General features: G+C 70.2%; 50 protein-coding genes (2 of these 50 cut by a window edge). 13 read left to right on the top strand and 37 right to left on the bottom strand.

The window, feature by feature from the left end; all coding sequences use genetic code 11:
- The 4 genes from ACIA1L_RS25020 to ACIA1L_RS25035 form a co-directional block, all read right to left on the bottom strand.
- Window positions 1-3,834: the 5' portion of a polymorphic toxin-type HINT domain-containing protein gene (locus tag ACIA1L_RS25020; protein WP_396075329.1), read on the bottom strand. It extends 231 nt beyond the left edge of the window; only the first 3,834 of its 4,065 coding nucleotides appear in the window; the start codon lies at window positions 3,832-3,834; its stop codon lies off the left edge, out of view.
- Window positions 3,835-4,204: 370 nt separating this feature from the next.
- Window positions 4,205-4,711, bottom strand: coding sequence for a hypothetical protein (locus ACIA1L_RS25025; protein ID WP_396075330.1), 507 nt, complete (start codon window positions 4,709-4,711; stop codon window positions 4,205-4,207).
- A gap of 211 nt (window positions 4,712-4,922) precedes the next feature.
- Window positions 4,923-6,524, bottom strand: coding sequence for a trypsin-like serine protease (locus ACIA1L_RS25030; RefSeq protein WP_396075331.1), 1,602 nt, complete (start codon window positions 6,522-6,524; stop codon window positions 4,923-4,925).
- A gap of 1,135 nt (window positions 6,525-7,659) precedes the next feature.
- Complete coding sequence (locus tag ACIA1L_RS25035) at window positions 7,660-9,489, bottom strand: BTAD domain-containing putative transcriptional regulator (RefSeq protein ID WP_396075332.1); 1,830 nt, start codon at window positions 9,487-9,489, stop codon at window positions 7,660-7,662.
- Window positions 9,490-10,123: 634 nt separating this feature from the next.
- Between ACIA1L_RS25035 and ACIA1L_RS25040 the strand changes: the two genes are divergently transcribed.
- From ACIA1L_RS25040 to ACIA1L_RS25065, 6 genes are all read left to right on the top strand, one after another.
- A complete protein-coding gene (locus ACIA1L_RS25040) occupies window positions 10,124-10,303 on the top strand; it encodes a hypothetical protein (RefSeq protein ID WP_396075333.1) in 180 nt (59 codons plus the stop codon).
- 186 nt (window positions 10,304-10,489) lie between these two features.
- A complete protein-coding gene (locus ACIA1L_RS25045) occupies window positions 10,490-10,807 on the top strand; it encodes a DUF6059 family protein (RefSeq protein WP_396075334.1) in 318 nt (105 codons plus the stop codon).
- Between the two features lie 115 nt (window positions 10,808-10,922).
- Window positions 10,923-11,621 carry an N-acyl homoserine lactonase family protein gene (locus tag ACIA1L_RS25050; RefSeq protein WP_396075335.1) on the top strand — a complete coding sequence of 233 codons (699 nt, stop codon included), beginning with the start codon at window positions 10,923-10,925 and terminating at the stop codon, window positions 11,619-11,621.
- A gap of 110 nt (window positions 11,622-11,731) precedes the next feature.
- On the top strand, window positions 11,732-12,913 hold the full coding sequence (locus ACIA1L_RS25055; RefSeq protein WP_396075336.1) for a sensor histidine kinase: 1,182 nt from the start codon (window positions 11,732-11,734) through the stop codon (window positions 12,911-12,913).
- The gene (locus ACIA1L_RS25060; RefSeq protein ID WP_396075337.1) at window positions 12,910-13,575 is read left to right on the top strand and encodes a response regulator; all 666 of its coding nucleotides are present in this window, start codon (window positions 12,910-12,912) and stop codon (window positions 13,573-13,575) included. Before ACIA1L_RS25055 ends, ACIA1L_RS25060 begins: the two co-directional genes overlap by 4 nt.
- Before the next feature lie 73 nt (window positions 13,576-13,648).
- Entirely contained in the window at window positions 13,649-14,416 is a 768-nt protein-coding gene (locus tag ACIA1L_RS25065; RefSeq protein WP_396075338.1) for a hypothetical protein, read from the top strand.
- A 57-nt stretch (window positions 14,417-14,473) separates the two neighbouring features.
- On the opposite strand, the gene ACIA1L_RS25070 is transcribed toward ACIA1L_RS25065, so the two are convergent.
- From ACIA1L_RS25070 to ACIA1L_RS25100, 7 genes are all read right to left on the bottom strand, one after another.
- On the bottom strand, window positions 14,474-15,670 hold the full coding sequence (locus tag ACIA1L_RS25070; protein WP_396075339.1) for a M24 family metallopeptidase: 1,197 nt from the start codon (window positions 15,668-15,670) through the stop codon (window positions 14,474-14,476).
- A 63-nt stretch (window positions 15,671-15,733) separates the two neighbouring features.
- Entirely contained in the window at window positions 15,734-16,783 is a 1,050-nt protein-coding gene (locus tag ACIA1L_RS25075; RefSeq protein ID WP_396075340.1) for a PLP-dependent cysteine synthase family protein, read from the bottom strand.
- A gap of 13 nt (window positions 16,784-16,796) precedes the next feature.
- Window positions 16,797-18,632 (bottom strand): asparagine synthase (glutamine-hydrolyzing), encoded by a 1,836-nt coding sequence (gene asnB / locus ACIA1L_RS25080; RefSeq protein WP_396075341.1) that lies wholly within the window; start codon window positions 18,630-18,632, stop codon window positions 16,797-16,799.
- An 88-nt stretch (window positions 18,633-18,720) separates the two neighbouring features.
- On the bottom strand, window positions 18,721-19,101 hold the full coding sequence (locus tag ACIA1L_RS25085; RefSeq protein ID WP_396075342.1) for a SchA/CurD-like domain-containing protein: 381 nt from the start codon (window positions 19,099-19,101) through the stop codon (window positions 18,721-18,723).
- Window positions 19,102-19,126: 25 nt separating this feature from the next.
- On the bottom strand, window positions 19,127-20,965 hold the full coding sequence (asnB, locus tag ACIA1L_RS25090) for an asparagine synthase (glutamine-hydrolyzing) (RefSeq protein ID WP_396075343.1): 1,839 nt from the start codon (window positions 20,963-20,965) through the stop codon (window positions 19,127-19,129).
- Window positions 20,965-21,870, bottom strand: a complete 906-nt coding sequence (locus ACIA1L_RS25095; protein WP_396075344.1) for an NAD(P)-dependent oxidoreductase — start codon at window positions 21,868-21,870, stop codon at window positions 20,965-20,967. Before ACIA1L_RS25095 ends, asnB (ACIA1L_RS25090) begins: the two co-directional genes overlap by 1 nt.
- A gap of 44 nt (window positions 21,871-21,914) precedes the next feature.
- Window positions 21,915-23,408 (bottom strand): peptide MFS transporter, encoded by a 1,494-nt coding sequence (locus ACIA1L_RS25100; RefSeq protein WP_396075345.1) that lies wholly within the window; start codon window positions 23,406-23,408, stop codon window positions 21,915-21,917.
- 142 nt (window positions 23,409-23,550) lie between these two features.
- Between ACIA1L_RS25100 and ACIA1L_RS25105 the strand changes: the two genes are divergently transcribed.
- The gene (locus tag ACIA1L_RS25105; RefSeq protein WP_396075346.1) at window positions 23,551-25,098 is read left to right on the top strand and encodes an FAD-dependent oxidoreductase; all 1,548 of its coding nucleotides are present in this window, start codon (window positions 23,551-23,553) and stop codon (window positions 25,096-25,098) included.
- 60 nt (window positions 25,099-25,158) lie between these two features.
- On the opposite strand, the gene accC is transcribed toward ACIA1L_RS25105, so the two are convergent.
- The 14 genes from accC to ACIA1L_RS25175 form a co-directional block, all read right to left on the bottom strand.
- The gene (gene accC / locus ACIA1L_RS25110) at window positions 25,159-26,511 is read right to left on the bottom strand and encodes an acetyl-CoA carboxylase biotin carboxylase subunit (RefSeq protein ID WP_396075402.1); all 1,353 of its coding nucleotides are present in this window, start codon (window positions 26,509-26,511) and stop codon (window positions 25,159-25,161) included.
- A 5-nt stretch (window positions 26,512-26,516) separates the two neighbouring features.
- Window positions 26,517-27,014, bottom strand: coding sequence for an acetyl-CoA carboxylase biotin carboxyl carrier protein (locus ACIA1L_RS25115; protein ID WP_396075347.1), 498 nt, complete (start codon window positions 27,012-27,014; stop codon window positions 26,517-26,519).
- Window positions 27,011-28,732 carry an acetyl-CoA carboxylase, carboxyltransferase subunit beta gene (gene accD, locus ACIA1L_RS25120; RefSeq protein WP_396075348.1) on the bottom strand — a complete coding sequence of 574 codons (1,722 nt, stop codon included), beginning with the start codon at window positions 28,730-28,732 and terminating at the stop codon, window positions 27,011-27,013. Before accD ends, ACIA1L_RS25115 begins: the two co-directional genes overlap by 4 nt.
- Before the next feature lie 82 nt (window positions 28,733-28,814).
- Complete coding sequence (locus ACIA1L_RS25125) at window positions 28,815-29,708, bottom strand: methyltransferase domain-containing protein (RefSeq protein WP_396075349.1); 894 nt, start codon at window positions 29,706-29,708, stop codon at window positions 28,815-28,817.
- 17 nt (window positions 29,709-29,725) lie between these two features.
- Window positions 29,726-30,304, bottom strand: a complete 579-nt coding sequence (locus ACIA1L_RS25130) for an NADPH-dependent FMN reductase (RefSeq protein WP_396075350.1) — start codon at window positions 30,302-30,304, stop codon at window positions 29,726-29,728.
- Between the two features lie 5 nt (window positions 30,305-30,309).
- On the bottom strand, window positions 30,310-32,049 hold the full coding sequence (locus ACIA1L_RS25135) for an AMP-binding protein (protein WP_396075351.1): 1,740 nt from the start codon (window positions 32,047-32,049) through the stop codon (window positions 30,310-30,312).
- Window positions 32,050-32,067: 18 nt separating this feature from the next.
- Window positions 32,068-33,546, bottom strand: a complete 1,479-nt coding sequence (locus ACIA1L_RS25140) for an aminotransferase class III-fold pyridoxal phosphate-dependent enzyme (protein WP_396075352.1) — start codon at window positions 33,544-33,546, stop codon at window positions 32,068-32,070.
- 12 nt (window positions 33,547-33,558) lie between these two features.
- On the bottom strand, window positions 33,559-35,019 hold the full coding sequence (locus ACIA1L_RS25145) for an aminotransferase class III-fold pyridoxal phosphate-dependent enzyme (protein WP_396075353.1): 1,461 nt from the start codon (window positions 35,017-35,019) through the stop codon (window positions 33,559-33,561).
- Between the two features lie 37 nt (window positions 35,020-35,056).
- Window positions 35,057-36,133 (bottom strand): type III polyketide synthase, encoded by a 1,077-nt coding sequence (locus ACIA1L_RS25150; protein ID WP_396075354.1) that lies wholly within the window; start codon window positions 36,131-36,133, stop codon window positions 35,057-35,059.
- Entirely contained in the window at window positions 36,130-36,606 is a 477-nt protein-coding gene (locus tag ACIA1L_RS25155; RefSeq protein ID WP_396075355.1) for a hypothetical protein, read from the bottom strand. The genes ACIA1L_RS25150 and ACIA1L_RS25155 overlap by 4 nt, the downstream gene beginning before the upstream one ends.
- A 4-nt stretch (window positions 36,607-36,610) precedes the next feature.
- Window positions 36,611-37,375, bottom strand: coding sequence for a bifunctional 2-polyprenyl-6-hydroxyphenol methylase/3-demethylubiquinol 3-O-methyltransferase UbiG (ubiG, locus tag ACIA1L_RS25160; protein WP_396075356.1), 765 nt, complete (start codon window positions 37,373-37,375; stop codon window positions 36,611-36,613).
- Window positions 37,375-37,794, bottom strand: a complete 420-nt coding sequence (locus tag ACIA1L_RS25165) for a hypothetical protein (RefSeq protein WP_396075357.1) — start codon at window positions 37,792-37,794, stop codon at window positions 37,375-37,377. Before ACIA1L_RS25165 ends, ubiG begins: the two co-directional genes overlap by 1 nt.
- 5 nt (window positions 37,795-37,799) lie before the next feature.
- Entirely contained in the window at window positions 37,800-38,972 is a 1,173-nt protein-coding gene (locus ACIA1L_RS25170) for an acyl-CoA dehydrogenase family protein (protein WP_396075358.1), read from the bottom strand.
- Window positions 38,969-39,226, bottom strand: a complete 258-nt coding sequence (locus tag ACIA1L_RS25175; protein ID WP_396075359.1) for an acyl carrier protein — start codon at window positions 39,224-39,226, stop codon at window positions 38,969-38,971. The genes ACIA1L_RS25170 and ACIA1L_RS25175 overlap by 4 nt, the downstream gene beginning before the upstream one ends.
- 238 nt (window positions 39,227-39,464) lie before the next feature.
- Here ACIA1L_RS25175 and ACIA1L_RS25180 point away from each other — a divergent pair, with 238 nt between their 5' ends.
- Entirely contained in the window at window positions 39,465-41,621 is a 2,157-nt protein-coding gene (locus ACIA1L_RS25180) for an MMPL family transporter (protein WP_396075360.1), read from the top strand.
- Between the two features lie 116 nt (window positions 41,622-41,737).
- Window positions 41,738-42,010 (top strand): hypothetical protein, encoded by a 273-nt coding sequence (locus ACIA1L_RS25185; protein ID WP_396075361.1) that lies wholly within the window; start codon window positions 41,738-41,740, stop codon window positions 42,008-42,010.
- Between the two features lie 91 nt (window positions 42,011-42,101).
- On the opposite strand, the gene ACIA1L_RS25190 is transcribed toward ACIA1L_RS25185, so the two are convergent.
- From ACIA1L_RS25190 to ACIA1L_RS25245, 12 genes are all read right to left on the bottom strand, one after another.
- Window positions 42,102-42,422 (bottom strand): antibiotic biosynthesis monooxygenase family protein, encoded by a 321-nt coding sequence (locus tag ACIA1L_RS25190; RefSeq protein WP_396075362.1) that lies wholly within the window; start codon window positions 42,420-42,422, stop codon window positions 42,102-42,104.
- Entirely contained in the window at window positions 42,404-42,757 is a 354-nt protein-coding gene (locus tag ACIA1L_RS25195; protein WP_396075363.1) for an antibiotic biosynthesis monooxygenase family protein, read from the bottom strand. Before ACIA1L_RS25195 ends, ACIA1L_RS25190 begins: the two co-directional genes overlap by 19 nt.
- Window positions 42,754-43,506: an SDR family NAD(P)-dependent oxidoreductase gene (locus ACIA1L_RS25200; RefSeq protein ID WP_396075364.1), complete on the bottom strand. Its 753-nt coding sequence runs from the start codon at window positions 43,504-43,506 to the stop codon at window positions 42,754-42,756. Before ACIA1L_RS25200 ends, ACIA1L_RS25195 begins: the two co-directional genes overlap by 4 nt.
- Before the next feature lie 59 nt (window positions 43,507-43,565).
- Window positions 43,566-44,036 carry an anthrone oxygenase family protein gene (locus tag ACIA1L_RS25205; protein ID WP_396075365.1) on the bottom strand — a complete coding sequence of 157 codons (471 nt, stop codon included), beginning with the start codon at window positions 44,034-44,036 and terminating at the stop codon, window positions 43,566-43,568.
- Between the two features lie 5 nt (window positions 44,037-44,041).
- Window positions 44,042-44,500: an SRPBCC family protein gene (locus ACIA1L_RS25210; protein WP_396075366.1), complete on the bottom strand. Its 459-nt coding sequence runs from the start codon at window positions 44,498-44,500 to the stop codon at window positions 44,042-44,044.
- A gap of 1 nt (window position 44,501) precedes the next feature.
- Complete coding sequence (locus ACIA1L_RS25215) at window positions 44,502-44,765, bottom strand: acyl carrier protein (protein ID WP_396075367.1); 264 nt, start codon at window positions 44,763-44,765, stop codon at window positions 44,502-44,504.
- Between the two features lie 27 nt (window positions 44,766-44,792).
- Window positions 44,793-46,031: a ketosynthase chain-length factor gene (locus ACIA1L_RS25220; protein WP_396075368.1), complete on the bottom strand. Its 1,239-nt coding sequence runs from the start codon at window positions 46,029-46,031 to the stop codon at window positions 44,793-44,795.
- A gap of 56 nt (window positions 46,032-46,087) precedes the next feature.
- Window positions 46,088-47,341, bottom strand: a complete 1,254-nt coding sequence (locus ACIA1L_RS25225) for a beta-ketoacyl-[acyl-carrier-protein] synthase family protein (RefSeq protein ID WP_396075369.1) — start codon at window positions 47,339-47,341, stop codon at window positions 46,088-46,090.
- Window positions 47,338-47,766, bottom strand: coding sequence for a cupin domain-containing protein (locus ACIA1L_RS25230; protein ID WP_396075370.1), 429 nt, complete (start codon window positions 47,764-47,766; stop codon window positions 47,338-47,340). The genes ACIA1L_RS25225 and ACIA1L_RS25230 overlap by 4 nt, the downstream gene beginning before the upstream one ends.
- The gene (locus ACIA1L_RS25235) at window positions 47,763-48,098 is read right to left on the bottom strand and encodes a TcmI family type II polyketide cyclase (protein WP_396075371.1); all 336 of its coding nucleotides are present in this window, start codon (window positions 48,096-48,098) and stop codon (window positions 47,763-47,765) included. The genes ACIA1L_RS25230 and ACIA1L_RS25235 overlap by 4 nt, the downstream gene beginning before the upstream one ends.
- A 33-nt stretch (window positions 48,099-48,131) precedes the next feature.
- Entirely contained in the window at window positions 48,132-48,869 is a 738-nt protein-coding gene (locus tag ACIA1L_RS25240) for an SDR family NAD(P)-dependent oxidoreductase (RefSeq protein WP_396075372.1), read from the bottom strand.
- Window positions 48,870-49,059: 190 nt separating this feature from the next.
- The gene (locus tag ACIA1L_RS25245) at window positions 49,060-50,907 is read right to left on the bottom strand and encodes a BTAD domain-containing putative transcriptional regulator (protein ID WP_396075373.1); all 1,848 of its coding nucleotides are present in this window, start codon (window positions 50,905-50,907) and stop codon (window positions 49,060-49,062) included.
- A gap of 831 nt (window positions 50,908-51,738) precedes the next feature.
- Here ACIA1L_RS25245 and asnB (ACIA1L_RS25250) point away from each other — a divergent pair.
- From asnB (ACIA1L_RS25250) to ACIA1L_RS25265, 4 genes are all read left to right on the top strand, one after another.
- Entirely contained in the window at window positions 51,739-53,607 is a 1,869-nt protein-coding gene (gene asnB / locus ACIA1L_RS25250) for an asparagine synthase (glutamine-hydrolyzing) (protein ID WP_396075374.1), read from the top strand.
- Between the two features lie 76 nt (window positions 53,608-53,683).
- The gene (locus tag ACIA1L_RS25255) at window positions 53,684-55,744 is read left to right on the top strand and encodes a multicopper oxidase family protein (protein WP_396075375.1); all 2,061 of its coding nucleotides are present in this window, start codon (window positions 53,684-53,686) and stop codon (window positions 55,742-55,744) included.
- A 4-nt stretch (window positions 55,745-55,748) separates the two neighbouring features.
- The gene (locus ACIA1L_RS25260; protein WP_396075376.1) at window positions 55,749-57,245 is read left to right on the top strand and encodes an MFS transporter; all 1,497 of its coding nucleotides are present in this window, start codon (window positions 55,749-55,751) and stop codon (window positions 57,243-57,245) included.
- Window positions 57,246-57,274: 29 nt separating this feature from the next.
- Window positions 57,275-57,671: the start of a multicopper oxidase family protein gene (locus tag ACIA1L_RS25265; RefSeq protein WP_396075377.1), read on the top strand. It continues 1,196 nt past the right edge of the window; 397 of the gene's 1,593 nt are visible here — the first part of the coding sequence; the start codon lies at window positions 57,275-57,277; its stop codon lies beyond the right edge, outside the window.

Here is a 57,671-nt window from a genome sequence, read left to right on the forward strand (position 1 = left end):
CGTTGCGCACTCTTTGCAGTTGTTCATCGTCGGCACCGGCCATCCGTCTAGGCCGATCTTGCATGCGAAACCGGTGTTGTGCACAAGCACCGACGTATTACCCGCGAGCACATAGTACGTGTGGAAACCGGCCACAGTGAAGTTGTGCACTGTCGCCTTGGCCGACCGGCGCTGCACCCCCTCGATTTCGATCTGCTCGCCGGCAGCGCTCTGCAGCCGCATTCCGGGGGCCAACGCGGTAGCGTCGGTCCAGATCCGCGACTGCGGCACCCAGAACGGGTGGCGGTCGGTCGCGATCAGCTTCGCGGTGGCCTTCCCCTTGTCACCGTCGGTGTCCACGGTGATGTCGACGAGCTTCTTGGCACCGGAACCCACAATCGTCGCCGTCACCGGCTTCGCCGCGGTACGCCCCGTTTCCGGGTCAGTGGCCCGGACCTTGTCGCCGACTCGCACCTGCGCGATCGGCTTGCGGCTGCCGTCGGCCATGAGCACCGGCGTCTCGGGGACGAAACTGTTGCCGCTGCTCACGCACCCCTCGGCCTTGTCGTCAAGCTTCTTGAAGATCTTCATTGCGTCGCGGAGCTTGTCGCTCATCTTGAAGCCCTTGAGCGCGGTCGCGCCCATGCCGAAGATCGGAATCATGGCGAACCCGCTGAGCGCGGCTCCCACGTAGTCGCCCCGGGCGAGTGACACACCCGCGTCGATCGCGTCACACGCCTCACCGGCAGCCGGCACCAGGCCGCAGGCCATCAGGACGAACTGGAGGGTGTCCAGCAGCAGATCGGGGTTCTCGTCGATGAACTCCTTGATGTCGCCGAGCATCTGGCAACCGGTGCTGTCCCGGTTGGCCGTCGAGGCGCACTTCGCCGGGTTCATCAGCGCGTCCGCGAAGGACGTGTAGACCGAGACGCATTCCTTCGAGATCTTCTCCGGGTCCAGGCAGCTCCACGTCCTGTGCTCGTCGAGCGCCGTACCGGAACCGCCGCTGCCGCTGCCGGCCTCGGTGCTGCGCCGCTCCTTCTCGTGCGCGGCGAGCTTCGTGTTGTAGGTCCGCACTGCCTCGTCCGCAGCGGCCTGGGCCGCCGTGGCGTCCTTGCCGGCCGCGGTGGCCGACCGCTTCGCGTCTGCGGCTGCCTGCCGTGCGCCTCTGGCATCCGACGCCGACCGGGTCGCCGCGGCGGTGGCAATCGACGCCGACCGGGCGGCCTTGTTGGCACTGGCCTGAGCCGCGTCCGCCGCCTGACGAGCGGTCGCCGCGGACTGAGCGGCCTGGTCTGCCGACGCCTTGGCGGCCGTCGCCGAATTCGCGGCCGACTGGGCGTACAACGCCGCTTTGTCCCGCGACGCTGCCGCCTGGTTCGCGTAGTTGGCGGCCTCGGCGTTCGCCTTGCGCGCCAGAGCCGCAACCCGCAACGCCTCATTGGCGTCGGAACGGGCCATCTCGGCGTACTGCTGGGCCTCGGCGATCAGCTTCTGCACCGCGGCCACGTGGCTGGCCTGCTCGTTGTCACGCTGTGCGGCTTGATGCCGGGAGGTGGTCAGGAAGTACGAGATGTACGAGGCGGGGCCCGCAAGGGCGACCTGCCCGGCAGCCTTGACCTCGGCGCCGCCGTCCGTCATGACCCGGTGGACCTCGAGTCGCTCGTCCGCGGTGCGGGCCGGGTGCTGGCCGGCGCGAAGGAACTGATGCAGCGCGGTGGAGTTTCCGGCCAGGGCGTTCTTGGCCGCGGCCGTCACGCCGGGCCCGGCGGTCTTGAGCATGCGATAGACCGTGATCCGGTCCTTGGTGAGCTTGCCGGCGTAGGCGCGGGTGCGCAGGAAGGTCTGCACGGCGGCGTCGTCGCCGTTCACCGCGGTCTTCGCAGCCGTCTTCTCCGGACTGTCCGCCAGCTTGTCGATCAGAGACCAGACACGGGCCCGGTTGTCCTGCCCGACGGCGACCTGCCGCCCGCCGTTGAGCCAGGCGCGTAGCTCCACATCGGTACCGGCGAGGGCCTTCTGGGCGGCGTCGCGGGTCCATTCCCCGCCCGTGGTCATCAGGGCCAGCGCGGCACGCCGGCCACGGTCGCGGATCACCTCGCCGGAGGCGGCAGTGGCGGTCGCCTCGTTCAGCAGGACACGGGTCGTGGCGTCGACCCGGTCTTCCTCCTCGGTGTCCCAGAGCAGGTCCCGGTTCCAGGCCACCAGCTCGCCGCCCGAGGCGGTACGGGCCTGTTGCTCGGCAGCTGCGTCCTGCGCGTCCTCGACGCCCTGTTCGGTGGCCTCGGTCAGGCGCAGCGCGTCCTCCTCGCGGGACAGCTGTTCCAACGCGACCGCCTGGTTCGCGGCCCGGGCTGCGAGGTCGGCCGCGGCGACGGCGGCCTGGGCGTGCTTGGCCGACTCGGCGGCCGCCTTCGATGCCTCACCCGCATGAGCGGCCGCGTCCTCCGCAGCGGCAGCTGCCGCGGTGGCGTGTGCGGCAGCGTCCGCGGCGAACTGGAACGCCTCGTCCGATGCTTTCGCCGCGGCCTTAGCGAACCCGAGCGCCCGGTCAGCCGCCCGCGCCGCGGCAGCCGACTGCCGGCGAGCGTTGGCAGCGGCGTTGCGTGCCCGCTGGGCCTGCTCCGCGGAGACGCCCGCCTGCGCGCCAGCCTCATCTGCGGCATTCGCAGCCTCGGTGGCGTTGCCGCTCGCGCTCTTCGCGGCGTTGACTGCCTCCTGCGCCTGGGCCAGTGCCCGGTCCCGCTCGGCGCGGACCGCCTGGAGCTCCGCGGCCCTGGCTGCCGCATCCCTGGCCGCCTGCGCGGCCTGGCGAGCAGCCGCAGCCTTCCCAGCGTCGGTGCGCGCGGCAGCGGCGGCGTTCTGCGCCCGGGCCGCGGCCTGAGCCGTCAGCGAAGCCGCCGACGTGGCGCGTCGGGCGCCGTCCTCCGCGACCGAAGCCGCCCGCATGGCGGCGTTCGCTGCTCCCTTGGCAGCCCTCGCCGCCTGCGCGGCGCCCTCAGCGGCGTCTGCCGCGCGACCTGCGGCAGCCGATGCCTTCTTCGCCGATCCACCCGCGGCCTTGCTCTCGGCCGCTGCGGTCTGCGCCGACTTCTTGGCCGCCTCGGCCGCGTTCAAGGCCCGCTTCGATTCGTCCGACGCGGCGAGCGCCTCCCGTGCGGTCGTCTCGCCCGCTTGCTTCGCCTGCTGAGTGAGGCTGGTAATGGAGGCCAGCTCCTTGTCCCTGGCCCGGGCGGCGAATTGGCCACGGAACAGGAAGTCACGCAGCTCATCGGCGCTGCCGCCGAGCGCTGCAGCAGCAGCGGCGTTGAGCAGTGGACCACTGTTGTTCGGCTGACCGGTCAGCATCCGGGTAGCGGCGAGCCGATCGTCGGCGTACTCGGCCTTCTCCCGGTTGGTGCTGAGGAACTCGGTGACATCGGTGGCAGTGCCGTCCAGCGCGGCCCGCGCCGCGGCCTTGGTGGAGGGACCGCCGGCCTCCAGCACCCGGTAGACACGCAGCCGCTCATCGGCGGTCCAGGAGGATTCGAAGCCACCGTTGACGAATGCCTTGACGTCCTCCGACGTTCCGGCCAGGGCCTTCAGCGCCGCGGCCTTGGTTGACGGGCCATCCATTCCCGACAGTGCCAAGGCGGCAGCCCGCGTGTCCGCTTCGCGTGCCTGCTCGGCGCCGCCGCCTTTTTCCGCGAAGGCTCTGATGTCCTCATCGGACCCGAGCAGCGCCTCGGCCGCGGCGCGCGCGACCGACGGGGTTGCCTGAACGACGAGACCAGCCGCCCACGCCCGAGCGACGGTGTAGTCAAAGGGCGGCACGGCAAGCGCCGCATCGGCCGGCAGTAGGGTGCCGGCCAGCACCACAGTCAGGCCTGCGGCGATACTCCGTACGCGCCTGGAGAACCTTGCGGATTGCACTATTTACCCCTGTCGGAGGTGGACAAGCTGGTGGGAACGCAGACAACGTCGATCGTCAGCGCGAGGTGTGCGTCTCTGGATCGTCTGCGGGGCGAGCGCTGCCTGCCGCCCGCCGTCCCGAAGAGCCTCGAGGCCACGACGACAGGACAGGCCCGGCGTCGGGTAGGTCTGAGGATCCAGTACGGGGACAGGCGGCAGGCAACGATCGAGTGGGCACATTTCAGGAAGCGGTCCGGGAAACGGAGGCACGCCGTCTGGCCCGAAGCCGCCCGGCCGTCACGCGGAGCGCCGATCGGCCACCGCTGAGTGGTGACTACGCGAGTCGGATCTCGACCAGGACCGCCTCGGGCTCCTCGTTACCGCTGCCCGGGTAGATCCCGACCGGCGTGTTCGCCGGAACCAGGATGGGGTCCGGGTCGGCCCCCTGCGACAGGTCGGCCGAAACGTAGAGCGGGTTGGCTCCGGACCGCACACCGTAGGTCGCTGGCACCTCGAGGGTGAGCACTCCGGTCGTACCGATCGTCTTGAAGCAGTAGTACCAACCAGAACCGCCCGCGACGAACTGCTCGACCTGGATCTCGGTCGTCTGGCACTGCACCTCGGTCAAGGGATTGATCCGCTTGGTGAACATGATGTGGCCGTCGCCACCGATGAGCTTCAGCTCGTCCTTCGCCAGGATCTGCGCGGCGCCCGGGTAGGAGTAGTCCTCCACCAGAGACGACGCACTGGGGCTCTCGGCCGCCTGGGCACCCCCACCGAAAACGAATGCGCCTGCGGCGACGGCAACGGCGACCGCGCCGGTCCACGACAGAATTTTCATACCGCACTCCCATCAAGACTTCTTCAGGCGCGGCGGAGGACTTCCGCCGGCCCCTTACTGCTGATCTCCGGCCCACCCGCGCAGGGGCTACCCCACGTTCGTCGCGCGTTGATGTGAGGCGGGGAGCATGAGGCTTCCCGCCGCCGGAGTTGGTCTGCCAGGCACGCCGAGTGGTCCTGCAAGTCGTGCGGGACCACTCGGCGGGTGCCGGTCAGGCGATATTGGTCAGGGTGCCGACCTGAACGGTGCCGTTCGCGAGGGCAGCCGTGTAGCTGTCGAAGACCTTGCCGTTGGTGTCGATGCGCGTGGCGCTGGTCTCCCAGGTACCGGCCGTGGACCGGTTGCGGATCCACAAGCCACTGCCGAGGACGACCCCGGTCACCTGGACCGTGCCATTCGGCAGGCCCGCGGCCGAGAGCTCGTCGATTCCGCCGTTCGTGTCGATCTGTGTCTTGGCGGTCGACCAGACTCCTGCCGCGCTGCGGCTGCGGGTCCAGATACCGGTCCCTGCCCCGCTACCCGGCACCAGCGTGAGGAACTGGATGCTGCCGTCCGGCAAGGCTGCCGTCGCGATCGCGGAGATCGTGGTGGTGGAATCGATCTTGGACGAAGCGCCCCAGACATTGCCGGTCGTGCGGCTACGGCTCCACACACCAGAGCCACCGACCAGTGTCTGCACCTGCAACGTGCCGTTCTTCAGTCCGGCTGACGCAATGTCGGTAATGGCAACATTGTCGTCGATCTTGGTCGCACCCTCCCAGACGCCGTCCGCCTTGCGGATCTTGTTCCAGACACCGCTGTTCGGCACGAGGGTCTGCAGGTTCACGGTGCCGTTCGGCAGGCCGGTCGCAGCGATGTCGGTGATGTTGACGTTGGCATCGATCTTCGTCGCGCCACTCCAGACACCGCTCGCACTGCGGCTGCGGTACCAGATACCGCTGTTCACGACCATGTTGAACACGTGCAGCGAACCGTCCGACAGAGTGGCCGCCGCAGTGGCCTTGATGGCCAGGTTGTTGTCGACGAGCGTCGGGTTGGCGTCCCAGGCGCCCCCGGCCGACCGGGTACGGGAGTACGCCGGTCCATGCGGGCTCGGCGAACCCACCGTGGAGTTGGTGATGTTCCCCTGCACCCAGCTCACCAGCGTGTCGGTGCGCAGTTCCGTCGCACTGCGGTCCGAGGTGACCGGCGCGCCCAGGCAGCCGTACTGCGAAGAATCGACGTGCAGGCCCACCAGCTCGACGCGGCCGCTGATCTCGCGGATCGCAGGGCCGCCGGCGTCACCCTTACAGGTGGTCACACCCGACGGGTTCGTGCCGGTGACTTTCAGCGTGTCCGCACCCATCGTGTTCACCGTGACCGTACCGGTGTGCTTCGCATCCGGCACCCAGGTGTCAGCGGTACGCCCGTATCCGATCAGGCGCAGCGTCTGGCCGGCAGTGGGCGCAGTGGTGGCCAGGGGGATCGGCGTGACCACGGGCAGCGCCTGGGTCCCGGCGGGCGGGGTCAGCCGCAGCATGGCGACGTTCTGCGACGGGTGCGGAATCACCAGGTTCACGGTGGACGACAAGCCCGTGTTCACCGTGATCGGCGTGGCTGGCATACCGATCGTCGCCGGCTTGTCAGGGGTGTCGACGCAGCTGCGGGCAGTGAGCACCCAACCCGTGGCCACCAACGCCCCGGTGCAGCCCTTGCCGAAGCCGGGCGCGCCCACGTTCACCCGCGCGGTGAACGAGTAACCGTTGGTGGAGGTCTCACCGATGAGAGCCTGCGCCGTCGACCCGCCGAGGAAACTCGCCGCAGCAACAGCCACGGCCGTGGCTCCCGCCACCGTGCCACTTCGCCTGAGGGAAGGCATAACAGTTGTCGTCCTTTCACGGATTAACACGCGGCGAACTGACCAGTCAAGATTCGACGGTTTCGCCGAGCAGCGAGGCGCTGCCTTTCCGCCCGGAAGAACATCCTCGGCAACGGCAAGCGCCGGACGAGGCTGACATTTAGCTCCACCGCCTGTCAACACTGGCGCGACGTCATAGAGGGTCTACACGAGGACGGTGTGCCGCATTTCACGAGGGCTGCATTCCAGGCCACTTGACCCGGCGCCGTAATTGCTTCCTGGCCGAGCGCAGTAGCGAAAGTGACTACACAACAGGAATGGCAAGAACACCTACGACCAGGGTCTGGCCGGTGCCGGATCGGGCAACCTCTCGGTCACCCGGACACGCCGGCCCAGCCGACCAGGCACATAGATCGGCCATCCGGACAACGCCGCGCCGCCAACACCTCTACCAGCACGGACATCGCCGTGATCGTCGCCACCACCGGCACGACGCGCCGCACGCTTCCAGCAGGCGCATCGGATGACATGCCACACATATGACCGACTTACCAGCCTCGACCTAACGGATTTACGCGGGCATCCCCAGCAGCATCGCCAATTCTCTTCCCACGCGAGACAAGCCACAGATCGAATGTGTGCTGACCTGACATCGTTTCACCCATGCCTGGGACAGCCAGCCGCGGAGTCAAATATCTCAGGCTGACGGAATGCGATGCTCATCCTTCCCACTGGTCTCGTACGTCACACCTGCAACATCGTCAACTTTGGTTCAAGCGGCGCAGATTTCCGTTCACATATGTCAGCCCATCAGATCCACATTCAGCGGATAGGCTCGGTGGGCTTCGTTTACCTGCAGCGGAGTGCTCTCAGGAGGCTCGAGATGGGTGGTGAGATCTCCTACAACCCGATGAGGCGCACCGATCCGGCGGAAGCTATTCCACTCGGAGCTCTGATCGCTGGGCAGCAGGGCCGGGCATTCCCGACCCTGTCGATCACCGCCGGCACGTCAACCACCAGGCCCCCCTCGGGGTCACCGAGCTGATCCACGACAGCCTTCCACACGTCGTTGCGCTTTGCGCCGGCATCGTCCCTCCGCCCGACAAGGAACCTAGGTGAGGGCGTGGGCCCTACTGACGACTGCGGCGTACGGCCGGGGCACCCGGTAGACGAAGCCGTCTGGAACCGTCGTCGTCTCTTCGACTTCGACCAGACCGAAAGTCGCGAGTTCCTCGGCGATCTCTTCCGCCCGGTGCTCCTCGACGGCCAGTACGCCCGCCATGGCGTCCAACGAAGCAGGGTCCGCCATCCGGGACAGCCCGCAGAAAGCGGCACGTAGCTCTTCGCCGAGCAGGCGCAGGGTTCGGCCGAGACTGCGATGCACACCTTCGCCCGCCGGCGCCGGCCGGCTCTGGTGATCTTCGCCGGCTCGGGTGCGGTTCACCTGCCGGGCGATCGGCCAGTGCGGCTTGAGTTCGAGGTGGGCCGCGGCTTCCCGCAACGCCATGGGCAGGCCCTCGCAGAGCTCCACCAGGTCGTGGGCCGCCGCGATCTGCCGGTTGACCCGTTCCTCGCCGAGAATGTGTGCCAGCAGTCGGTAGGCGTCCGCGCAGGCCAACGGCCCGAGGTGGACGGTGGCTGCGACGGCCGGGTCGGAGAATCGGCGCCGGGCGGCGATCAGGGTGCCGCAGGACAGTCCGGTCGGCAGCAGCGCACCGAGTTGGCCGGCACCGGCGACGTCGTCGAGGACGACCAGCACCCGGCGGCCGGCGGACCAGCTCCGGAACAGGCTGGACCGTTCCGCCAGCGGTTCCGGAATCGCGGCCGGTGCGTACCCGGCGGCGCGGAGGAAGCTGCCGAGCACCTCGGCCGGGTTCACCGGATAGCCATCGTCGTCGCTCAGCCGGGCGTAGAGCAGACCGTCGGGGTACCGGGTCCGCAGTTTGTGCGCCACGTGCACGCACAGGGCGGTCTTGCCCGATCCCGGCGGTCCCGCGACCACGACCACCGGGGCCGCGGTGCGATCGTCGGCGGCCAGCGGGGCGGACACGTCGGCGACTTGCGTCCGGCGGCCGACCAGGCGGGCCACGTCCGGCGGGAGCTGATCGGGCGGCTCTGCACCACCCCGGCCCGCGGTGGCGGTCCGTGCGGCCGGGAAGTCGTCGTCGATGGCGGGATCGGCGACCAGCACCGCCTGGTGCACCCGCTGCAGCTCCGGCATCGGCTCCAGTCCGAGCTCGGCAGCCAGCACGTCGCGTGCCTCCTGGTAGACGCGCAGCGCGTCGAGGCGACGGCCGGCGCGGTAGAGCGCGAGCATCAACCGGCTCTGCAGACTCTCGTCCGTCGGCTGCTGGGCCACCATGGCGGTCAACTCGCCGATCAGCTCGTGGTGCCGGCGTAACGCCAGGTCGGCGTCGATGCGTTGCAGGGTGAGCCCGCGCCGCTGCTCTTCCAACCACACAGTGGACGCCCGCAGCAGTGGACCGGCGGCGACCTCGGCCAGCGCGGGGCCACGCCACAGCCGCAACGCCGCCCGCAGGGTGTCCACCGCCGGTTCGAGTGAGCCGGCGTCGAGCTCGGCACGGGCCCGATCGGCGAGCCGCACGAAAGTGGTGGCGTCCACCGCATCGGAGGCCAGCATGAGGACGTACCCGGTGGGTGACGTGGACAGTGCGGGTGCGTCGCCGCCCGGGCGGGTGACCCGGCTGCCCGAGCCGAGTCGGTAGAGCTTGCGCAGCTGGTAAACGTACGTCTGCAGGGTGGTGGTGGCGCTCGAGGGTGGACGGTCGCCCCACAGCTCCTCGATGAGCTGCTCCGAACTGACCACTCGGTCGGCGTTGATGGCGAACAGGGACAGGACCTGACGCAGTTTCGGCGCGGTGGGGACGATCAGCCGCCCGTCCAACTCCACCTGGAACGGGCCGAGCAGGTTCACGTGCACGTCGGCCGCCGTCCTCGGCGCGACGGGACCGGGCGCCTCACCGGTTTCTTATCCACTTGACACACCCCGTAGTCGGCACTTCGCGTCCGTTGCAGAGATGATTGCTTCCGCGCATCGCCAGCGGTCGCATCATGGCCCAATATAGGCTGCACAGGGTTCTCCTGAAAGACCCTTAGGCCGGAGTCGAGAAATCGACAGCGCGGCGCACCCGCGGCCCCACCGGCGCCCACCGCTGCGGCATCCAGCAGGCAGAATGCAGGGAAACCGACCTCGGAGCGCGACGCGGGCAGCAGTGCCGGAAAGAATTGCCCCAGGCCGCGAAGACATTGATCCAGCGCCATCACGAATGGCAGCCAGAATTCGCGGCATTCCGCAGCGCTGCACACCACAAAGAATCGTACGAATGTCGACAGTGAATAGTCCTGGCCGGGCAAAGCCGCAGCCCGGGGCGGGTAGCGGCCGGGCCGGCGGCATACATCTCCAGTAGTACTCAGCGGGCCGGACTGCTGACGTTGCGTACATCTGTGGACGGTTGTGCCCGGGTAGGCACGGCAATAGGTTTCGTGCGGGTCCCGCCGGCTGCCCGATGCCCATCGGAGGCGAATGCCGAAATCGGTGGAAGGCAGGTTGTGCCATGGCAAGGACAGTTGCGGCAGCGGTGCTCGGTGCCGTGGTCGGTCTCGTCGTGAGTCTGATCGTCCTCGGCGACGACGGCCCCGGCTTCGAAACCAAGCACGTGATCATGGCATTGGCCGGCCTCGTTCTCGCGGTCGTCGCCGAACGCGCCCTCGCTACCCGGCGCCCGCACCAGTGACCCGCGCTGGGCACCGCTCCGCAGCGAGCGTCAAGTTCGGCTCGACGGGCCTTCGAGTGCCCCCTTCCACCATCGGTGCGCCCCCGGAACGCCGCCTCCGGACGATCCGGCGCCGGGGACGGAGAGGGGCACCGACCGATGGATGCGACCGGAGCATTGCGGCACTGCAGGCGCATGGTCGTCGCCGTGCTGCGCCACGTATGGCGAGGTTTCACGATGTACGGCATGGCGGCCACCGGGGTGCAGGCCTCCCCCACGGATCCCGCTGTGCCCGCACCGCCTCCGATGGGGCCGACCTGGCACCCCGCCACCGGATCCGGGCCGGGTGTCACACCCGGTGCGGCACTGCCGCCGATCGGGCCGTCAGCCTGCCTACCGGAGCTGACCGGGCCGGGATTTGCGGTGCCCCGGCTCGCCGCTCCTCCGCCAGGCCATCCCGAGCGGCTGGTCCCGGATCTGCCCCTCAACGCCGTCGAGCGAGGACTCTGGCGCCAGCTGCGCTGAGCACCGGCACTCTGGCGGTCGTCGAGTCCCCGTCGATCGGCGCTCCAGTGGCGCTTCGCAGGATTTCTGCGACCGGGCGCTCGGAGCGCTCGCACGGACGGAAGGCCGCCTGGCGATGAGACTGTATCTGCTGGAACTGGGCACGATCCGCTACTACAAGGACCGCCCCGTGTGCGGCTACCTCATCCGGTGCGACGACGGCACCGACGTCCTCGTGGACACCGGTCCCGCGCGAGACGCCGATCCCGATTCGCCGATCATCGCGCGGACCGACCCCGGTCTGCTGGATCAGCTCGCCGCCATCGGCGTCACGCCCGCCGACATCGACATCGTGGTGTGCTCGCATCTCGACCCGGACCATGCCGGCAATCACGACCTGTTCCCGGACGCCGAGTTCGTCATTCAGCAGAGCCACCTGGAGCTGGCCCGTTCCGGCACCGAATCCCGCCTGGAAGCCACCCGGCACCGCTGGGATCTGCCGCACCTGAAATACCGAACAGTGGACGGCGACGTCACCCTGGTGCCCGGTATCGAGTTGATCGAGTCAAGCGGACACATCACCGGCCACCAGTCCGTGCTCGTCCGGCTGCCGGGGGCCGGCGCGATGCTGCTGGCCGTGGACGCGATCACCCAGGAGGCCGCGATGGATCCGGAAAACCGACCGATGACCCGCTTCGACCTCGACGCGGACGCCGCCCGGGCCAGCACACGCAAGCTCATCGACCTCGCCGAGCAGGAGAACGCCATGGTCATCCGCAATCACGACCCGAAGCAGTGGCCCACGTTGACCCAGTGGCCGTCCTTCTACGAGTGAGCCCCGCCGAGCCGGGACGCCGGACGAGACCCGGCACCGGAGCCCGATGGCAACCGGTGCCGGAGCCGGCGGGTATTCGCACCAAGGCCGCTGTGCCTACAGTGGTCGCCATGCGGCGTACCCGATGGGCGGCGGCGTGGCGTGCCATGGCCATCCCGATCCTCGTCCTGGTCCTCGACGTCGTCGTCGTGCTCACCAGCGGCAGCCACGGCAACCGTGCGCTGTTCCCGCTCGGCTGGACGTTGATGATCGTCAGCGCGGTGGCGTTGGCGTGGCGGCAGAGTCATCCCGTCGCGGTCCTGGCCGTCACCAGCGTCACCGGAATGCTCTACTACCCGCTGGGTTTTCCGGATTCGCCCATCGCGCTGGCCTTCGTCATCGCCCTGTTCACCGTCGCCCGCGACAAGGGTCGCTGGCCGGCGATCGGCGCCGCGCTCGTGCTCGCAGCCACCTTCTCCGTGCTGACCTCGCTCGATCTGGACGGTTCCGGCGACCAGAAGTCCGTGGAGAGCCAGGTGCAGACCGCGGTCGGGGTGGCCGCGATCCTGCTGCTCGCCATCGTGCTGGGTGAGGTGGCCCGGGGCCGGGTGCGGCATGTGGAGCAGGCCGAGCAGCGGGCCGCCCTGGCCGAGGCGACCCGGGAAAGTGAGGCGATGCGCCGGGCCATGGAGGAACGCCTACGCATCGCCCGCGACCTGCACGACGTCGTCGCGCACCAGATCTCCCTGATCAACGTGCAGGCCAACGCCGCGCTGCACACCCGCTCGGCGGACGGCGCGTTCGAAGCCCTGGAGGCCATCCGTACGGCCAGCAAGGACGCCCTGCGGGAGGTGCGCACGGTGCTGGGCGTGCTGCGCCAGGTGGACCAGGATGATCCGGTGCAGCCGAGCCCCTCCCTGGCCCGCCTCCCCGAGCTGATCTCGCGCACCGAGGCCACCGGCCTGCCCGTCCGGACCACCGTGGAAGTCCCGGCGGAGCCGCTGCCCGCCGCCGTCGAAATGGCCGCCTACCGGATCGTGCAGGAGGCGCTGACCAACGCTGTCCGCCATGCGTCAGCGAGCAGCGCGGAGGTCGATGTGCGCTGCATCGGCAATCAGCTCGTGGTGACCGTGGCGGACGACGGCGAGAAACCGGTCGACCCGGACGCGCTGCGCGACGGCAACGGTCTGCTCGGCATGGCCGAACGAGCCGCGGCGGTGGGCGGCGAACTGACCGCCGGCCCCCATCCCGACGGCGGGTTCCGGGTCGAGGCCCGGCTGCCGGTCACTTCCGAGAAGAACGGACTCCGATGATCTCCCTGGTGCTGGCCGACGACCAGACGCTCGTCCGGGCGGGCTTCCGCTCGATCCTCGCCGGCGAGCCGGACCTGAAGGTCGCCGGCGAGGCCGCTGACGGGGCAGAAGCAGTCCAGCTGGCGCACGAGCTGCGCCCCGATGTCCTGTTGATGGATATCCGGATGCCCGGACTGGACGGGCTCGCGGCCACCCGGCAGATCTGCGCCGACAAGTCCCTCGACGGCGTCAAAGTCGTGATCCTCACCACCTTCGAGTCGGACGAGTACGTCTACGGCGCGATTCGGGCCGGGGCCAGCGGCTTCCTCCTCAAGGACACCGAGCCGGTCGAGCTGATCCGCTGCGTACGGGTGGTGGCTCGCGGTGATGCACTGCTCGCTCCGTCGGTCACCCGTCGGCTGATCGCCGAGGTGGCGGCCCGGCTGACCCCGCCGCCCCCGGCGCCCGAACTGGCCTCGCTGACCGCACGTGAGGCCGAAATCATGGACCTGGTTGCCCAGGGTCTGTCCAACGAGGAGATTGCCGGCCGCCTGGTGATCAGCCATGCGACCACGAAGACCCACGTCAGCCGGATCCTCACCAAGCTGGGTCTGCGCGACCGGGCCCAGCTTGTGGTGTGGGCGTACGAGTCGGGTCGGGCGCTGCCGGGCTGGCTGCCCTGAGCCGAGGAGCGGGGCGGACAGGACTTGCGGCGACCGCTAAGGTGAACCCCTTTGCATGTCACTGGGGAGAATCATGAAGTTGCGTCGACTGTCCGTAGCGAGCCTGGCCCTGGTCGCTGTGGTGGGCGTGTCCGCCTGCGATCGGCCCGCCGCCGAGGAGAAGACCGCCGCGGGTGCCGCGGCCACCACTGCCGCTCCGGCCGATGCCACCGCCGAGCTGACCGCGGCGATGAAGAAGTTGGGTGACCAGCCGGTCAAGATGACGATGGACATGGGCACCCTGATGAACGCCACGGGCGCCGTCGACGCCAAGGGCAAGAAGGCCGACATCACCATGAAGATGGCCGCGGGCGGGCAGAGCATCGACATGAAGATGCGACTGGTCGACAAGGACCTCTACCTGAAGTTCGAGGGGGCGGCTGCCGCCGCTACGGGTGGCGCGGACACCTGGCTGCACGTCGACGCCGCGAAGATCCCGGCCGGCAGCCAGCTGGACGTCGAGAACCTCGCCAGCGCCGACAAGTTCGTCGGCGGGATGGAGAAGGTCGAGAAGGCGGGCGCGGGTGACTTCAAGGGCCTCCTGGACATGACGAAGGTGCCGGGACAGGACACCAGCGCGTTCGGGACGAAGGCCAAGGCCGTGCCGTTCACCGCCAAGGTCGACGACCAGGGCCGGCTCACCGAGCTGGTGCTGGACATGAGCACCCTGGGCCTGCCGGCCGAGGCGCCCACCAAGATCACCACCAAGTACCACGACTTCGGCAGCCCGGTCTCGGTGCAGGCCCCGGCTTCCGACAAGGTCCAGGAGATGCCGGCGGAGATGCTGAAGTCCTTCACCTGAGGCAACTGACCGACCGGTTCCGGGCGCCATCGCCAGCAGCGATGGCGCCCGGAACCGTCAGTCGATAATGCCGAGGCCCCGATCCAGGGTGGTGAGCAGCCGGTTACCGTCGGCTTCCACCACGAACGGGTCCTCGACGTGCACGGCACCGAAGCCGAACTCGTAGTACGGCGTCTCGGTGTTGACCACCGTGCCGACCTCGATCTCGTCCTCGCTGGTGGGCGTGATCAGCACCGGCTCGTAGATTTCCACGCCGATGCCGTGCCCCACGTGGTGCCGACGGTAATGCGGGATGCCGGCCTGCCGGACGCCCTCGACGGTGATGTCGAACAGCTCCTTGCCACGCAGGCCCGGGCGGGCCTCGTCGATCGCGCGCTGTTCCCCGGCGAGGGCCGCCTCGTAATAGCGGACCAGCTTCGGGTCCGGTTCGCCGAGCACGAACGTCCGGGCCAGGTCGGACCAGTAGCCGTTCAGCACGCAGCCGACGTCGAACCAGATCCCGTCGCCGGGTCGTAGCGGTTCCGCGCTGGGTCGTTGCTGGCCGCCGACCGCCGACCGACCGAACTTGATCAAGCTGAACTTGGGTCGGGCGCCGTGCCGGACCAGTTCCAGTTCGAACTCGCGGACCAGGTCGCGTTCGGTAGCACCCGGTCGGGCGGCCGCGACGGCTGCCCTGATGCCGGCCTCGGTGGCCGCCGCCGCCGCGGTGATGCGCTCGATCTCCGCCGGTGTCTTGACCTTGCGGACCCAGCGCAGGTCCTCGGCGGCAGGCAGGATCCGCGCACCGGGCAAGGCGTCGCCGAGAGCGGCGAGGAAGCCGAACGGCGCACCCTTCTCGTCGATCCCGATCGTGCCGCCGGACACCCCGGCCCGGCGCAGGACGTCGGTGAGGGCGTCCAGCGCGGTGGCCGGTGCCGGGCCGAGCACCGACACGTCATAGAGGCGCTGCTCGGTCGGGGTCAGCACGGCGTCGCCGGCCAGTTCCCGGTGGAAGGTGCCGATGCCGACCGCCTCGGCCAACGGCACCGACGCGTCCAGGAACTGGTCGACGTCGCAGCGCGAGGTGAGGAAGTACGGCGTCGCCAACCGATCCCGGACGACCACGACCAGGCACCGGCCACCGTACGGGTGGGTCTGCGCCGGCTGGCTCGCCACCCCGGTCAGGTAGTAGACGTTCTCGAACGTGGTGGCCACGAACGCGTCGAGACCTGCCTCGTCCATCCGGCGGGCCAGCCGGTCGAGGTGTGCCAGCATGCGGTGCTCCTCCGTTGCGGGACAGCGAATCACTTTGCGGTAGCGGATCAGCGGGACGGCGGATCAGGTCAGGGCGAGCAGTTCGGCGACGTCGACCGGGGCGTGGCTGGGCCGGCGCGCCCCGAAGATCAGCCCGGCCAGGGTGTCCAACCCGGCGGCGGAGATCCGCTCGGCGAGGCCCTTGGCGTGCAGCCAGCGGTCGTTGAACGACTCATCGATGTAGTTGACGGCGCCGTCCGCCGCGACCACCACGATCCGGGAGCCGGGGAAGGCCTGGGCGTGGTGCAGAGCGGCGAAGATGCCCGCACCCGCCGATTCCCCGACCATGAGCCCTTCGGTACGGGCGAGCACCCGGCTGGTGGCGATCCCCTCGGCGTCGTCCACCAGGTGCACCCGGTCTACTAGCGACATCTCCAGGTTGCCGGGCCGCCACGCGAGGCCGAGCCCGCGCATGGCATAGGAGTGGAACGGGTGCCCGAAGGCGGCCGAGCCCACCGCGTCCACCGCGACCGTGGTGACCTCGGGCAGCTTCTCCTTGATCGTGCGGGCCAGCCCGGTGAGGTGCCCGCCGGTACTGGCAGTGGCTACCAGCACGTCGAAGTCCGGCACGTCGTCGAGCAGTTCCCGGGCGGTGTTCTCGGCGTGGGCCCGCGGGTTGTCGGGGTTCTGCATCTGGTTGGGCCAGAACGCGCCGGGAATGCTGGCGACGAGCTGGCGTACCCGTTCACGGCGCGGTCCTTGGAATCCGCCGTTCTCGTCGGGTGTCCGCACGATCTCGACCTCGGCGCCCAGCGCGGCGACGAAGCTGAGCATGGACTTCGGCGCCTTCGGGTCGACCACAATGATCACCCGGTAGCCGCTCACCGCGCCGATCAGCGCGAGTGCCTTGCCCATGTTGCCGGACGAGGACTCGACGATGGTGCCGCCGGGGCGGAGCCGGCCATCGCGCTCCGCCGCGGTGATCATCTGCAGGGCCGGCCGGTCCTTGATGCTGCCGGCCGGGTTGAAGGATTCGAGCTTGACGAGGATCTCGGAGCCGTACGCGCGATCGAGGCTGCGCAGCCGCACGACCGGGGTCCGGCCGATCGTCTCCAGCATGTTGTCGAAGATCATGGAGCACCGTCCTTCACAGCGCGAGCCGCACGCGATAGTGGTCCAGCCACTGGTTGAGCTGGATGGTGAGTTCGATGTCGGCGCGGGCCATCCGGTCCTTGCCGAGCCGGGGCAGGTCCCCCGCAAGTTCGGCGGCGCGGTCGAGGTCGATGAGCTCGCGGACCGGCGCCTTCGGGTCCGCGACGATGGCGGCGATCTCGCGCTGGAGACCGGCCGGGTAGTCAGGGTTGTTGCTGACCGGCGAGGCGCTGCGGTGCCGTTGCAGCACCGACTCGGGCAGCAGGTCGGCGACCGCCCGGCGCAGGACCGCCTTCTCGATGTCGCCGGTGTTGTGCATCGTGTTCGGGATGTTGTACGCGTACTGCACGAGCCGGTGGTAGTTGATCGGCGAGCGCAGCTGCAGCCCGGCGGCGGCGTACGAGCCGGCGTCGATGCTGAACCGGGTGTTCATCAGGTAGGCGATCGTGCGCATCGAGCGCTGTTCGGCGTCCTCGCCCGGCAGGAACTCCACCTCGCCGACCGCGGTGGCGTACTCGTCGGCGTAGTAGGTGGGCAGGTCGAGGGCTTTGAGCGTGTCGGTGTTGAGCAGGCCGGTGCCGAAGCCGTGCCGGGAGCCGTGTTTCTGGGCCAGGGCGATCCACGGGAAGGTGCCGGAGGCGACCAGGTCCTTGTGGGTGTACCAGGTGGCGCCCTGGAAGTACTTGTCGCCGCCGTACCCGGCGAAGACCACCTTGCAGCCCTGCTCGGCCGCGCGGTGCACGGTCAGGTACTGCGCGGTGTCCATGTCGTACTGGCGGGTCGGGAAGTCCTTGGAGCGCAGCATGCCGACCCGGACGATGGGGTCGAGGATGTCGTTGGTCTCCAGCTCGACCAGGGTGTGCCGGGAGCCGATCCGGTCGGCCACCTGCTGCGCGAACGGGGTGTCGTTCGTGCTGCGCATGACGTCGGCCTGGAACTCGCTCTTCTTGAAGTCGATGGTGAACGTCTGCAGCGGGTCGGTGCCGCGCTTGCGCAGCTCCTCCGCGGCCAGGGCGGCCACCGACGACGAGTCGATGCCGCCGGAGAGCATGACGAGCATCTTCGACGGGTCGTCGGCGAGGTTCTGCCGGACGCTGGTGGCGAGCATGTCGCGCACGGTGGCGACCGTGGTCTCGTAGTCGTCGGAGTGCTCTTCGGTGGTGAACTTCCAGTACCGTTCCCGACGCCAGCCCTTGCGGTCGAAGCGGGCGATCTCCGCGGCGCCGACCCGCTGGAAGCCGCTGAAGATGCCGCCGTGCGGCAGCGCCTGGGAGATGGCCTCGCGCAGGCCCGCCGCGTCCACCCGGGGCTGCACCTCGGGGTGGGCCAGCAGCGCCTTGCGCTCCGAGCCGAAGACCAGGCCGGTGGACGTCTCGACATAGTAGATCGGCTGGCCGCCCAGGTGATCGCGGACCAGGACCAGTTCATCGGTACGCCCGTCCCAGATCGCGATCGCGAACGTGCCGGCGAGCTCGGGGACGAAGCTCGTGCCCCACCGCAGGTACGCCCGGACGAACAGCTCGGCGGTGCCGGCCGTGTCGATCCGGGTGCCCTCGACCGGGCGCAGCTTGGCGCGCAGCGAGTCCAGCCCGGTGGGCCAGCCGCTGACCGTGCCCGCCACCGGCTGATCGCCGACGTTGACCACGTACGGCTGAGGCTCGGGGGCGTCCTCGATGGCGAGGGTGCGGTAACCGAGCGCGGCGTGCCGGGACACCCACACCGCCTCGGCGTCCGGACCGCGCTGCGCGAGCGTGGCGGTCATGGTGATGACCGTCGGCCGCTGCCGTTCCAGGTCGCGCGTGAAGTCGATCCAGCCTACGAGTCCTGACATGGGTGTTCCTCTCTCGATTCGCTGTCGAGTGCCACCGTCGCCGGTGGCACTCGAAGCCGGGTACAGGGCGGTTGGAGAGCGCCGGTGATCAGGCGTTCGCCGGGAGGGTGTCGACCGAGAGCTGCGAGATGCAGCGCATGGTGGCGTTGCGGAAGTACGCCCCGAAGCCCTCTTGCGTGTCGGTTTCGCGCTGCTCGGCGAGGAACGGCGCGAGCTTGTCCTCGATGACGTGCACACCCTTCTGGGTCGCCATCGTGCGGGCGATGTGCGCGAAGTCGCCCTCGTAGTGGATGACCCGCACCATCACCGTGTCCTTGATGAACACGGCGGTCCCGAGCAGCTTGCCGACCTCCGCGCCGCCGGAGTCGCGGATGGCGGACGAGCTGGCCCGCTGGAAGCCGGCGAAGATCTCAGCGATCTCCTCCTCGTGGCCCGGCTTGACGTTGTAGGTGATAGCGGCGTACGGCATGGTTCCTCCATCGGTGGGTGGGGTGTTACAGGGCGACGCGGACGCCGTAGCGGCGTAACCAGGCGTCGAGGGCGAGCACCATCTCGGCGCCGGCCCGGGCGACCCAGGCGCGCGGCCCGGAGACGAGTGAGCGCTGGTCGGTTTGCAGGGCGCGGATCGCGCCGCGGTCCACCAGCGCGGTGGCGGGTGAGTTGCTGTCCGCCAGCAGTGCGGACAGCTCGTCGACCAGCCACTGCCCGTAGGTGGGATCGGTGGCTACCGGGTACGGGCTGACCGTGCGGTGGCGCACCGAGGGTGGCAGCAGGTCCCCGACGGCGGCCCGGAGCAGGCTCTGCTCCCGGCCGTCGAAACCCTTCATCGCCCAGGGCACGTTGTACGCGTACTCGACGAGCCGGTGGTCGCTGAACGGCATCCGGGCCTGGACGCCGGCCGCCATAGCCAGCGATTCCAGGTGGGTCAGCCGCAGCTGGTTCCACCGGGTCAGCCGCAGGTAGGTAGTGCGGCGCATCCGGCGGTCCCGTTCGTCTTCGCCGGGCAGGTGCTCGGCGTCGGCGACGGATCGGGCCCACTCGTCGTGGCAGTACCCGTTCAGGTCGAGCTTGGCCTGCAGGTCGGGGTCGAGCAGGTCGGCGCCGAAGCCGTACCGGCCGCCGCGCTGGTGGGCGAGGGCGATCCAGGGCAGCGTCTGCCAGTCGGTGGCGGGCGCATCGCATGCCCCCGGATAGCCGCCGAAGATCACCTCGGCGAGTTCGTCGGTGAGCACCCCGCGCACCTGCTGCCCCGCGTCGCGGCAGAGCAGGTATGTGGAGGTGTTCGTGTGTCCGAGCGGGTCAGGAACGTCGCCGGCGCGCAGGGTCAAGGCGCGGGCCAGCGGGTCGAGGACGTCGGCGGTGTCGAGGACCACGTCGGTGTGGTCGGTGCCGAAGCGGCGGACCACCTCGGCGACGTAGCGGGCGTCCGGGTGCGAGCCCGGGTCTCCGGGCTGCTGGGCGACCGTGACGGTGAAGGTGCGCAGCCGACCGCCGGACATTGTTCGAGCGGCCAGCGCGGCCAGCGCGGACGACTCCAGGGTGCCGGTGAGCACGATGCCGAGGTCGTCCCCGCCGGCGAAGTGCCCGGTCACATTCTCCTGCAGGAGACTGCGCACAGTGTCCACAGTGGTGGACAGGTTGTCGGTGTGTTCCGCCGTGGTCAACCGCCAGTACCGGTGCTGGGTCAGGCCGGCCCGACTGAACCGGACGAGCTCACCCGCGCGGACCTGGTGGACGGCGGTGAAGATGCCGTGCCCGGCCGTGCCCGCGCAGCTGAACAGCTCCCGCAGGCCGTACAGGTCGATCTGCGCCTCGACGCCCGGGTGCGCCAGCAGCGCTTTGCGCTCCGAGGCGAACACCATCCCGCTGTCGGTCAAGTGATAGAAAAGTGGCTGGGTGCCGAGCCGGTCGCGGACCAGCAGCAGCTCCTCGGTGCGGCCGTCCCACAGGGCGACCGCGAACGCCCCGGTCAGCCGGGTCACCCCGGCTATCCCCTCGGCCAGGTAGGCGTGCGCGATCAGTCCCGCTACCCCGGTCTCCAGTGCAGGTGCCGCCCACCGTCCGGCGAGTCGGGCACGCAGCTCGGCGACTCCGGTGGGTGCGCCGGTCACGCAGACCGTGACTGGCCCGTCCGCGGTGTGCGCGGTGAACGGCTGGGGCGTCGAGTCACCGTGGACGGCGAGGAATCGGAAGCCGATCCCGGCGTGCGGCGCCGTCCACAATGCCTCGCTGTCGGGGCCGCGGGCGGCGAGAGCACCCGCCATCGCCCGCAGCACCGGCCGTTCACGCCGCTGGTCGCGGGCATAGTCCACCCAGCCGACCAGACCTGACATCAGGCCCTACCGTCGTTCCGGACACCGCCGTCGGCGAGCTGCTGAAGCAGGATGGCGGCGGCGTCGAGCCCGCCGCGGCCGTCCTCGACCGCCGCCTGATAGCGCTGGTCCGCGGTGGTGATCACCGGCAGGGCGACACCGTAGGAAGCAGCGTCGGCGACGGCAAAACGCAGATCCTTCTCCATGAGCTCGGCACGGAAGGTCGGCCGGTCGTAACGTTCCTCGCGCATCACGCCGCACCTGTACGCCATGACGGGCGAACTGAAGGCGCTCTCCGCAATCGTGCGCAGCAGCAGATCCCGGTCCAGCCCGGCCTGCACGCCATAGCTGACCGCCTCGGCCAGCGCCGTCAGCTGCACGCCCAGCAGGGAATTCAGCACGAGCTTCATCGTGGCGGCGCGGCCGGTCCCGCCGAGCTCGACGAGTTGCCGACCCATCGCCACCAGCACCGGACGGACCCGCTCGATCGCTGCCGGGTCACCGGCCGCGAACACCCGGGCGTCGCCGCTGCGGGCCTGCGCCGGGTTGGCGATCACGTTGGCTTCCACCCGGTCGATGCCGAGCTCGGCAAGCCGCCGGGTGGTGTTCCGGGAGAAGCTGGGCGTGACCGTGGACGCGTCGATCACCACGGCGCCGGGCTTCAGTGCGCCGGCGAGCCCGTCCGGGCCGAACAGCACCTCCTCGACGGCGGTCTCGTCGGCAAGGCTCAACAGGGCCACGTCGGTGCCGTCGGCAGCGTCGGCCGGCGTGCTGGCGATCCGGGCCGCCACCTCGGCAAAGACGGCGGCGCGGCCAGCCGACCGGTTCCACACCACGGGCGCCCAGCCCAGCTCGCACAGCCGGTCGGCGAGGCCGCCGCCCATGCCGCCCAGCCCCAGGCAGGCGACGGTCAACTTCTTGGTCATGGCGGAAGGCTCCTTCGTGTCAGACGCAGGTGATGTGCGAGCGATCAGATGGCAGGGGTGGTGGACTCGTCGCCGACGCGGCTTCGCAACCAGCCCACGCAGCCGGCTAGGACCGCGCCCACGGCGGTGGCGAGCACGCCGAAAAGCAAGAAGTAGGCGGGCAGGGCGAGCGCCCCGGCGGCGAGCTGGGCGAGCTGGCCGCCGAGACCAGCGCCGACCGCCGCGAAGAGCCAGAACAGGCCCAGGTATTGGTTGGTGTAGCCGGCCGGTGCGACTTTGACGGCGAGGCTCAGCCCGACCGGGGCCAGCGCCAGCTCGCCGCACACCTGCAACAGGAAGGCGGTCAGCAGCCACCACGGCGACACCAGCTCGCCGCCGGCAGCGAGACCAGCCGCGACGGCTAGCAGCAGCCAGCTGGCCCCGATGCAGACCAGCGCTCCGGCGAACTTGACCGGCACATCCACCCGCCGACCGGACCGCAGCCACAGGGTGGCAAACAGCGGTGCCAGCACGAGGATGAAGAACGGGTGCGCCGACTGGAACCAGCTCACCGGCACCGTCCAGCCCAGCACGACACGGTCGGTGTGCTCCTTGGCGAACATCGCCAGCACCGAGCCGCCCTGGGCATAGAGCAACCAGAAAACCGACGATCCCAGCAACAGCACCACGTACGCGGACAGCCGGCCCCGATCCTCGGCGGTCAGCGCCGGAATCCGCCGCAGGCTCAGGATGTAGCCGACCGGCAGGACGAGGAGCAGCAGCCCTGACGCCATCAGCACGTGTTCGATGCGCATGACGCCTGTCGCCGTACCCATCAGGATCAGGAGACCGGCCACCCCCAGAGCGGAACCGGTCCGGCGGCCCAGGACGCGACGGCGGTCCGGCGGCAGCGGCGCCGCAGGCCGCAGGCCGAGGTCGCCGAAGCGACGCGCGCCGAAGGCATAGACGATCAGGCCGGCGGTCATCCCGACAGCCGCGGCGCCGAAGCCGAGATGCCAGGCGACCCTTTCGGCGAGCACACCGACGATCACCGGCGCGAGCAGCGCGCTGAGCTGGATGCTCATGTAGAAGATGGACATCGCGGCTTCGCGACGGCGGTCGTCGTCGCGGTGCGGACTGGTGACCAGGCTGGCCATCGCGGGTTTCAGCAGACCGGTGCCGACGATGACGAACAACAGACCGACGTAGAGCGACCACGACACCGGCAGGCTGAGCACGGCGTGCCCGGCGGCGATCCCGAGACCGCCGAGCACCACCGCGCGCCGGGTGCCGAGCACCCGGTCGGCCAGCCAGCCACCGGGCAGGGCAGCCAGAAAGATCAGCGACATGTACGTGCCGAACAGGGCCGCGGCGCTGCCCGGAGCCAGCCCGAAGCCACCATCCGCCACGGGCGCGCTGGCGTAGAGATAGAGGATGGCGGTCATGCCGTAGAAGCTGAACCGCTCCCACATGTCCATCCAGAACAGCGTGCTGAACCAGGCCGGTTGGCCGCGGAACAGCCCACCCCGGCGGACCGGTCGGTCGAGAACCGTCGCCATGCCGCACTCCCCTCGTCTGTCGCCCTCGTATGTCGGCAGCAGTCTCATCAAGGCCGGTAGCGGCCCGCTCGAGCGCCGGTCGACGCGGACAATCGAGGAAGCCTTGAGTGGAGCTGGACCCCGAAACGGCACCCTCGCGGGCATGAGCGACACATCGAGCAGCACGCCGAGCACGTCGGTGCTGGTGGTGGGCGGCGGGGTCGTCGGACTCTCGGCCGCGCTCTTCCTCGCCCGACAGGGCATACCGACCACCCTGATCGAGCGGCACCCCGGCACGTCCATCCATCCACGGGCGTGGGGCTGGTATCCCCGCACCCTCGAGCTGTTCCGTTCCGCCGGTTTCGAAGCCGACGTCCTGCAGGCGGCGGCCGGGTTCGCCGACCACCGCATCAACGCCAAAGTCGAATCCTTGACCGGCCGCGAGTTGTACCGCAGTGTCCTGCCGGCCGCCGAGGACCTGGGCGAGGTGACACCGAGCCGGCAGATCGCCCTGGGCCAGGACCGGTTGGAGCCCCTGGTGCGGGCGGCAGCCGAACGCAGCGGCGCCACACTGATGTTCCACACCGAGGCGGTGGACCTGGTCCAGGACGACGACGGCGTCACCGTGACAGTGCGGGACCGGCAGACCGACGAGCACCGAACGATCCGCGCCCGCTACGTCATCGCGGCTGACGGGGCACGCAGCCCACTGCGGGAAAAACTCGGCGTGGCCGCGCACGGGCGCGGCGTCTTCCGGCACCAGGTGAGCATCCTGTTCCGGGCGGCGCTGACCGAGCCGCTGGCCGGGCGCCGGTTCTCCATCTGCCAGATCGAGAACCCCGCGGTCAGCGCGATCCTGGGACACGACGACTCGCTGACCGAAGGGACGCTGATCGTCACGTACAAGCCGGAGAAGGGCGAGGCGGCGAGCGACTTCACCGCCGAGCGCTGCGTGGAGCTGGTGCGGGCCGCGATCGGCGTGCCGGAACTGCCGGTGCACATCCGCGATGTGCTGCCGTGGGACATGGCCGCGCTGGTCGCCGAGCGCTACCGGGCCGGGCGGGTGTTCTTCGCCGGCGACTCCGCCCACGTCGTCCCCCCGATCGGTGGGTACGGCGCCAACACCGGCGTCCAGGACGCCCACAACCTGGCGTGGCGGCTGTCCGCGGTGCTCGACCAACAGGCGGGCGTGGACCTGCTCGACGGATACGAACAGGAGCGCCGGCCGCTCGCCCTCGGCACCGTGGAGCAGGCGCAGCTGCGGCTCGCCATGCGGGCCGGGTTCGCCACCGAGGAGCAGAAGCAGCAGACCCTCGACACACTGCACGTCAGCCTCGGCTACCGGTACGGCGAGCCGCAGTTCGCTGACCCGGCCACCCAGACCGCAGAGGTGGGCACTCGGGCGCCGCACGTGTGGCTGAACGAGGCGCGTACCTGGTCCACGCTGGACCTGTTCGGAGCGGGCTGGACCGTGCTGGCCGGGCCGGGCGGTGGCGACTGGGCTGACGCGGCGCAGGCAGCCGCCGGGGAGCTGTCGGTGCCGGTAGCCGCGCACCTGCTGCCCGGTGAGCCGTGGGAACGGCGCTTCGCGGCGACGACCCGGGGGGCGGTGCTGGTGCGGCCGGACGGCTTCGTCGCGTACCGATGGGAGGATGTCGCCGAGCCGGCGAAGGAACTGACCGCCGCGCTGCGGACGGCCCTGCACCGCTGATTCCCGCGCCACGACGAAGGTGCCGCTGCCCGACGGGCAGCGGCACCTTTCGCGTCGCGGTCAGGAGACCGGCGCCAACCAGTGCTCCAGGAATCCGGTGGTGTGCTCGGCGGCCCGGAACTCCTTCGCGTCGATCACCCGGGCCAGCAGCTCAGAGGTCGTACGCACACCGCCACCGGCGATCTCGAACTCGGCAAGCGCCCGGCGCATCCGGTCGAGGGCTTGCTCCCGGTCCGGACCCCACACCACGAGCTTCGCCAGCAGCGAGTCGTAGTACGGCGTGATCCGGTAGCCGGGTGCCGCGTGCGTGTCGACCCGCACGAATGGGCCGGCGGGTGGCGCGAACCGGGTCAGCAGGCCCGGCGTGGGCGCGAAGTCGCGGTCCGGGTCCTCGGCGTTGATCCGGCACTCGACCGAGACGCCGCGCGGCTCGATGTCGGCCTGCCGGACCGACAGCGGCAGCCCGGCCGCGACCCGCAACTGCTCGCGGACGATGTCGACGCCGGTGACGAACTCGGTCACCGGGTGCTCCACCTGGATCCGGCAGTTGATCTCCATGAAGTAGAAGCCCTGGTCGTCCACCAGGAACTCGAAGGTGCCCGCCCCGACGTAGCCGATCGCCCGGGCGCCGCGGACCGCCGCATCGGCAACGTCGGCCATCATCGCCCGGGACAGACCCGGTGCCGGGGTCTCCTCGATGAGCTTCTGGTGCCGGCGCTGCACCGAGCAGTCCCGCTCCCCCAGGTGGATGATGTTGCCGTAGTTGTCGGCGAGAATCTGCACCTCCACGTGCCGGGCCCGGTCGCAGTACCGCTCGACGTAGACCCGGCTGTCCCCGAACACCGCCTGCGCGGTGGCGCGGGTGCGCTGGTACGCGGGCAGCAGATCGGCCCGCTCCCGGACCACCGCCATGCCCCGGCCCCCACCGCCCGCAGCCGCCTTGATGATGACCGGGAAGCCGAGCCGGTCGGCCAGCTCCAACGCCTCGGTGGCGCTGTCGATGGTCCGGGTGCTGCCGGGCAGGAGCGGCAGCCCGGCCTCGGTCATCAGCTCCCGGGCCACCGCCTTGTCGCCGAGCTTGGCGATGACGTCCGGCGGCGGCCCGATGAACACGATCCCGTTGTCGGCGCAGATCTCGGCGAAGTCGGGATCCTCGGACAGGAACCCGTAGCCGGGGTGGATGGCCTGCGCGCCGGTCATGATGGCCGCCTCGATGATGGCCGCCGCGGACAGGTAGCTCTGCCGCGGCGCCGGCGGCCCGATCTGGACCGCCTCGTCGGCCAGGCGCACCACCGCGGAATCCCGGTCGGCGGTCGAGTGGACAGCCACCGTGCTGATGCCCATCTCCTGACACGTACGCACCACGCGCAGCGCGATCTCGCCCCGGTTGGCGATGAGAACCTTCTCGAACATCGCGCTCACGCCTCGTCCATGACGGCAATGACGATGAGGCCCTGCTCGTATTCGACCGCGTCGCCGGCGCCGGCGAGGAGCCGGACGACCGTGCCGGAGCGGTCGGCCTCGACCGGGTTCATCAGCTTCATCGCCTCGACGATGCCGATCTGCTGCCCGGCCACGACGGTGTCCCCGAGCTTCACGAAGGGCGCGGCGCCCGGCTCAGGCGTGGCATAGAACGTGCCGACCAGCGGGCTGGTGACGGTGTGTTCTCCAGGATTCTTCTCTTCCTGCTGAACAGGTGGCGGGGCGTGGAAGACCGGCGCCGGTGCCGCTTCCACGGTCACTCGGCTCTCCCATTCCACCTCCACGGTGGCCGCGCCGAGGCTGAGGCGGACCCGACGCAAGGGCGTCGCCGCGTCACCGGCCATGGCGGCCACACTGCGGCGCATCTGCTCCAGCAGCAAGGCGTTGTCGTCGCCGGTGGTGAAGTCGAGTTGAGGTTCATCCATGATGGTCATGCCGTTGTCTCCGTTCCAGGGGTGGGGGCCACGCCGAACTGCCGGAACCGTGCGAAGCGTTGCCGCAACAGCTCTTCCGGCTTGTGGTCGGCCAGCTCGGCCACGGCGGCGGCGACCGCGCGCGAAACGAGCTCCGCGGCCGTGGCCGGATCGGTGTGCGCCCCGCCCGGCGGCTCCGGGACGACGCCGTCGACGACGCCGAGGCGCAGCAGGTCGGGGGCCGAGATGCGCAAGGCCTTCGCGGCTTCTCCGGCGGCGTCGGGCCGCTTCCAGAGGATGGCGGCACAGCCCTCCGGGCTGATCACCGAGTAGATCGAGTTGGCGCACATCAGCACCCGGTCGGCGACCCCGAGAGCGAGCGCGCCCCCGCTGCCGCCCTCGCCCGTCACGACCGCGACCACGGGGACCGGTAGCCGGCCCATCAGACGCAGCGACTCCGCCACGGCGATCGCTTGGCCTTCCTCCTCGGCCGCAAGGCCGGGATCCGCACCAGGGGTGTCGATCAGGGTGACAATGGGCAGGCCGAGCTTGGCGGCCAGGCGGAACAGCCGCCCCGCCTTGCGGAAACCGGCCGGTGAGGGCATACCGAACTTGCGGCGGACCAACTCGGCGGTGGTGTGTCCCTTCTGATGGCCGACCAGCACGACCGGACGCGCGCCCAGCCAACCCAGGCCGCCGACGATGGCCGGGCAGTCGGCGCCCGCCCGGTCGCCGTGCAGCTCGATGAAGCCATCCAACCAGTGCCCCGCGTGATCCAGGGCGGTGGGCCGCTGCGGCATCCGGGACAGAGCGACCGCCTCGCGCGGCTCGCGGGCGGCGAGCTCCGCGGGCAGTCGGGCAGGGTCGGTCCACACCTGCGCCACGCCCGCCGGCTCCGCCTCCGGTGCGCCGTCGTCGACCCGGCTCATCGCGACCAGGCGGCCCAGGGTCTGCCGCAGTTCGCTGCGCCGGACCACCCGGTCGACCAGGCCGTGGGCGAGCAGGAACTCGGCGGTCTGGAAGCCCGCCGGCAGCTCCTGGCGGATCGTCTGCTGGATCACCCGCGGACCCGCGAAGCCCATCCGGGCACCGGGCTCAGCGATCACCACGTCGGACAGAGTGGCGAAGGAAGCCGCGACGCCGCCGTACGTGGGGTCGGTCACCACCGTGATGGTGAGCAGACCCGCCTCGTCCAGGGCGGCGAACGCGTTGCTGGTCTTCGCCATCTGCATCAGCGACAGCGCGCCCTCCTGCATCCGGGCACCACCTGAGGCGGCGACCACAATCAGCGGTGCGCGCTCGTCCAGGGCTGCCTCGGCCGCTGCGGTGATGGCCTCGCCTTCGGCCGTACCGAGGCTGCCGCCCAGGAAGGCGAAGTCCATGACGGCCAGGACGACCGGGTGGCCCTCGATGCGGCCGCGGACCGCGATCACCCCGGTCTCACGGCCGGTGCGGCGGACCGCCTCGGCGTGCCGGTCCGGGTACGCCCGCAGGTCCGCGAATCCCAGCGGGTCGGCGACCGTCGCGGCCACCGCCACCTCAGTCACCGAGTCCGGGTCGAGCAGCTGCTGCACCCGCAGCGCGGAGTCGACCCGGCCGTGGTGGCCGCAGGACGGGCACACCCGCAGTTCCCGCTCGAAGCGCTTGCCGTAGGTGAGGGCCCGGCACGGCCCGCAGCGGATCCATTCAGGGTCGGTCTCCTCGGACCGGCCGGGGCTGAGATCAGTCGTGTCGATCAACGCGGCTCTCCTTGCAGAAAAGGGTGGGGTGCTCCAGGCCTCAAGCGTCTTCAACCGCGCTGGAAGACGGATCGAAGCCTGGTCAGCCCGGCTTGACCGCGGTGAAGGCGCCGTACCGCATGACGTTGCGGTCGTAGGCCTGTTTCATCAGCGGCACGGAGTTGAGGAAGCGGAAGATGTCGGCGCCTTTGGCCCGGACGAGCTTCCACACGTACGAGGGGTCGCGCATGAGCGGCTTGACGATGTCGGCGGACAGCGCCCACGTGCCGCGGACGTGGTCGGTCCAGTCGGCGGTGGTGACGTCGGTGTAGCCCAGTTCTGCGCACTGCGCGGCGTAGTGGTCCAGGGGGAGGACGTGCGAGACGGCGAAGTCGCGGTAGAGGCGGCGCAGCAGTTTGACCTCGTCGGGCTGCAACCGGTCGTCGCGGCTGACCCAGGTGGCGACGATGAGCCGGCCGCCGGGTCTGAGGATGCGCAGACACTCCGCGAGGTACGCCCGCTTGTCGGGCATCAGCTCGCAGCTCTCCATCGACCAGACCACGTCGAACGTGTCGTCCGGGTAGTCGGTGTGCATGGCGTCCATGACCCGGAACGAGGTGCGGTCGGCCACCCCGGCTTCGGCGGCCTTCTCGGTGGCCCGCTTGACCTGCTCGTGGCTGAGCGTGATGCCTTCGACGGTGCAGCCGGCCTCGGCGGCCAGCATGACGGCCGAGGCACCGATCCCGCAGCCGCTGTCCAGCACCTTCGCGCCCTGCGGCACGCCGCCGAAGGCCATCAGCTCCCGGGTGGTGCGCTGTTGGGCGGCGTCGCGCGGCACCTGCGGCGCGTCGAGGTCCCAGTAGCCGTGGTGGATGTGCTCGCCCCACAGATCCTCGTAGAGGTCGACGAGCTTGTCGTAGTGGTCGCGGACGGCCCGGTGCAGATCCGCGACGGACCCTTCCTGGGTCATGCCGGTGTCGATGTCGGTGACGGTCATGGTGGTGGTTCCCTTTCTCAGACGGAAAGACGGGCGTGCCGGTCGGCGAAGTCGGTGACCTGACCGACGAGGATGTCCAGCCGGCGCATGAGGCGGGCGTCGGCGCGCAGGGCGGCCCGGGCGGACGGGACGTCGAGGGCGGCCACCCCGGTGGCGTCGACGGTGACGGCCATCGGCGCCACCCAGCCGCGCAACGACTGCACGGTGGTCCGCAACGCCGACACCGCGGTGGCGGCACCGTGTTCACTCCAGCCGACCGCCGCCACGCCCACGACCTTGCCGTCCAGGTACGCGGGTCGGTCGTGGGCCAGCTCCTCGGCGTGGTCCAGGGCGTTCTTGATCAGGCCGGACATGCCGCCGTGGTAGGTCGGCGACACGATGATCACACCGTCGGCGCGGCGCAGCGTCTCCACGAGCTTCCGGGCGGCCGGCGCGCGGTGCAGGGCGCCGGGGCGGTACAACGGCAGGTCGAGGTCAGCCGCGGTGTGCACAGTGGTGCGGGCGCCGTGGCCGGCGGCGAGGCCGGCGCACAGGTGCAGCACCGCCTCGCTCGCCGAGCCCGGACGCAACGAGCCGCCGAGCAATGCCAGTTCCACGCCCGTCAGCCGATCGTGCCGGCGACGACCAGCGCCGCAACGCGGGGACGCTGCAACTTGCCGCTGGACGTCTTCGGCAGGGTGCGCGGCGGCACCACCAGCACCCGGCCGGGTCGCACGCCGGTGCGCCGGGACACGACGTCGGTGACCTCGTCGGCCGTGGCGGCACACATCCCCGCGTCGCGGTGGTGCTTGGTCTCCACGACCAGGACGAGCCGCTCGGTACCCGTCGCCGGGTCGAGCACGCCCACCGCCGCGGCGCCGCCCGGGCGTATCCCGGCGACCGTCTCGGCGGCCAGCTCGAAGGGCTGCGGCTGGTAGTTGCGCCCGGCCAGGATCACCAGGTCCTTGCTGCGGCCGGTGACGAACAGCTCGCCGCCGAGCTGGAAGCCCAGGTCGCCGGTGTCCAGCCAGCCGTCGTGCAGCTCCAGCACCGGATTCGCCGCGCCCGCACCTTCCAGGTAGCCGCTCATCATGGACTCGGCCGAGACCAGGATCCGGCCCACCCGGGCATCGCCCGCGTCCAGCCCGGACTCGTCGGCCACCCGGATCTTGACGCCGGGCACCGGCACACCGCAGGACACGTACGGGTGCGCGTCGTCGTCCGACTCGGGCGGCACGGCCCGGCCCTCGGTGAGCGCGGAGCGGGACAGCAGTTCCACCCGCGGCGAGGTGCCGACCGGGGAGAAGGTGGCCGCCAGGCCCAGTTCGGCCATGCCGTAGCAGGGGCGCAGGTGCCGGGGGTGGAAGCCGTACCGGGCGGTGAGGTCCAGGAAGTCGTGCAGCGTCGCCGCGTCGACCACTTCGGCGCCGTTGAACGCGGCCCGCCAACTGCTCAGGTCCAGCTCGCCCAGGTCCGTGCGCCGAGCCACCGCGGTGACCAGCCGGTACGCGAAGTTGGGCGCCGGGGACAGCGTGCCACGGTATTCGTGGATGAGTCGCAGCCAGCGGTCCGGCTTGCTGCCGAACGCCATCGGCCGGACCAGCACCGACGGCAGCGACAGCAGGAACGGCGTCAGGGTGGCGCCGATCATGCCCATGTCGTGGTGCAGCGGCAGCCAGCTCACCATCACGTCGCCGTCGAGGAACGGTCCGCCCCCGCCGATGGCTGCCGCGGCGGCGAACACCGCGCGGTGGCTCAGCACGATGCCCTTCGCCGCGCCGGTCGTGCCGGAGGTGAACTGCATGAATGCGGGGTCGTCGGGGCGGGAGCCGAGCACCGGCTGCGCCACCGCGCCGTAGCCGAAGGGCGGGCTGATGACGGTCACGCCGCTGCCGTCGAGCGCGGCTTCGAGGTCCGCGCGGAGCAGGTCGTCGCAGACCAGCACGGCAGGCTGGGCAACGGCGGCGATGTGCCGGACCCGGTCGAGCCACAGCTCGCGGCGGCCAGCGGTCAGCGGCGGTTCCAGCACGGACGGCACGGCGCCGGCCAGGGCAGCCCCGAACAGCCCGGCCAGCAACGGCGCGGACGTGTCCAGGCAAAGGCAGACCCGTGCGCCCGGGGTGACCCCGGCTGCGATCAACGCTGCCCCGGCCGCGTGCGCGCGAACCAGGAGGTCCGAGACCGTGATGCGGCGGTCCGCTTCCGGCTCGTCCGGCAGGTAGTAGGCCACCGCGGCCGGTTCGCGACGGGCGCGTTCGACCAGGGCTTCCGCGACCGTACGGGCATCGAGCAGCAAAGCGGGGTCGGCCGGGTCGCTGGGCCGGTAGTGGCGTCTGTCAGGGTGGATGTCGAGTGTCGACATGGTGGACTCCTACGCAGGTCAGCGGAGTACGAACGGGAAGCCGTTGCGGCCCATCTCCCGGGCCGCATCGGTGACGGCGTCGCAGACGAGGTCGATGTCCGCGTCGGTGTGGGCGTCGCCGGTGTAGAACATCGGCATGCTGAGCGTGTAGACGCCGCGGCGGCGCAGTCCCAGCGTCAGCATCGCGGGACCGATCGGATTCACCGCGGCACCGAACTCGCGGTAGGTGTCGTAGGACTCCTCGGCGACGAAACCGAACGTCCCGGCGAAGGCCCCGAAACCCAGCAGCCGCAGCGGAATGCCGGTCTCGGCCCGGAAGGCGGCCAGCCGGTCCCGGACCCGGTCCACCTTGGCTTCGGTACGGGTGTAGAACTCCGGTCCCGCCTCGCGCAGCAGGTTCAGCGACGCGTACGAGGCGGCGATCGACAGATGGTTGCCGGAGTGGGTGTTGACGACGAACGTCCGGGTGCCGATGTCGGTGAGCGGCGTGCCCGAGGTGTGGATGACCTCGAGCATGTCGGCGCGGCCACCGACCGCGGCCAGCGGCAGACCGAGTCCCGAGACGACCTTGCCGTAGCAGTACAGGTCGGCGGGGATGTCGTAGCGGCCGGCGGCGCCCGCGGTGCCGAACCGGAAGCCGGTCAGCACCTCGTCCAGGATGAACGGCACGCCGAGCGCCTTGCACCGGTGTGCGACCGCGGTGACCTCCGGGATGGTCTGTTCCACGTACGGCCACGACTGGCAGGCCGGGTCGGCGATGACGCAGGCCAGCTGGTCGCGGTACTTCTCGATCAGCGCACCGGCCGCAGCCGCGTCGTGCGGCAGGATCAGCAGGTCCGGCTGGGTGACGCCGGTGAACGCGCTGAGCGGCGCGATGCCGTCCGGCCCCTGCTCGGGGAACGGGTTGATCCGCGGGTGGCCGTGGGCGAAGAACGACGTGTTGTGCGCGGCCACGTCGTGCGTGCCGTGCCAGCAGCCTTCGAACTTGGCGACCATCCGGCGGCCGGTGAACGCCCGGGCGATCCGGATCGCCACGTTGGTGGCGTCGGTGCCGGAGTTGAGCAGGGCGAACCGCTCGCAGTGCGGGATCAGCTCGTGCAGCAGCTCCCCGAGTTGCAGCTCGATCGGGTTGAGGTAGCCGTTGCCGGTTCCCCGCCCGGCGTGCTCGCGGACGAAGTCGACGACCGCGGGCGGGTTGTGCCCGAACAGCGACTGCCCGCCGAAGCCGAGGTGCGCGTCGACGTACGTGTTGCCGTCGAGGTCGGTCAGCTTCCCGCCCTGCGCCTCGGCGACCGCGAGCGGAAACATCGGTGCGTGGAAGGGCAGGAAGACGTGGTTGGTGACAGTGTGTTCCCGGACCTGGTCGGCGAGGTCGAGGGACGTCTTCTGCCGCTCCTCCAGCTCGGTGAACAGGTCGATGACCCAGGGCTGGCCGAGCAAGTCGGCGACGATCTCGTCAGTGCTGCGGGTATCGGACCCGGACGCGGTGATGGTCATGACGGTTCCTTTTCAGGACGGCAGCACGAACGGGAAGCCGTGCTTGTCGAGTTCACGCGAGGAGTCGAGGACGGCGGTCAGCACTTCGTCGACGTCACTGTCGCTGTGCGCGTCGCCGGTGAAGAACATCGGCAGGCTGAGCGTGTAGATGCCGCGGCGGCGCAGCATCAGCGTGAGCAGGAAGAGCCCGAGCGGGTTCACCGCGGACGCGAACTCGCGGTAGTCGGAGTAGGAGTCTCCGGCCACGTAGCCGAACGAGCCGATGAAGTCGCCGAACCCCAGCAGCCGCAACGGGATCCCGGTCTCGCTGCGGAACTCGGCGAGCCGGTCCTGCACCCGGTTCACCTTGGCGCGGGTCCGCTCGTAGTACGCGTCCCCCGCGTCGTGCAGCTGGGTCAGCGAGGCCAGCGAGGCGGCCAGCGACAGGTGGTTGCCAGCGTGTGTGGTCTGCACGCAGGTCTTCGTGCCGAGGTCGGTGAGTGACAGCCCGGACGTCTGCGCGTGGTCGATGATGTCGGCGCGCCCGGCCAGGATGGACAGCGGCAGGCCGAGACCCGTCACCACCTTGCCGTAGCAGTACAGGTCGGCGGGGATGTCGAAGTGCCCGGCCGCGCCCGAGGGGCCGTACCGGAAGCCGGTCAGCACCTCGTCGAGGACGAACGGCACCCGCAGGTCGCGGCAGCGTTCGGCGACGGCACGGATCATCGGCACGGTGTGTTCCGCGTACGGGAACGACGACGACACCGCCTCGCCGAGCACGCACGCCAGCTCGTGCCGGTGCGCCTCGATGAGCGCCAGCGCGGCTTCGGTGTCGTTGGGCAGGATCAGCAACTCGGTGGCATCCGCGGGGGCGACACCGGTGAGTGCGGGCAGCGGGGCGATGCCGTTCGGGCCGGCCTCGGGGAAGGGCGCGGCGGGGTGCCCGTGGTACCAGAAGGCGGTGTTGTGCGCGGCGATGTCGTGCACGCCGTGCAGCGCGCCCTCGAACTTGGCGACCAGCCGGCGGCCGGTGTGGGCGCGGGTGAGCCGGATCGCGGCGGCGGTGGCGTCGGTGCCGGAGTTGAGGAAGGCGAACTTCTGGCAGTGCGGCAGGAACTGTTCGAGCAGGTCGACCAGCTGCAGCTCGGTGAGGTTGAGGTAGCCGTTGCCGGTGGACCGGCCGAGCAGCTCGCGCACGTGGTCGGTGACCGCGGGCGGGTTGTGCCCGAACAGCGCCTGCGCGCCGAAGCCCAGATGGGTGTCGATGTAGGTGTTGCCGTCGATGTCGGTGATCCGGCTGCCCGACGCGTCCGCCACTACGAGGGGGAACTGCGGCGCGTGGAACGGCCAGAAGACGTGGTTGGTGGCGGCGCGGTCGCGGACCTGGGCCGCAACCTCGGTGGACTGCCGCTGCCGCTCGCCGAGCTCGGTGAACAGGTCGATCACCCACTGCTGCCCGAGCAGGTCGGCGACCAGGGTCTCGATCGTGGTCATGGGCGCGATTTCCGTTTCTGTGGACGAAGGAGGTGGATCAGAACCGGACCAGCGCGGATTCCATGGTGAGTCCGGGTCCGAAGGCCATCAGGACGCCGTGTTCGCCCGGCGCCGGCTGCGACTGCCGCAGGATGCGGTCGAGGATGAGCAGCACCGTCGGGGAGCTGCAGTTGCCCCAGGACGACAGAATGTCCAGGGACGGTTGGAGCATGGCCTCGGTGAGATCGAGCCGCTCGCCGACGAACTCGATGATCTTCGGACCGCCCGGGTGGATGGCCCAGTGCTGGACGTCCGAGACATCCAGACCGTGCGGCTCCAGCAGGCGTTCCACGAACGGTTTGACCGCCTCGGCCAGATACAGCGGCACGTACGGCGACAGCGTCATCCGGAACGCGTCGTCCATGACCTTCCACGTCATCGCGGACGACGTCTCCGGGTGCGCCTCGGTGTGCGTACCGAGCAGGAGCGGACCGACGCCCGGGTCGTGCGGTCCGTCCGCGGCGGCCAGCAGCGCGGTGGCCCCGGCGTCGCCGAACAGGCCGGTGATGACGACCTGCTCCTTGGTGGCCTCCGGGCGCAGGTGCACCGAGCAGACCTCGGCGCAGGTGACCATCGCCAGCTCGTCGGGGCGCCCGGCGAGCGCGTCCAGACCGATCTTCACACCGTTGAACGCGGCGTAGCAGCCCATGTGGCCGACGAACGCCCGGCGCAGGTTCTGGCGCAGGCCGAACTCCTTCGCCAGCAGCATCTCCGGGGTCGGTCCGGCATAGCCGGTGCAACTGACGAACGTGTAGCTGCCGACCTGCTGGGAGTCGGCGCCGTCGAGGACACCGGCGACCGTTTCCCGGCCCATGGCGAGGACGCCGCGCTCCCACGCCTCGATCCGCTCGCGCATGCCGGGCCAGCCCTTGCCGTAGTACTCGGCCGGGGGCCAGGCGAGGCGGCGCTGGTCGACGCGCGTACTCAGGAACAGCTTCTCGGCGTCGGGCACCTCGGCGAACAGGTCCTTGTAGAAGGAGTCGAACAGCTCCTGCTGGGCGATGGCCGGCCCGGCCGGCGCGACGGACAGGCCGACGAGCCGGGCCGGACGGCCCAAGGTGGGGCTCCAGGTCATCTCGGCACGCTCGCGGTTTCGAGGCGGTCCTTGATCGCCGCCAGGAAGCCGACCGTGACGTCGGTGGTCTCCTTCTGCGCGAACGGTTCGATGAGCACCACCACGACCCGCGCCACGTCGACGTTCGCTTCCGACCGCATGTCGATGCGCAGCACGACCTCGTCCGGCGTCGGACCGTCGAGCACCTGGTAGGTCCCCCACGACTTGAAGTTGTGCTCGCCGTGCGGTTCCCACGTGATGGCGTCCGGGTCGGAGACGTCGTACTTCGCGACGTAGTCGGGCTGGAACCTCACGACGCCGTTGGACACCTCGGCGAGCCGGAAGTGGTAGAGGCCGTCGCCGATGGACTCCATCTCCTCGACGCCGGGCATGAGTCGGCCGCAGCCGGTGACGTCGAGCAGCAGCGCCCGCAGCGCCTCCTTGCTCGTACGGATGGTGGTTTCCTTCGCGGTCTTCGTCCTGATCCAAACCATGCCTTCAGCCCTCCTGGGACTTGACCGCGCGGCCGATGTAGCTCACGGCGGTGGAATCGGTGAGATGGAACGGGCCCACGGCCCCGCCGCGCAACACGGCGGCGAAGATCCGGTGGGGCGACGCTTCGGGTTCGAGACCCCGGACGTCGGTGACAGCCAGGCCGTTCGCAGCGAACGTGCGCCGCAGCTCGTCCGGCCGGATGAACATGGCCCAGTTGTGGGTGCCGGGGTAGACGATCCGCAGCACCCGCTCAGACAGCACGATCGCCTTCAACCAGGCGGCCACCGTACGGTTGATCGTGTCGAAAACGACGAGCCCGCCCGGCCGCAGCACGCGGGCGATCTCCGCTGTGGCCGCGGGCAGATCGTGCAGGTGCTCCAGAACGTCGGAGACGACGACCAGGTCCACCGATCCGTTCTCGCACGGCAGCTCGAACGCGGAGCCGACGAGGTATTCGACGTCGACACCACTCGCGGCGGCGTGCCGGCGGGCGATCTCGATCGACCCCTCGGACAGGTCCAGGCCGGTGACGCGATAGCCGAGCGCGGCCATCCGCTCCGAGACCAGGCCGCCACCGCAGCCGATGTCCAGCACCCGGATCGCTGCACGGTCCGGGCCGAACGCTTCCCGGGCGGACTGGTCGAAGTAGGACACCCGGGCCGGGTTCATGTCGTGCAGGGTGCGCAGCGGCCCCCGCTCGTCCCACCACCCGTCCCCGACCTCGTGGTAGTAGTCGTTGTCAATCGTGGCGTCGGCGCGGCGGGCCATCACAACCACCTCGGCGTGGCGTCCGGGTCGATGCCCAGCGCGGCCTTGCCGGCCAGCTCGTGACACCGGTCGTCCGGCACGGGTGGTGGTGTGGCCCGCAGCTCGCGCCGCAGCTCTGCGAGCCGGGCCGCCCCTTCGGCGTCGGCGGCCAGCAACCGCTCGGCCGCGGTGACGACCCGCTCGGCGGCGTCGTCGACGAAGATCGCAGTCGTGCAGGCGGCGGCCAGGGTGTCCGGCGTACGGTCCAGCAGCGCGGTCATGGTGTCGAGTGCGCCCCGCATGCCGGCGACGGCGAACTGTGGACCGGGCTGCCGGGCCGCGGGCCGACCTGTCACGTGCCGGACGGTGACGGCGTAGGCCTCCCGGGCCACGGCCGCCTGCGCGGTCGCGTGCCGGAGCACGGCGATGGAATCGGACACGGTGCTCACCCCTCCCAGCGGGGTTCGGCGAAGATCGGCACGTCGAGCGCCTGTTTGCCGGCCCATTCACCGACCACGTCCGTGGCGGGCGGAACGAGCAGACCGGCGACGACGTCGCGGTACATGCGTTGCAGCGGATCGCCCGACGACAGGCCGGAACCGCCCTGCACCTGCATGCCGAGCGTCACCACCTCGTGGGCGAGCTTGGTGACACTGGACTTCATGACGCTCATGTCGATGTAGTGCGCAAGCGGGTCCACGTCCTCGTGCTCCGCGTGGATCGCCGCGTCCAGGTGCGCCTCGGCGGCGGCCACCTTCGCGGCCATCTCGGCGATCCGGAACTGGATGCCGGGCAGGTGCGCGTTCGGCTTGCCGATGACGCTGATGACCCGCTTCTGCTGAGTCCTCACGACGTGGTCCAGGGCCGCGCGGGCGATGCCGACGAAGCAGCTGGCGAAGCTGCACCAGGCCCAGTGCACGCCGAGCATGAAGAGCATCGGCAGGGCGCCCCGCTCCCCCACCGCCCAGCGTTCGTCGACGAACAGGTCCTCGAGGGCGAGCGAGTGGCTGCCGGTGGCACGCATACCCGCCGCATCCCACTCGGCGGTGACCCGGACGCCGCGCTCCGGCTTCGGGATCAGGAACGCGACCGGCTCGGGCAGCCCCCGGTCGTCGGTGATGGCCGCGGACAGGAACAGGTGAGTGGCGCCCGGGAAGCCGGTGAAGAAGCCCTTACGCCCGTTGAGGACGAACCCGCCGTCGACTTCGTCGGCGCGCGTGGTGGGGTGCCACCAGTTGCCGCCGACGCCGGGCTCGCTGAACCCGCCCGAGATGACGGCGCCGTCGAGGACCGCGCGATGCGCCCATGCCGCGCCGGGCCCACCCACCTTGGCGATCATCGCCAGGCCGTGGACGTGCATGTTCACCGCGAAGGCCGTCGAGGCGCAGGCTCCGGCCAGCACCTGTTGAGCCGCGCAGAGCTCGGCCAGGCTGACCGCGGGTCCGCCGTACTCGGTCGGGACGGTCATCGCCGTGTAGCCGCTCGACACGAGCTCGGCCAGGTTCTCGTGCGGGAAGGACGCATCGCGGTCGTGCGCCGCGGCCCGCTCGGCGAAGGCGGGGGCCAGTTCCCGAGCCAGAGCCACGACATCCGTACGCGGCGGCGCGACGGCGGTCACGGGACCGGCTCCAGCATGCGAGCCATCGAATGCACGCTGTCCACCTCGGACGCCATCGCCTCGGTCAGCCACGCCCGCAACTCGAAGTCCGGGTACGCGGCGGTGATCCGCGCGGCGAGCTGGACCAGGTCGAGGGAGTCGAGGCCGAGGTCGCGGGTGAGCGACGCGTCGGGATGCACGTCGCCGGGGCGGAGCGCCGGTTTCACGGCGACGATCGCGTCGATCACCGCCTGTGCGGGCGGAGCGCCGGACATGGGATCACCTCCTGCTGGGGTTCGGTCGCGGGGAATGCTTCGCTGGGCCGCTTGCAGCCGCGTCGCGAGCCGCTCGAGAACCGTTGGTGCCTGTTCACGACAGTCGCTCCAGCGGGACTCCAGCGAAAATCGAGTGAGATTCGAGTGGGCTCCGGCTCGCGCGTGCGAGCATGCCGCGACCCCCTGCCACCCGGCGTCCTGGCCGCGCCAGGCCGCTCCGACCGACCCGGGAGCGCACGTGCAGCCCCTCGTCCGGTTCTCCATCGCCCGCCCGAAGACCGTTGTCGCGATCTGGATCGTGCTCGTCGCGATCTGCATCCCGCTGATGGGCGCCCTGACCGGCGCCCTCAAGGCAGGCGGGTTCGACAACCCGCGCGGGGAAGCCGCCGCCGCCCAGCGCACGCTGGACCGCGCCTTCGCCGAAGTGCCCGACACGCTGCAGGTGGTCCTCACCCACCCCGGCGGCGACGTCACCACCTCGGTGGACCGCGCGTTCACGGTGGCTCAGGCGACCCCGCACGTGGTGCAGGTGCAGGACTACCGGCAGAACCCGGGCTGGCTGTCGCCGGACAAGCACACGACGTTCCTGCAGCTCGGCTTCCGCACCGACAAGTCCGCGATCCAGCACGAGGTGCCCGGCCTGCGCGAACGGCTGACCGCCACCTTCGCCGCCGCGGGCGTGCAAACCCACGTGACCGGCGCGCAAGCGCTCGACCACGACCTGAGCGTGCAGGCCGAAGAGGACGCCGTCACCGCGGAACTCATCGCGTTCCCGCTGCTCGTCGTCGTGCTGTTCCTCGTCTTCCGCTCGGTGACGGCGATGCTGCTGCCCGTCGTCCTCGCCGGGGTGGCGCTGGTCGTGGCCTCCGCGATCGGCTACCTGCTCACGTACGCGACAGACCTGTCCACCCTGTTCACCAACGCGGTGTCCATCATCGGACTCGCCGTCGCCGTCGACTATTCGCTGTTCATCATCAAGCGCTACCGCGACGAGCTAGCCGCAGGAGACACCTTCACCCCGGCACTGCGGACCGCCATGCGTACGGCCGGACACGCCGTCGTCTTCAGCGGCCTGGCCGTGGTCGTGGCGTTGTTGGCCCTGTTCATCCCCCGCATCATGGTCTTCAGCAGCATGGCAATCGCCGGCGTCGTCGTCACCCTGGTGGCCCTGTCCATGTCGCTGACCCTGCTGCCGGCCGCCCTACAACTGCTCGGCAAACGCATCGACTGGCTGTCGCTCAAACGCCGCACCGCCGCGCACAGCGCGAACCCGGTCCGGCCGCCCCGCCGCCCCGCGGTGCTCGCCCTGACGCTGGTCGCCCTCATCGTCGGTTTCGGCGCGCTCGCCTGGCCGGTCACCGACATCCGACTCCAGTCGCCGGTGGCGAGCGCCACGATCCTGCCCGCAGACACCGACTCCCGGCAAGGCATCGAACGGATGCAGGCGGCGCTCGAATTCCGTACCCTCTTCCCGGTCCAGGTCGTCCTCAGCGCTCCCGCGGCTGCTCCTGCCGGCGAGCTGCTGGCCGCCGCGCGGTCCGCCGCTGAGGTGGTCCGTGCCGCGCCGCACGTTGCCGAGGTCACCGACATCCCCGCCTCCATCGACCCCGACGCTCCACCCGTGGAAGCCCGGGAAGCCGTCGGTCAGCTCTGGACCACGACCGGCAACACTCGCGTCACCCGCATCATCGCCATCCCGGCCGCGGACCCTGACTCGGACGCCGCCCACGACCTCGTCCACGCGCTGCGCGACCGCCTACCCGAGGCGGTGTCCAGCGACATCACGGTTCAGGTCACCGGCGCCACCGCCACCGGTGTGGACTTCGACGAGGTGCTGACCGACACGCTGCCGTGGGTGCTCGGCACCGTCGTGCTCATCACCGTCGTCCTGCTCGCCCGCGCCTTCCGCTCCTGGCTGCTGCCGTTGCTGGCGCTGGGCCTCAACGCGCTGGTGGTCGGTGCCAGTCTCGGGCTGCTCACCCTGATCAGTCAGGACGGCCTCGACCAGCGCATCGACAGCACCACCCCCGCCCTGGTCTTCGCCATCATGTTCGGCCTGAGCATGGACTACATGGTCATCATGATCTCCCGCATGCGCGAGCACTACGCGCTGCACGGCGACCACCACCGCGCGGTCTCCGAAGGTCTCCGGGAAACCGCAGGCCTGGTCAACGGCGCTGCCCTGATCATGGTCGCGGTCTTCGCCTCGTTCCTGATCGCCAAGGTCAGCGTCGTCCAGCAGCTCGGCCTCAGCCTCGCCATCGCCGTCGTCCTCGACGCCGTCGTCATTCGCCTCATCGTCATGCCCGCGGCGCTGCACCTCATCGGCCCGCGGGTCTGGGGCCGAGCCGACACCCGGCACCAGGAACCCGCACCCGACCTGCAACCGGCCTGATCCGACACCGAACCCCGCCGGGGCGCAAACTCGCTTCAGGCAGCAGCAGCGCAACCGCCGCGCACCCGGGCCGACAAGTCCGGGCAACCCCCCGCTGCCGCCCGAGGAGTGCACCGATGACCGCCGTCAGCGCAGTGGGCCCGGAATCCGGCGAAACCCGGACCACCTTCGTCACCTATCAGCAGAAGCTAGCTGCGGACCTGTCCAGCAAGGCCGCCGAGAAGGCCGACACCGCCGACCAGCGGGCCGTCGCCGAGTCTCGGCAGGCGGCGCACCAGACCCAGCAGGCCTACCAGGCCCAGCAGCTCGCCCAGGTCCAGCAGCAACAGGCCCTCACCGGCGGTGCGGTCACCGCGTCCGTCGGCTCGTCCCTGGACATCACGATCTGATCTTGGCGTCCGCACCGCCGTCCAGGATGCCGTCACGGACACGACGAAAGAGCTCCGGATCAGTCCGGAGCTCTTTCGTCGTGCTTGTTCACTAGTACGAGGCTTCGACCTCGTAGACGCCGAACGGCATGGCCATACGGGTGTCTCGAAACGGCCGTAGTGGCGCGGTGCTCGCCCGGTGGGCCGGGCCCTGTTCCCACTCGCGGAACGCGGCGAGGTCGGCCCAGCGGCTGACGACGACGAACCCGGTCGGGTCCGGCACCGAATGCAGCAGTTCGTTGCCGAGCATGCCGGGGACGTCGGCGAGGACGCCGCTCACGTCGTGGTAGGCCTTGCGGATGCCGGCCGCGTCCTCGGTGGCGTGGTAGACGAGGACTCGCAGCTCGGCGCCCATCAGACTGCCGCCAGCCATTCGTCGTGGGAGCTCACCGTGGTGGACGGCGCGACGAAGGCGACGACCTCCATGGTGCTCATCGCCCCACCGGACCGGTACGGGTGCAGCTTCTGCCGGTGTTCGAGGTGCTTGTCGCTGGTCTCGAACTCGCGGAACCGGGCCTCGTCCACCCAGTCGCTGACGATGTAGTAGACGCCGTCCTCGTCGGTGCTGCGGGACAGCCACTGGCCGAGGTTGGCCGGGTGGGAGGTGACCGAGTCGCCGACAGCGATCCAGGTCTGTTCGAATTCCTCGCCCATGCCGGGCTTGATCTGCATCTTGAGCATGACGCGGAAGGTGGTGTCGGTGGTCACGAGATTCCTCCGTCGATGTGGATGGTGGCGCCGGTGACGTAGCGGGAGAGGTCGCTGGCGAGCCAGAGGACCGCTCCGGCGACCTCGTCGGGGGTGCCCAGGCGGCCGAGGGCGGTCTTCTCGCTGTAGCGCTTGCGCATCATGGCGGCCTGCTCGGCCGGCATGGCGTCCATCGCCTCGGTCTCGATGACGCCGAGGGCGAGGACGTTGAAGCGCAGGCCCTTGCCGCCGAACTCCTTGGCGAGCGAGCGGGTGAGGCCGCGCAGGGCCGCCTTGGTGGCGGTGTAGTGGGCGCGCAGCGGGATGCCGACCTCGGACGACTTGGAGCCGATGCTGATCACCGAGGCGCCCTCGGACAGCAGCGGCAGGGCGCCCTGGATGATCAGGTACGGCGCGGTCAGGTTGGTGTCGATGACCCGGCGCCACTCCTGCTCGGGCAGTTCGGCGTACGGGATGTGGCTGATCGCGCCGGCGTTGTTCACGACCAGGTCGAGGCTGCCGTACGTGTCGCGGATCTTGTCGAGCAGGACGGTCACCTGGGCGGGCTCGGCGATGTCGGCCTGGACCAGCAGGTGGTTGCCGCCGATCTCCTTGAGCTCACGTTCGAGCGACGCGACGTATTCGCTGTCCTGCCGGTAGCAGGTCACGACGTCCACACCGGCGCGGGCCAGGGCCAGGACGATGCCGCGGCCGACGCCGCGCACACCGCCGGTCACCAGCGCCTTCTTGCCGTTCAGTTCGAGGTTCACCGGGATCTCCTAAGTAGTTACGAATCGAGGGCCGCGCCGGGGCGACGAAGTAGTGCGGTTCAGAGGGCCAGCGCCACGGCGGCGCAGTTGACCACCAGCGCCGCCACGGTCAGCCAGCTGCGCAGCGAGTTCCAGCGGCCCCAGGTGCGGCGCCGTTCGACGTAGTCGATGCCGGCGGGCAGGCGGTCGGGGTCGAGGTCGCGCACCCACCGGTTGATGGGCACGTTGCGGGTCAGGGAGATGTAGACGGTCACGCCGGCCAGGGCCGCCCCGAGCAGGTGCAGCGCCCACGCGCCCGGGGTGGGTGCCACGACCGCGAGGGCCACGCCGCCGACCGTCGTGGTCAGCAGGCAGATCGGCATGAACGGGTCGTAGCGGGTGGAGAAGAACGCGTGGGCGTGCACGTAGCGGTCCACCGGCAGCGCGGCCATCAGCGGGAATCCGCCGAGCTGGGTGCCCAGCAGGACCCCCGCTGCCAGGCCGTTGGTCAGCAGCACCAGCGGCATCAACACGGTGAAGAGGCCGGGCATGGTCGTCAGACCCGGGCCTTGGCGGCCGCCTCGACCTTGTCCTTGATGAGGCTCATCTGGGTGGCCGTGTTGCGGTTGAGCCGCTCGGTCATCGCGGCGTCGTCGATCGGCGCGATCGGCTTCATCTCGAAGTCCTGGACCCAGCGCATCCGCACACCCTCGGGCGTCTCGGTGTACTCCCAGAACAGCGACATGTACTTGAAGACACCGGTCTGGACCCGCTGCGCGCGGACGGTGCGGGAGGCCTTGTCGAGCGTACGTTCGGACACCCAGTCCCAGACCTTGCCGTTCTCGTCGGGGTGCAGGGCGAGCCGGAACCGGAAGGTGTCGCCGTCGCGGTGCAGCACCTCGGCGGCCGAATACTCGCTGAACAGCTCGGTCCAGCGGCTGATGTCGTTGGTCATCTCCCAGACGAGGTCCAGGGGCGCGTCGATGACGACGGCGTTGTCGGTGTGCCCAGACATGTCAGGCCGCCGCGGGGACGAGCAGCGAGTTGACGTAGTCCACGGCGGCGCGCGGGCTGGACATCTCCTCGGTGATCGCCTCGTCGGGGATCTGCACGCCGTAACGACGTTGCAGCTGGCCGGCCAGTTCCAGCAGGGCGAGCGAGTCGAAACCCAGGTCGCTGAACGGGACGTCGAGGTTGGCGCCGTCGAAGTGGACGTCGTCCTCGACGCCGACGCTGGCGGCCATGATCTCGCGAAGTTCGATGGCGTCGAACGTGGACATGCGGGTGGTTCCTTTCGGTCGGAAGGGTTACAGCGTGGGGCGGTCGCCGCGGCCAAGGACCATGGCCGAGGTGAAGCCGCCGTAGCCGCGGGCGACGACGAGCGCGGTGCGCAGGCTGCGTTCCCGCGGCGCGTCGAGGACGAGGTCGATGGGGCAGTCGGAGCGCAGCCGGTCGGTGCCGACGGTGTGCGGAATGACGCCGTCGCGCAGCGCGAGCAGGGCGGTAGCCACATCGAGCGCGGCGCCGCCGCCGTACAGTCGGCCGGTCAGGGTCTTGGGCGCCGTGACCGGCACCGCGTGCGTGCCGAAGACCTCGGCCAGCGCCTCGGCCTCGATCCGGTCCAGCTCCGGGTCCGCCGCGGCGTCGGCAAAGACAACATCAATGTCATCGGGTACGCACGCAGCATCGTTGAGTGCCCGCCGGATCGTGCCGGCCAGCACCGGTCGGCGGCCGGTGCGCACCGACTGGTCGAAGCCGGCGGCATAGCCGAGCACCCGGCCGTAGCCGCGTCCCTCGGTGTCCGCCCCGGCCCGTTCGGCGACCAGGATCGCGCCACCTTCGCCGGGCACGTACCCGGCGGCCGCGACATCGAATGGCAGGTAGGCCCGGCCGGGCTCCACCGCGCTGGACAGATGCCCGTTGGCGATTTGCGCGACGAGGCCGTACGGGCAAAGGGCACTGTCCGTGCCACCGGTGACGACGAGCCGGCTCTGCTGGCGCAACAACCGCCGGGCCTGGCCGACAGCGTCGAGGCCGCCGGCCTGCTCGGTGCAGACCACCCCGCACGGCCCCCGCATCCCGTGCCGGATGGAGACCTGCCCGGTGGTCGCCGCATAGAACCAGGCGATCGACTGGTAGGCGCCCACCCAGGAGGGCCCGTTCTGGTAGAGCCGCTCCATCTCGTGCTGGCCGAACTCGGTGCCGCCGGACGAGCTGGCAGTCACGACCGCCATCTCGTACTCGGGCAGCTCTTTCAGGTCGGCGCCGCAGTCCGCGACGGCCGCATCGGCAGCGGCGAGGGCGAGGTGCGTCCAGCGGTCGGTCTGCGGGACGAGCCGGGCGGGCACCCGGCCCTTGGCGGTGAAGTCGGCGACCTCACCGGCCAGGCGGGTCGGGTAGCCCGACGCATCGAACCGGGTGATCGGGCCGATGCCGGTCTTGCCGTTGAGCACGGCCTGCCAGTGTTCCTCGGCGCCGATGCCGGTGGGGGCGATGACGCCCATGCCGGTGATGACGGCCCCGGCGCCGGGAGTGGAGGTTTCCATGGGTTCGACTCTCCTTTCTGGGGCTCGGGCGTCTCTCGAACGCCACTCGACGCCGGTCACGGCCGGGTCAGGACCATGGCGCTCTGGAAGCCGCCGAATCCGCTGCCGACGCTGAGGACGGCGTCCATCCGGTGCTCGCGGGCCACCAGCGGCACGTAGTCCAGGTCGCACTCGGGGTCGCGGTGGTGCAGGTTCGCCGTGGGCGGCACGACCTGCCGGTCCAGGGCGAGGGCGCAGGCGGCGACCTCGATCGCCCCAATGGCGCCCAGCGAGTGCCCGACCATGCTCTTGATCGAGCTGACCGGCACCTCGTACGCCCGCTGCCCGAGCGCCCGCTTGAACGCGGCCGTCTCGTGCCGGTCGTTCTGCTTGGTGCCCGAGCCGTGCGCGTTGATGTAGTCCACATCGGACGCATCGAGCTCGGAGCCGTCCAGCGCGACCCGAATCGCCTCGGCCATTTCCCGGCCGTCAGGCTTGAGACCGGTCATGTGGAAGGCGTTGCTGCGCGCGCCGAAGCCAGACAGCCGGGCGTAGATGTGTGCCCCGCGCCGCATCGCCGCCTCCTCGTCCTCGAGGACCAGGACCGCGCAGCCCTCCCCCAATACGAAGCCGTCCCGGTTCGCGTCGAACGGACGGGACGCGTGTGCCGGATCGCCGTTGTTGGGCGAGGTGGCGGTGATCGCGTCGAAGCAGGCCGACGTGATCGGAGACAGCGGTGCGTCGGTCGCGCCGGCGATGACCACGTCGGCGGAACCTTCCTCGATGAGCTGCATGCCGTGCCCGACCGCGTCGAGCCCGGACGTGCAGCCGGTCGAGATGAGCGCGACCGTGCCCTCGGCGGCCACCTCGTACGCCACCTCGGCGGCGAGCGTGCTGGGCACCATGTAGCCGTAGAGGTGCGGGACTCCGTAGGAGTGGTCGACGAGCCAGTTGCGGCCGCCGTTCGACAGGACCTCGTACTCCTGCTCGAGGCCCATCGTGCAGCCGACCGCACTGCCGATGCTGACACCGACCCGGCCAGGGTCGAACCCGGCGAGATTCACGCCGCTGTCGGCGAGTGCCTCGCGGGTGCTGACCACGGCGAACTGGGCGGCCCGGTCCATCCGACGGACATCCTGGGCAGACAGTCCGGCGGCGCGCGGGTCGAAGTCGACCTCGGCGGCGATCTGCGAGCGGAACGCCGACGGGTCGAACATGCTGATCCGGCGGGTGGCGGTGCGACCGGCGCTGAGCAGGTCCCAGAAGGCTTCGCGGCCGACGCCGCCCGGTGCGACCGTACCGATCCCCGTGACGACGGCGCGACGCTTCACCGCGCCCCTCCGACCTGCGGGTTGGGCTGGTCGGGCGCGGTGGGCTGCTCGGTGTCGACGTGGCCCAGCTCGGGCCGCGGCGCGAGCGGCGACAGGTGGAAGACCACGTGCGCCTCGGTATCGCCGACGTTGACCAGGCGGTGCCGAGCGTTGATCGGCACCAACAGGGAGTCGCCCGCGCCGAGGGCAATCGGCCGGTCGTCCAGCGTGATCTCCAGCTCGCCGGCGACGACGTGCAGGAACTCCTCCGAGTACGGGTGGTAGTGCTCGGTGACGTGCTCCCCCGCTCCGAGGTGCAGGGTGCCGCCGAACCCGGACGTGCAACCGACGGTCTTCGGGCTGAGCGTCACCCGGATGTCACCGCCGCGCCGGGTGTTCGCGGCAGCCTCCGAGATGTGGACTTTGAGCTGCTGGGTGGCGGTCACTGCACTCGTCCTTCCTGGGCCGTCCACACGTAGAACGGCGAGGCCATGGCGTCCTTGGGTTCTTTCCACTGCGGGTCGTACGGCCACACGAACTCCGTCAACCGCTGGTTGATGTCGGAGTAGAGCGGGTGGCTGCGCGCCCGGTAGAGGTTCTTGGTGATGTCCTCCTCCGCCTCCACCAGGTGGAAGTAGAGGTCGTGGAAGGAGAACAGGGTCCGCCGGGACACCCCGACCATGTGCGGCAGGTCGGTGGCGTCGGACTCGGCGAAGGTCTCGGCGATGCCGGAGGTGTCGCCGGACTTGAGCCGGGCGACGATCAGGGTGCGGTGCACGATGCCTCTCCTAGGGATGTGTGTGCGTCGGGATCAGATGCCGCCGTCGACGGTGAGCTCCGCGCCGGTGACCTGGCGCGAGGTGTCTCCGGCGAGGAAGAGGATGGGCCCGGCCACGTCGTCCGGCGTGGCGAGCCGGCCGAGCGCGGTGGCGGCGAGCAGGTGTTGGACCACCGGCGGCGGCAGCTCTTTCGCGGGGTCCTCGGCGGTCACCCCGGGCGCCACGACGTTGACCCGGATGCCGCGCGAGCCGAGCTCCTTGGCGAGGCTGCGGGACAAGCCGAGCAGTGCCGCCTTGGCCGCCGTGTAGTGCGCGCTCATGGGTCGTCCGCGCAGCGCCACGGAAGCGCCGACGTTGACGATCGAAGCGCCGTCGACCAGCACGCCGAGGGCGGCCTGAATGACCCGGTAGGCGGCCGTCACGTTGTGGTCGAAGACCCGGTCCCACTCGGCGTCGTCCAGCTGGGCGAAGGGCACCCGGCCGTCGACGCCGACGTTGTTGACGAGCACGTCAAGACCGCCGAGCTGCTCGGTGCAGATCCCCAGCAGCCGGTCCACGTCCGCGCGGTCCGTCACGTCCGCGGCGACGACGAGGTGGCCGTCGCCGAGCGCCTTCAGCTCACTTGCGAGGGTGTCGGCATCGTTGCCCGGTCGGTGGTGGCAGGCGACGACGCGGGCGCCGGCCCGGGCGAACGCCAGCGCGGTCGCGCGGCCGATCCCCCGGCTGCCGCCGGTGATCAAGACCCGCTTGCCGGTCAGACCCTGGTCCACTGTCCCGCCTCCTGTCTGCGTATGTCCAAGCCGCTGCTGTGGTGCGGCGACATATCGATACTGGCGATCGTCAGTCACGGCCCACTCGAACCGGGGTTGAGCCGCGGCGGCTCCTTCTCGAGAGGTAGCCGGACCACCGGCAGCCGGCTACCGGGCCGCCCACTCAGGCGGCCCGGACTCGGCGAAAAGCTCAGCTGGCGGCGAGCACCGGGCAGGAACCCGGCACAAACCGCCGGAATGGGCGCTGCACGCGGTAGTGGAAGTCACCACGGTCGCTCGCCGCCACCTCGACCAGGCCGAACTCCACGAGCTCCTCCACCACGGTCTCGGTGCGGTACTCATCGGACTCCAGTAGCGTCGCCACATCGCTGAGCGGCAACGCCTGTTCGGAACCGACCAGCATCCGGAACGCCGCTTGCAGGTCGGTGGTCAGCAGCCGGTAGGTGAGCCGTACGCTGCGCGACGCACCGCGTTCCGGCTCGCTCGCCGACGACCCGGTGCCCGCCGACCGGATCCGCTCCACCTGGCGATGGACCGGCCAGTGCGGCTTGAGCTCCAGCTGGGACACCGCTTCCCGCAGCGCTGCCGGCAGGCCCTCACACAAGTCGATGAGCTCCTGGACGGCGGCCAGCTGCGGGCGCACCCGCTGCTCGCCGAGAACTGCGGTGAGCAGTTGCAGCGCTTCCCCGGAGTCGAACGGGCGCAGGTTCACCGTCGAGGAAACCGACGGGTGGGAGAACCGGCGCCGGGCCGCGATGAGCGTCGCACACCGGGGTCCGGTGGGCAGCAGGTGCTGGAGTTGCTCGGCCCCGACCACGTCGTCGAGGACCACCAGCACCTGCCGCCCGGCGGACCAGCTGCGGAAAAGGCTGGACCGTTCGGCCAGCGACTCCGGCAGCCGGGAGCCCGTGAACCCTGCGGCGCGCAGGAATCCGCCCAGCGCTTCGGCGGCGTCGACCGGCGCACCCGCGTCGTCGGTCAACCGGGCGTAAAGCCGGCCGTCGGGGTATTCGTCGCGCAGCCGGTGTGCCAGGTGGACGCAGAGCGTGGATTTGCCCACGCCGGGCGCACCCACCACCACGACCGCCGGCGGGGCGCTGCGCTCCCGACGAGCGAGGACCTGAGTGATCTGAGCCGTCTCGGCCGTACGACCGACCACCCGCATTACGTCCGGAGGGAGCAGGTCGGGCTGCTCGACCGCGGCTGGGCGGACACCGCCGGCGAGCACGGTGTCCATGCCGTCGCCGAGCACCGGCGACTCGATGGTCGGGTCAGCGACCAGGACGGCCTGGTGCACCCGCTGGAGTTCCTGCATCGGTTCCAGGCCGAGCTCCTCGGCCAGGGTCGAGCGGGCCTTCTGGTAGACCCGCAGCGCGTCGAAGCGCCGGCCGGCCCGGTAGAGCGACAGCATCAGGCGGGCTTGCAGGCTTTCGTCGGTCGGCCGCTGGGCCACCATGCCGGTCAGTTCGCCGATGATGTCGTGGTGCCGGCACAGCCGCAGGTCGGCGTCGATGCGCTGCAGGGTCAACCCGCGGCGCTGCTCCTCGAGCCACACCGTGTTGGCCCGCAGCAGCGAGCCGGTGGTGACGTCGACGAGCGCCGGCCCGCGCCAGAGTTGCAGCGCCGCCCGGATGGTGTCGGCGGCGATCTCGACCGAGCCTGCGTCGAGTTGGGTCCGCGCCCGTTCGGCCAGCCGCAGGAACTCGGCGGAGTCGACGGCTCCTTCTTCGAGGCTGAGGATGTAGCCGTTGGATGAGCGGTGCAGGGTGGGCGGGGTGCTGTCGCCGTCGGAGTCGGCCGGGCCGCCGAGGCCCAGTCGGTACAGCTTGCGCAGGTGGTAGACGTACGTCTGCAGGGTGGTGGTGGCGCTCGACGGCGGCCGCTCCTCCCACAGCTCTTCGATGATCTGGTCGGTGCTCACCACCGTGTTGGCGTTCATAGCCAGCAGGGCCAGGACCTGCCGCAGTTTCGGTGCGGACGGGACCAGCGGCTGACCGGCGCGGGCGACCTGGAAGGCGCCAAGCACATTCACCTGCACGACGTCCACCCCCTTACGCGGCGCTCGTTGCCACTGATCGTGATCGGCTGCGGGACTGCATGCTCGGAAGCTCGGTGCAATTCCACGTGGATTGTTCCCCCATCTCTCCAACCCATGGTGGCTATGTCAAGCACCATGCCGTGAATTACGGGGAAGACCGTGGAACGCACGGATCCATTTTCCCTCGAATCACTCTGGAGTGGGGATGACGGCTTCTCGAGCAGAGCCGATCTTTGCTCGCTGCGGCCGCCGCACACCGGATCGTCACAGCAATCCCTAGCAGCTAATTCATCCTCGAACCGGGCACGCAAACCGGCGATGAACGTTCCGGCGGGCTCTGATACTGCCGATTTCCCGACCGTACGGGATCCCGCAACGGCACGCCAGCACCGACCCGGCGACCCCTAGGGGTCAAAGGGGCGAAAGCCTCGTCTCACCGCGGAGGATCACCCCGCTAGCCAGCAAATACGCCGTTTTGTGCCACCGCCGGATGACAGCCCAGCGACCGAGTCGAAGTCCCGGGAAACAAACGTGTCGGCGGTCACATACATCTGCAGATGTATGCCACGGTGCCGCGCACGCATTCTCCTGACCCAAGATACGTCCGGCGACCGATGTGCCGCACGTCCACGATATTGCAGAATCATGCGCGTCCGGTTCTTTCTGCAGCCCCGCCGACGATTAATCGGTTGCGCAGACAACCGCGAAGTCCTCGGTTATCTCGAGGCGTCGCCGAGTGAGATTCGACTGCCGCACTCAAGCATTGGGGCCGATGAATTCGCCCCGCGGCGTGCGGGTCGAGCCGTATCCACCACCGAGAGGGTGTAGTCGATGTCAGGTTTGGTGGGCTGGGTGGACTTCTCCGCCCGTGATCTCGAGCAGGAAACGGCGGTGCTGTCCGCGATGGCGGACGCGCTAGCCACCCGCGGGCCGGACGGACAGCACGTGTGGGCCCGGCGCGATGTCGGGCTCGGCTTCCGCGCACTGTCCATCGGTGCTGCTCCCGCGGCACGACAACCGCATGTGCGGTCCACACCGGACGGGCCGGTCGCTGTCGTCATCACCGGCACACCGGTGGGGCTCGGCGCGCTCGCCGGCTGGCTGCGCGCCCGAGGCCGCGGGGTGCCGGAGAACGCGGGCGCCGCCGAGTTGATCGCCGCGGCCTATCAGGAGGACGGCACGGCCGCCGTGGTCCGACTGACCGGCGCGTTCGCCGTCGCGATCTGGGACGGCCGCCGCGACGAGCTGGTCCTCGTCCGCGACCGGTTCGGCAACCAGCCACTGTATTACTGGAGCACCGACACCGGCCTGGTCTTCGGCTCCGAGCGCAAAGCCCTCTTCGCGCACCCCGAGACGGAGGCCGCCGTCGACCTCGACGGCATGCGCGAGCTCTTCACGTACGCCGGGACGGCCGGGCACGGCATCTTCGCCGGTGTCCGCCAGGTCGAGGCCGCCGAGATCCTGCGGTTCAGCCGCGCCGGTATCCGTCGCGAGAAGTACTGGCGCCTGACCACGGCCGAGCACACCGACGATCTCGACACCACGATCGGCACGGTTCGGGAGTTGCTGTCGACCAGCGTCGCCGATCAGCTCGGCGACGCCGACGGGGTGGGCATCATGCTCTCCGGCGGTGTCGACTCGTCCGCGGTCACCGCACTCGCCGCCGACGCCCTGCAGCGCCGCGGCGGCGGCAAGCTGCGGACCTTCACCGTCACGTTCGCCGAACACGCCGACAACTTCACGCCCGACGAGGTGTGGGCCACCCCGGACGCCCCGTTCGTCCGGGACATGGTCGCGCACGTCGGCGCGGAGCACACCGACGTGGTGCTGGACACCGCCGACATCCTCGACCCCGCCGTTCGCGAAGCGACGCTGGTGGCCAAGGACGTGCCCAGCCCGCTCGGCAACATGAACACCTCGCTGCACCTGCTCGACCGCGAGGTCAGCAAGCACGTCCAGGCGGCCCTGCTGGGCGAGATCGCCGACGCGGTGTTCGGCGGATTCTCCTGGGTGCACAACCCGCAGCTCGCAGCCGCGCAGACCATGCCATGGATCGCCATGGCGCATTACGGCGGCGGCAAGCACGGCATGGGCGGCGACCTGCTGCACCCCGACCTGCTCGACAAGCTCCAGCTCAACGACTACTGCACCGCGGCGTGGGAAACCTCCGTCGCCCAGGTCGACCACCTGGCCGGCGAGAGCGACGTCGACCGCAAGATGCGGCGGATCAACTACCTGCACCTGACCCGCTGGCTGGAAACCCTGCTGTCGCACGACGAGTCGATCGGCATGTCCACCGGTCTCGAGGTCCGCATGCCGTTCTGCGACGACCAACTCGTCCAGTATGTCTACAACGTTCCGTGGGCGCAGAAATCCTTCGACGGCCAGGAGAAGAGCCTGCTCCGTGCGGCGGTCGCCGATCTGCTGCCCGAGTCGGTGCGCACCCGACCCAAGAGCCCGTACCCGGTGACTCAGGACCCGGCGTACGGCAAGTGGCTGATCGACCAGCTCGGCACGCTCGTCGCCGACCCGGGGTCACCGGCCGCGGCGCTGGTCGACACCAAGGCCATCGAAGCCCTGCGCGCCGACCACTCGGTGCTCGACAGCGGGCCGCGGGCCTGGGTCGCCCGGGCCAACGTCGAAATGGTGCTGGGGCTGGACGCCTGGCTCCGCCGATACCGCGTCCGCGTCGACGTCTGACCAGGCCCGCCGATCCCCCTGACAACGCAGAGCCGGCACCGCTGCGGTGCCGGCTCGTAAGGAAAGGACAGTATCGATGTTCGAGGCCCTGCTGGGCGCCGACACCAGTGTCGGCGCAGCGCTCATCGTCCTGTGGACGTGGGCCGCATGGCAGCTCGGGCGCCTGACACAGCGGACCGAGCGGAAGAAGATCGCGTCGGGCGGCACGTGGACGGTGGTGCTCCTGCTGATCGCGGGCGTTCCGGCGGTCGCGAAGGCCGGGCTCATCGCGCTGTTCCTCTCGTACGGCTGGGAGTTCGGCGCCAACTACGTCGTGTTCGCCGTGCCCATGGTGATCGTCCCGGCCGTCCTCGCGTACGTGTGGACGTTGCCTGCAATCCTGCGGGTGCGGCGCGCGGCGCGCAGCAACCAGGGCGAGGTGCAGGCGGCCGCGCTCACCGACCTCAAGACCGCTTTGCCGGTGCGGTTGACCGCGATCGGCGGGGTGCTGGCCCTCTGGCTGGGGTTCTTCAAGCAGCCGACGCCGGGGCTCGGCGACGACATCGCGCTCTACTACGGGCTGTTCCTGCTCGCGGCCGCGTGGCAGGTGTTCCGGTTGCGCCGCGTCGCGACGTGGCTCGCCACGGGCACCCGCCCCGCATTCGGTGTCCGGGCCACCCGGACCGGTGCTGCCGTCGTGGCGATCGTGGCGTGCGCCGTGCTCGGCGTCGTCTGGTCGGCATCGGCCAGCAAGCTGCCGGGCAGCTACAACATGACCGATCACAGCGGTGGCGCCATGGCCGCAGGCGACGGAAACCGATCTGGCGTCACGCATGTGGCCCACCAGAGCTCGGGCGGCCGCTCCATCACCGCCCTGACCGGCCCGCGCGATGAGAAGCCCGACAAGAAGTTCACGCTCACCGCACGCAAGATGCAGCTGACCCTCCCGGGCGGGGCGAAGATCGACGCCTGGACCTACGACGGCACCGTTCCCGGGCCCGCGCTGCGCGCCAAGCAGAACGAGCTCGTCGAGGTTGAACTGATCAACCAGGACGTCGAGGCCGGCGTGTCGCTGCACTGGCACGGCATCGACGTGCCAAACGCTGAGGACGGTGTGCCCGGCCTCACCCAGGACGCGGTCCCGCCGGGCGGCCGGCACGTCTACCGGTTCCGCCCGCCGGACGCCGGCTCGTACTGGTACCACTCGCACCAGGTCTCCTCGGAGCAGGTCCGCGCCGGGCTCTACGGCTCCTTCGTCGTCGACCCGCCCGAGGGTCCGACCGCCGGGGTCACCGACGTGCCGGTGGTGGTGCACACCTTCAAGGGCCAGATCGCCACCATCAACGGGATCGACCGGCTCGAACGCTCGACGATCGCTCCCGGCACGAAGGTGCGGCTGCGGCTGGTCAACACCGACAGCAACACCCGCAAGTTCGCACTGACCGGCACGCCGTGGCGGCTGGTGTCCATCGACGGCACCGACCTCAACGGCCCCACCGACGTCACCGACAAGACCCTCACGCTGGGCGGCGGTGGTCGCTTCGACGTGGAGTTCACCATGCCGGCAGCTCCGGTGCGGCTCGCCACCTCGCTCTTCCCCGACCAGGGACTGCTGTTCACCCCGGACGGGTCCGGCGACCGCGCGGCCGACTTCACCGGCGAGGACCTCGACACCACCAGCTACGGCACGCCCGCGCCGACGCCTTTCGGCCGGGACACCGAGCCCACCAAGACCGTCACGTGGGTCATGGACAACCACTTCGGTTTCTTCGACGGTGGCTTCCACATGGTCTTCACGGTCAACGGCAAGCTGTTCCCGGACGTACCGCCGGTGGTGGTGCGCGAGGGCGACATGGTCAAGGTGCGCTTCGTCAACCGCAGCTTCCTCGACCACCCGATGCACCTGCACGGCCACAAGGTCCTGGTGCTCTCCCGCAACGACAAGCCGGCCTCCGGGAGCCCGCAATGGCTCGACACCGTGCTGGTCCATCCCGGCGAGACGTACGAGGTGATGTTCCGGGCGGACAACCCGGGGCTGTGGATGGACCACTGTCACAACCTCGACCACGCGGCGATCGGCATGATGATGCACCTGAGCTACGAGGGCTGGACGACGCCCTTCCAGGCCGGGCACGACACCCCGAACCAGCCGGAGTAGTGCGGTGACCACCGCACCGGCACGACCCACGAACGACGGCGGCGGGCTCCCGGGTGCAGTGCGCCCGGGTGGTCCGGCCGCGCCCCGCACCGACCGGCCCTGGCTGGTGCTGTCCGCCGTCCTGGCGGGCAGCTTCCTGCACACCTTCGACATGATGGTCATCAGCGTCGCGGTCCCCTCCATCCAGGACGGCATCGGCGCGGGTACGGCGGCCACCCAGTGGATGCTCGCCGGTTACACCTTGCCGTTCGCGCTGCTGTTGATCACCTTCGGCCGGCTGGGCGACGCCGTCGGCCGGCGCCGGATGATTCTGTGGGGCTCGCTCAGCTTCACGGCCGCCTCGGTGCTCTGTGCCGTGGCGACCGACCCGGCCATGCTGATCGCCGGCCGGGTGTGGCAGGGCGCTTCGGCGGCCGCGCTGACGCCGCAGGTGTTGCCTGCCATCATTCTGCTGTTCGACGGCAAACGGCGGGGCGCGGCGCTGGGCGCCCAGGCCGGGGTGATCGCGTTAGCCACGGTCTCCGGCCCGCTGCTGGGCGGCCTGCTGCTCGCCGCTGACCCGGGCGGGTTGGGCTGGCGCACCATCTTCCTGCTCAACGTGCCGGTGGGCCTGTTCACCGTTGCGGCGGTCCTGCGCTGGTTTCCGCGCCGCGACACGGTAGCCGCCCAACGACCGCAGCTCGACGTGGGCAGCGTCGCGATGGCGACGATCGGCCTGCTGTTACTGATCTTCCCGCTGGTGCAGGGTCGGGAACTGGGCTGGCCCACCGGCGCCTTCGCCCTGGTGGCGCTGTCGATCCCGGTGCTTGCCGCGACCCTGCGCCGCCAACGCCGCCGGGTGCAATCCGGCCGCTACCCGTTGATCGCGATGAGCCTGTTCCACCAGCGCAGCTTCCTGGCCGGCGGGGTAGCCAACTTTCTGCTGATCGGTGGCGTCTCCTCGTTCTTCCTGGTCTTCGTCGTCTATCTGCAGTCGGGCCTCGATTACCCGCCCGCACGGATCGGCATTACCACCGCGGCGTGGGCCATCGCGGCAGCGGTTGCCTCCGGCGCGACGGTGCCGCTGGCCCGCCGGGTGGGCCGCCCGATGCTCGTGGCCGGGGCGGCGGTCATGGCGACGGCGATGGCGCTGCTCTGCCTCGCGCTGTGGCAAGGCGGTCCCGGCACCGCGACGTGGCTCATCGCGGGGTGTCTGGCGCTGGCCGGGCTGGGCCAAGGCATGCTCAGTCCGCCGCTCTACAACCTGACCCTCACCGATGTTCCCGAGGCGGACGTCGGCTCGGCATCCGGCGTGTTCGGCATGCTCACCCAGGTCGGCAGCGCGCTCGGTGTGGCGATCATCGGCGCCTTGTTCTACGGCCTGCTCGGCGACGGACTCTCCGGCCCGCACTACACCCGGGTGATGGCGCTGACCCTGGCCTGCCACGTGGCCTGCTTCCTGGCCGTGGCCCTGATCCTGCAGCGGTTTCTACCCAGGACCGCCGCAGCCCGCGCCACCTGACGCGACATGTCCACACAGGGGAGGACGCATTGTCACCTACCAGAAGAACGATCATCGGCGGACTGATCGGCGGTGCCGCCGTCACGGCACTGCCGTTCGCCCTCCGCGGCGAGCCGGGTAGCCGGCCGACCGCCGTTCCCGATCCCGGATTCACCCGGATCGCCAATCAGGCAGCGCTGCCCGCGCAGTTCTCGCTGCCGTTGAAGTTCCCGCCCGTCCTGCGCCCTACCCGCACCGACAGCACCACCGACTACTACACCATCACCGCCCGAGAGGCGAACCTCACCATCCTGCCCGGGATGAGCACCCGTGTCTTCAGTTACGAGGGCAGCTTCCCGGGTCCGACGATCGAGGCGCGCAGCAACCGGCGGGTCGTCGTCACCACCACCAACCAGCTGCCCGTTCCCACCGTGACGCACCTGCACG

It is taken from the genome of Actinoplanes sp. NPDC051859 (assembly GCF_044452725.1).
Lineage (GTDB): Bacteria > Actinomycetota > Actinomycetes > Mycobacteriales > Micromonosporaceae > Actinoplanes.

Bases quoted from the DNA above. Each gene is read 5' to 3' on its own strand.
- ACIA1L_RS25145 (WP_396075353.1), bottom strand. From the start codon at position 35,019: ATGACCACGATCGAGACCCTGGTCGCCGACCTGCTCGGGCAGCAGTGG.
- ACIA1L_RS25085 (WP_396075342.1), bottom strand. From the start codon at position 19,101: ATGCCGTACGCCGCTATCACCTACAACGTCAAGCCGGGCCACGAGGAG.
- ACIA1L_RS25150 (WP_396075354.1), bottom strand. From the start codon at position 36,133: ATGACCTGGAGCCCCACCTTGGGCCGTCCGGCCCGGCTCGTCGGCCTG.
- ACIA1L_RS25155 (WP_396075355.1), bottom strand. From the start codon at position 36,606: ATGGTTTGGATCAGGACGAAGACCGCGAAGGAAACCACCATCCGTACG.
- ACIA1L_RS25060 (WP_396075337.1), top strand. From the start codon at position 12,910: ATGATCTCCCTGGTGCTGGCCGACGACCAGACGCTCGTCCGGGCGGGC.
- asnB (WP_396075341.1), bottom strand. From the start codon at position 18,632: ATGTCAGGACTCGTAGGCTGGATCGACTTCACGCGCGACCTGGAACGG.
- ACIA1L_RS25205 (WP_396075365.1), bottom strand. From the start codon at position 44,036: ATGCCCGGCCTCTTCACCGTGTTGATGCCGCTGGTGCTGCTGACCAAC.
- ACIA1L_RS25135 (WP_396075351.1), bottom strand. From the start codon at position 32,049: ATGTCGACACTCGACATCCACCCTGACAGACGCCACTACCGGCCCAGC.
- ACIA1L_RS25140 (WP_396075352.1), bottom strand. From the start codon at position 33,546: ATGACCATCACCGCGTCCGGGTCCGATACCCGCAGCACTGACGAGATC.
- ACIA1L_RS25075 (WP_396075340.1), bottom strand. From the start codon at position 16,783: ATGATCTTCGACAACATGCTGGAGACGATCGGCCGGACCCCGGTCGTG.
- ACIA1L_RS25040 (WP_396075333.1), top strand. From the start codon at position 10,124: ATGGCAAGGACAGTTGCGGCAGCGGTGCTCGGTGCCGTGGTCGGTCTC.
- ACIA1L_RS25185 (WP_396075361.1), top strand. From the start codon at position 41,738: ATGACCGCCGTCAGCGCAGTGGGCCCGGAATCCGGCGAAACCCGGACC.
- ACIA1L_RS25070 (WP_396075339.1), bottom strand. From the start codon at position 15,670: ATGCTGGCACACCTCGACCGGCTGGCCCGCCGGATGGACGAGGCAGGT.
- ACIA1L_RS25115 (WP_396075347.1), bottom strand. From the start codon at position 27,014: ATGACCATCATGGATGAACCTCAACTCGACTTCACCACCGGCGACGAC.
- asnB (WP_396075374.1), top strand. From the start codon at position 51,739: ATGTCAGGTTTGGTGGGCTGGGTGGACTTCTCCGCCCGTGATCTCGAG.
- ACIA1L_RS25210 (WP_396075366.1), bottom strand. From the start codon at position 44,500: ATGTCTGGGCACACCGACAACGCCGTCGTCATCGACGCGCCCCTGGAC.
- ACIA1L_RS25025 (WP_396075330.1), bottom strand. From the start codon at position 4,711: ATGAAAATTCTGTCGTGGACCGGCGCGGTCGCCGTTGCCGTCGCCGCA.
- ACIA1L_RS25055 (WP_396075336.1), top strand. From the start codon at position 11,732: ATGCGGCGTACCCGATGGGCGGCGGCGTGGCGTGCCATGGCCATCCCG.
- ACIA1L_RS25050 (WP_396075335.1), top strand. From the start codon at position 10,923: ATGAGACTGTATCTGCTGGAACTGGGCACGATCCGCTACTACAAGGAC.
- ACIA1L_RS25175 (WP_396075359.1), bottom strand. From the start codon at position 39,226: ATGTCCGGCGCTCCGCCCGCACAGGCGGTGATCGACGCGATCGTCGCC.
- ACIA1L_RS25065 (WP_396075338.1), top strand. From the start codon at position 13,649: ATGAAGTTGCGTCGACTGTCCGTAGCGAGCCTGGCCCTGGTCGCTGTG.
- ACIA1L_RS25105 (WP_396075346.1), top strand. From the start codon at position 23,551: ATGAGCGACACATCGAGCAGCACGCCGAGCACGTCGGTGCTGGTGGTG.
- ACIA1L_RS25100 (WP_396075345.1), bottom strand. From the start codon at position 23,408: ATGGCGACGGTTCTCGACCGACCGGTCCGCCGGGGTGGGCTGTTCCGC.
- ACIA1L_RS25220 (WP_396075368.1), bottom strand. From the start codon at position 46,031: ATGGAAACCTCCACTCCCGGCGCCGGGGCCGTCATCACCGGCATGGGC.
- accC (WP_396075402.1), bottom strand. From the start codon at position 26,511: ATGTTCGAGAAGGTTCTCATCGCCAACCGGGGCGAGATCGCGCTGCGC.
- ACIA1L_RS25190 (WP_396075362.1), bottom strand. From the start codon at position 42,422: ATGGCTGGCGGCAGTCTGATGGGCGCCGAGCTGCGAGTCCTCGTCTAC.
- asnB (WP_396075343.1), bottom strand. From the start codon at position 20,965: ATGTCAGGTCTGGTCGGCTGGGTGGACTATGCCCGCGACCAGCGGCGT.
- ACIA1L_RS25215 (WP_396075367.1), bottom strand. From the start codon at position 44,765: ATGTCCACGTTCGACGCCATCGAACTTCGCGAGATCATGGCCGCCAGC.
- ACIA1L_RS25095 (WP_396075344.1), bottom strand. From the start codon at position 21,870: ATGACCAAGAAGTTGACCGTCGCCTGCCTGGGGCTGGGCGGCATGGGC.
- ACIA1L_RS25125 (WP_396075349.1), bottom strand. From the start codon at position 29,708: ATGACCGTCACCGACATCGACACCGGCATGACCCAGGAAGGGTCCGTC.
- ACIA1L_RS25255 (WP_396075375.1), top strand. From the start codon at position 53,684: ATGTTCGAGGCCCTGCTGGGCGCCGACACCAGTGTCGGCGCAGCGCTC.
- ubiG (WP_396075356.1), bottom strand. From the start codon at position 37,375: ATGGCCCGCCGCGCCGACGCCACGATTGACAACGACTACTACCACGAG.